Source organism: Curtobacterium sp. USHLN213, from assembly GCF_037144815.1.
Classification (GTDB): domain Bacteria; phylum Actinomycetota; class Actinomycetes; order Actinomycetales; family Microbacteriaceae; genus Curtobacterium.
The window spans coordinates 283,715-340,074 of the sequence record NZ_JBBCYQ010000004.1; the positions used below are offsets into that span (position 1 = coordinate 283,715).

Sequence of the window (56,360 nt, forward strand, 5' to 3'; positions counted from 1 at the left end):
CGTCGAACGGGTTCGCCTCGGACTCTGCGAGCCACAGCGCGGCCGCTTCCGCCGCGTCCCCGCGGTCGAGGAGGAGTTCGCCCAGCCGGCGTCGGAGCGCACGGCGGGCGCCGGCCGCGCGGTCGGCGAGCGTGGCGCCGAGGTCCCCGTCGACGTCCGCGCCGGGGTCGCCCCGCCAGCCGTCGAGCGCTGCCCGGACCACCGCGACGTCCTCGCTGGCAGCCGCGCGCTCGGCGGCCGTCAGGTCGACCGAGCCGGGGTCGACCCCGAGTGCGTACCCGGTGCTCGTCGACACGACGACGCCGTCGGCCGTGCTGCGCCGGAGCCGGGAGACGAGGGTCTGCAGCGCTGCACGGGCGCCGCGCGGCTGGTCGTCGCCCCAGAGCTCGTCGATGAGCGCCTCGGTCGTCACGGCGTGGCCGCGCGCGAGCACCAGCGCGACGAGGAACCCGCGCGCCAGGGCCCCGGGGACGGCGGTCGGGCGCCCCTGCTGGTCCTCGACCTCGACCGGCCCGAGGACGGCGACACGAGAGTGGACGGGCACGTCCCGAGTCTAGGTCGAGCCTCGGGCGTCAGCCGCGGGCGTTCCGGAAGGCGGACGGCCCCGTGCGGGTGTCGAGGTCGTTCGTCGCCCGGCGCTCGGACTCCACGATGCCGCGCATCGCCACGAGTGCGGCGGACGTGACCGCGACGTGCGACGGGTTCTCGCGCGACGCGTCCAGCGCCCGCTCGACCTCGGCGATCGCGTCGTCGCCCGCTTCTTCGGGGCACTCGCCGCGGACCATGCACGCGAGCTCACGGAGGGCCGTCGCGAGCGGCTCGGCGAACTCGGGGTCCGGTCGCCCGAGCCCCTCCGACACCGGACCCGACCGGGCGACGAGCTCGGTGAGGTCCGTCGTGTACCAGGCGACCCGCTCGAGGGCACGGAAGCGGGCACCGTCCTGCTCGAGCCGTGCCCGGGACCCACGGAGTGCCCCGCGCGGGTTCAGCCGCCGGCTCTCGTGCGCGATCGACACCCGGGAGCGGACGTCGGCGATGGCGCGGTCCAGTCGGTCCTGCTGACGGTCCCAGGCCTTCTCGTCGCGCTCGCCCCCTGCGAGGACCTCGGCGAGCCCGTCCAGGTGGTCTGCGAGCACCTGGTTTACCGCGTCGATCCGGTGCTCGGCGTCCCAGAAGCGCAGGGGCGGGAAGACGAGGAAGTTCACCAGGAGGCCCACCACGACCCCGACGGCCATCTGCACGAGGTACCCGAGCGAGTACCCCTCGGCGTGGGCGCCACCGACGAGCAGGACGAAGAGCGCGGCGGTGGACACCCAGGAGCTGCCCTCGCCGAGGACGCGGAACCCGCCCACGAGCACCCCGATGCCCACCGCCAGCGCGATCGCCAGGAAGCCCGGGTCACCGACCCACATCGTGAACCCGGCGATGACGATGCCGAGCGCGATGCCGACGAGCGTCTGGACCCCGCTCCGGATGCCCGCGAACACCGTCGTCTGCATCGCCACGACGGCACCGAGCGGTGCGTAGTACGGGTACTCCGCCGCGACCCCGGGCATGTGTCGCGCGATGAACCACGCGAGCACGGCTGCGACGGCGGCCTTCGCGGCGTGGAGCAGGCGCGGTTGCGTCCCGGAGGTCCGGCTCCACCGCCAGACCCGGGTCCCCACACCCGCGATGTGCTCGAACTGCATCGGTCCCTCTCGTCGTGTCGGCCGGTCACGATACGGTGCCGCGCCTGTGAGACGGAGCCGGTCCGCGTTCTGCGGCTCGGCCGCCTGTGGGCCAGGAGGAACGGGGCGGGCCCGCACCGCGCCTCCAGGCCGCCGCCCGGTCACCCCCAGGACGCGACGAAGCCCCCGCAACGCGTGTTGCGGGGGCTTCGTCGTGGTGGGGCTGTGACTACTTGTCGTCCGACTTCTCGGCGGCGTCGGCCTCGACCTCGGCAGCTGCCTCGGTCTCGGTCTCCTCGGCGACGGGAGCGGACTCCTCGGTGGTCTCGGTCTCCTCGACCGGGGCCTCGTCGGTGGTGTCCTCGGCGGCAGGCTCCTCGACCGGAGCAGCAGCGGCCGGGGCCGCGTCGCGCTTGACCGGGGCCGGCGTGCTCGACACCGGCTCGAGGACGAGCTCGATCGACGCGAGGGGAGCGTTGTCGCCCTTGCGGAAACCGAGCTTCGTGATGCGGGTGTAGCCGCCCTGACGGTCCTCGACCTGCGGGGCGATCTCGGTGAACAGCGTGTGCACGACGGACTTGTCGCGCAGGATGCTGATCACGCGACGACGCGCGTGCAGGTCGCCACGCTTCGCGAACGTGATGAGACGCTCGGCGACCGGACGGAGGCGCTTGGCCTTCGTCTCGGTGGTCGTGATGCGACCGTGCGTGAAGAGGGCGTTGGCGAGGTTGCTCAGGAGCAGGCGCTCGTGGGCGGGGCCGCCACCGAGGCGGGGGCCCTTGGTGGGCTTCGGCATGTCAGTTCTCCAGTGGTGAAAGTGTTGCGCGCTGCGTCAGCGGCGCGCGTGCGCGTCAGCGCGAGGTCAGTTGTTGGACTCGTCCTCGTCGTACCCGCTGTAGAAGTGGGCGCCGTCGAATCCGGGGACGGTGTCCTTGAGGGACAGGCCGAGCTCGGTGAGCTTGTCCTTGACCTCGTCCACCGACTTCTGACCGAAGTTGCGGATGTTCATGAGCTGCGTCTCCGACAGGGCGACGAGCTCGGACACCGTGTTGATGCCCTCCCGCTTGAGGCAGTTGTAGCTGCGGACCGACAGGTCCAGGTCCTCGATCGGGGTCTGCAGCTCGTTCGAGAGCACGGCGTCGACCGGCGCGGGGCCGATCTCGATGCCCTCGGCCGCGGTGTTGAGCTCGCGGGCAAGCCCGAACAGCTCGACGAGCGTCCGACCGGCCGACGCGATGGCGTCGCGCGGCGTGATGGCCGGCTTCGACTCGACGTCGACGACCAGGCGGTCGAAGTCCGTGCGCTCACCGGCACGCGTCGCCTCGACGCGGTAGGTGACCTTGAGGACCGGCGAGTAGATCGAGTCGATCGGGATCTGACCGGCCTCGCTGAACTCCGAACGGTTCTGCGTCGCCGAGACGTAGCCACGGCCACGCTCGATCGTCAGCTCGAGCTCGAAGCGCGCGGTGTCGTTCAGGGTCGCGATGACGAGGTCCGGGTTGTGGATCTCGACGCCGGCCGGAGCGGAGATGTCCGCTGCGGTGACCTGACCGGCACCCTGCTTGCGCAGGTACGCCGTGATCGGCTCGTCGTGCTCGCTGGAGACGACCAGGCTCTTGATGTTGAGGATGATCTCGGTGACGTCTTCCTTGACACCGGGAACGGTGCTGAACTCGTGGAGGACGCCGTCGATGCGGATGCTGGTGACAGCCGCGCCGGGGATCGAGGAGAGGAGCGTGCGGCGCAGCGAGTTGCCGAGGGTGTAACCGAAGCCCGGCTCGAGCGGCTCGATGACGAAGCGCGAGCGGAACTCGGAGATCGTCTCCTCGGTCAGGGTGGGGCGCTGTGCAATGAGCACTGTGGGATTCCTTTCGGCGGAGTGTCCGCTATATGACACTCGGCGGTACGACGGGGCCGACCGGGCCCCGACGGGTCTGTTGAGTTGTGATCACGCGCACGCGCTTGCCAGGACGGCACGGCCTGCGCGATCGAACGACCAGGAATGGCCGCGGGCCCTGCTCGCTCCCGTCAGGGGACGAGCAGGGCGCGGCCGGTTGCTCCTCGCGTCAGACGCGACGGCGCTTGGGCGGGCGGCACCCGTTGTGCGCCTGCGGCGTGACGTCGTTGATCGAACCCACCTCGAGGCCAGCGGCCTGGAGCGAGCGGATCGCGGTCTCGCGGCCCGAACCCGGACCCTTCACGAAGACGTCGACCTTCTTGACGCCGTGCTCCTGCGCCTGACGCGCAGCGGACTCGGCGGCGAGCTGCGCCGCGAACGGCGTCGACTTGCGCGAACCCTTGAAGCCCACGGCACCCGAGGACGCCCAGCTGAGGACGGCACCCGACGGGTCGGTGATGCTGACGATCGTGTTGTTGAACGTGCTCTTGATGTGGGCCTGGCCCACGGCGACGTTCTTCTTCTCCTTGCGGCGCGGCTTGCGCGCGGCAGTCTTGGGGGTAGCCATCGGGGTCTCCTATCGAGCCTTCTTCTTGCCTGCCACGGTGCGCTTCGGTCCCTTGCGGGTACGCGCGTTGGTCTTGGTGCGCTGACCGCGCACCGGGAGACCACGACGGTGGCGAAGACCCTCGTAGCTACCGATCTCGACCTTGCGGCGGATGTCGGCTGCGACCTCACGGCGGAGGTCACCCTCCACCTTGAAGTTGCCCTCGATGAAGTCACGGAGGGCGACGAGCTGGTCGTCGGTCAGGTCCTTGACGCGGATGTCACCGGAGATACCGGTCTCGGCGAGTGCCTGGACCGCGCGGGTACGGCCGACGCCGTAGATGTACGTGAGTGCGATCTCCACGCGCTTCTCGCGCGGGATGTCGACGCCTGCTAGACGTGCCATGTGATGGCTGCTCCTGTTGTCGATGGAGGTGTGGAGCAGTACCGGTGCTCGGGCCTCCGACCCGAGGTGTCCCCGCTCGCGCGGATCTTGGTACTGCGTTCGATGTTGAGTTGTGGATCCTGCTCGCAGCCGCCCGAGGGCGATCGCGTCAGGCAGCCGGGACTAGCCCTGGCGCTGCTTGTGACGCGGGTTGCTCTTGCAGATCACCATGACGCGGCCCTTGCGGCGAATGACACGGCAGTGCTCGCAGATGGGCTTGACGCTGGGGTTGACCTTCATTGTTCTTTCCTCGTGCTCGCTGGCTTCGTGCTCGGCAGGGTTGCCGGGCCGTTCCTTTCCAGCTCGCGGATCACTTGTAGCGGTAGACGATCCGGCCGCGGGTCAGGTCGTACGGGCTCAGCTCCACGATCACGCGGTCCTCGGGGAGGATGCGGATGTAGTGCTGGCGCATCTTCCCGGAGATGTGCGCAAGGACCTTGTGTCCGTTGGTCAGCTCAACGCGGAACATCGCGTTGGGCAGAGCTTCGAGCACCGAGCCCTCGATCTCGATGACGCCGTCTTTCTTGGCCATAGCCTCACTGTCGCTTGGTTGGATTACCGGTGTGATCCCCGAGCCGGTCTGCGGGTCGGGCGCCACGCCCAGTAGGCATGACACACCAAAGATCGATCCTATGTGGTAAACCCAGGATTGCCAAGTGGAGACGGCGAAGTCCCCACGTCTGGGGCTTCACAGCGGTGTCTGAGCGTTCCACAGTGGTTTGACGGCGCGCTCCGGGGTCCCGTTGGTCACCGGCCCCTAGCGTGGCCGTCGCCCCCCGCCCGTGCAGACCGCGCCGCACGGACCACCGAACGGAGACCACGTGCCCGACGCCACCCGACGCCCGTTCGCCCGCCACGGCCGCCTCCCGCGCCGCCGCGGATGGGGCACGCTCGCGTCGATCGTGGCGTCCACCCTCGCCGTCGTCCTCGTGAGCGGGACGAGCGTCGCCGCCATCGCGGGTGCGCAGCTCGCCACGGCGCCGAGGACGGTCAAGCTCAGCACGGACGACCAGAGCACCGCGCAGACGGCCGACATCACCGCGATCAAGGGCGGTGCGAACATCCTGCTCATCGGCAGCGACACCCGCATCGGACAGTTCGACTCGGACGAGGACGTCGAGGGCGCCCGCAACGACGTCACGATGCTCATCCACATCTCGCAGGACCACACCCAGCTGACCGCGGTGAGCTTCCCGCGCGACCTCATGGTGCCGATCCCGGCGTGCACGAACCCCGAGAGCGGGACCACGTACCCGGCGGCCACGTCCGCGCAGTTCAACACGGCCCTCGGGAACGGCGGGGTCTCGTGCGTCGTCGACACCGTCGAGAACCTCACCGGGCTGAGCATCCCGTACGCCGGGCTCATCACGTTCGACGGCGTCATCGAGATGTCGAACGCCCTCGGCGGCGTGGACGTGTGCGTCGCGGACCCGATCAACGACTCCTACACGAACCTGCACCTGACGGCCGGCTCGCACAAGCTCGAGGGTACGGACGCGCTCGCGTTCCTCCGCACCCGGCACGGCGTCGGCGACGGGAGCGACCTCGCGCGCATCAGCTCGCAGCAGGTGTTCCTGTCGGCCCTGCTGCGCAAGGTCACCTCGGACGGGACGCTCTCGAACCCGATCACCCTCTACAAGCTCGCCGGCGCCGCGCTGTCGAACATGACGCTGTCCGACGGCCTCGCCCAGGCGCGCACGCTCGTCGGACTGGCCGGGGCCCTGCGCGGGATGAGCACGGCGAACATGCTCTTCGTGCAGTACCCGGTCGCGGACGACCCCGAGGACAGCGCACGCGTGATCGTCGACCAGGACGCCGCACACACCCTCAACGTCGCGCTGCAGAACGACCAGAAGACCTCGCTGAGCGACTCGAGCACGGGGCGTGCGTCGGAGGAGTCCTCCGGGTCGAGCGGGACGGCGACCGCTGCTCCGTCCACGGGGACCTCGACCGGCACCTCGTCGGCCGGTGGGTCCTCGTCCGGGACGTCCTCGGGTACCGCGGCCGGCACCGGCACGGCGTCCGGATCGGCGTCCGGCAGCGCCACGAGCGCCGCGACCGGTTCGGCGACGCCGCTGCCCTCGTCGATCACCGGACAGAGCGCGTCCGAGGAGACCTGCTCCGTCGGCAACGACTGAGGCCGGCGCGCAGAGCGCGTCGCGCGGTGCCCGTTGCGCGTCGCGCGTCGCGCGCGGGTGCGCACGCTGACGACGAGTGCACGTGGTCCACACGGTGCAGACGTCGTGGACGTGCGCAGGTGCGGACCGGAGGCGCGTGGCGGGGCCGCACCGCGCCTCCTGGCCGTCCGACGGGACCGGACGCAACAGCGCTCACGCGCCGGGTCAGGCAGTCCCGCCTGCGGGAGACGCGACCGACGGGAGGCGCGACCTACGGGATCGGGACCGGCGTCACACCCAGCGGGGCCAGGCCCGCGGCGCCGCCGTCGGCCGCCGTCAGCACCCAGATGCCGTCGGCGTGCACCGCGATGCTGTGCTCCCAGTGCGCCGCGTCGGAACCGTCGAGCGTGCGGACGGTCCAGTCGTCGTCGTCCGTCGAGCTGTCGATCGTGCCGGCCGTGACCATCGGCTCGATCGCGACCACGAGTCCGGGCTTGATCGCCGGACCGGCGCCGCGGACGCGGTAGTTGAAGACGGGCGGGTCCTCGTGCATCGAGCGGCCGATGCCGTGGCCGGTGTAGTCCTCGACGATGCCCCACGCGCCGGTCTCGTCGATGGCGTCCTCGATGACGGCGCCGACCTCGTGCAGGTGCTTCGCGTGCGCGAGCGCAGCGATGCCGTGCCAGAGCGCGCGCTCGGTGGTGTCCGAGAGCGTCTGCCGGGCCGCACTGACACCGGCGTCACCACCCGGGACGACGACCGTGAAGGCACTGTCACCGTTCCAGCCGTCGACCTCGGCACCGGCATCGACCGACACGACGTCACCGGGCTGGAGCACACGCTCCCCCGGGATCCCGTGCACGATCTCGTCGTTCACCGACACGCAGAGCGTGTGCCGGTAGCCCGGGACGAGCTGGAAGTTCGGGATGCCGCCGCCGTCACGGATGACCCGTTCGGCGATCGCGTCGAGCTCGCCCGTGGTGATGTCCGGACGGATCGCGTCGCGGACCGCCGCCAGTGCGTCGTGGGTCAGCAGACCCGGACGCACCATGGCGCGGAGCTCGTCCGGCGTCTTGTAGATCGAGGGCTTGCGGAACCGCACCACGCTGGCGTCAGACGCCCGCGGTCAGCCCACGCGAGGACAGCGCGGCCTGGATCCGGTCGCCGACCTCGTCGATGCCACCGAGGCCGTCGACGTCGACGACGAGCCCACGCTCGCCGTACGCCGCCACGATCGGAGCGGTCTGCTCGGTGTAGACCTGCTGCCGACGACGGATGGTCTCCTCGTTGTCGTCGCTGCGGCCCTGTTCCTCGGCACGCTTCAGGAGGCGGCCGACGAGCTCGTCCTGGTCGGCGACGAGCTGCACGACCGCGTCGATGCCGGTGCCCTGCTCGGCGAGGAGCGCGTCGAGGTACTCGACCTGCCCGACCGTGCGGGGGTAGCCGTCGAGCAGGAAGCCGTTCTCGGCGTCGGCCTCGTGCAGGCGGGACTTCACCAACTCGTTCGTGAGCGAGTCGGGTACGTAGTCGCCCGCGTCCATGATCGCTTTCGCCTGGACGCCGAGCGGGGTGCCCTCTGCGACGTTCTTGCGGAAGATGTCACCCGTCGAGACGGCGGGGATCCCGAACGCGTCGGCGATGCGACCTGCCTGGGTGCCCTTCCCGGCTCCGGGAGGTCCGACGATGATGAGACGTGCGCTCAACGGAGAAGCCCTTCGTAGTGACGCTGCTGCAGCTGCGAGTCGATCTGCTTCACGGTCTCGAGGCCGACACCCACGATGATGAGGATGCTCGCGCCGCCGAACGGGAAGTTCTGGTTCGCACCGAAGAACGCCAGCGCCGCCAGCGGGATCAGGGCGATGAGACCGAGGTACAGGGAGCCGGGCAACGTCACCCGGGTGAGAACGTAGTCGAGGTACTCGGCCGTCGGACGACCGGCCCGGATGCCCGGGATGAAGCCGCCGTACTTCTTCATGTTGTCGGCGACCTCTTCGGGGTTGAAGGTGATCGCGACGTAGAAGTACGTGAAGCCGACGATGAGCAGGAAGTACAGGACCATGTAGAACCAGTTGTCACCCGAGGTCAGGTTGTTCTGGATCCAGGTCACCCACGCCGCCGGCTCGCTGCCGTCGGAGGGCTGGTTGAACTGCGCGACCAGGGCCGGCAGGTACAGCAGCGACGAGGCGAAGATGACGGGCACGACGCCGGCCATGTTCACCTTGATCGGGATGTACGTGTTGTTGCCGCCGTACGTGCGGCGACCGACCATGCGCTTGGCGTACTGCACGGGGATGCGCCGCTGCGACTGCTCGACGAACACGACGGCCATCATGATGACCAGGCCGACGAGGATGACGAACAGGAACAGCTCGAAGCCGTTCGACTGCTCGATCGCCCAGAGCGCCGAGGGGAACTGCGCCGCGATGGACGTGAAGATGAGGAGCGACATGCCGTTGCCGATGCCGCGCTCGGTGACGAGCTCGCCCATCCACATGATGAGGCCGGTACCGGCGGTCAGGGTGACGACCATGAGCATGATCGCGTACCAGCTGTCGTTCGAGATGATCGACGAGCAGGAGGCCGAGGCGTTGGTGCCGAACAGGGCGCCGGAGCGGGCGACCGTGATCAGGGTGGTGGACTGCAGCACGCCGAGCGCGATGGTGAGGTAGCGCGTGTACTGCGTCAGCTTCGCCTGACCGGACTGCCCCTCCTTGTAGAGGGCGTCGAAGTGGGGGATGACCACGCGGAGCAGCTGCACGATGATCGACGACGTGATGTACGGCATGATGCCGAGCGCGAAGACCGAGAGCTTCAGCAGCGCGCCGCCGGAGAAGAGGTTGATCAGGTCGTACAGGCCCTGCTGCGACGATGCGCTGGCGAGACAGGTCTGCACGGATGCGTAGTCGACGAACGGCGCGGGGATGTACGACCCCAGGCGGAACAGCGCGATGATCGCGAGGGTGAAGCCGATCTTCTTGCGAAGATCTGGGGTGCGCATGATGCGCGCGACCGCTCTGAACACGAGGACTCCGAACTTCTGGGACCGGCGGCCCGTCGAGGGGCCGTCACCGGTGTGGTCGGCAGGACCGACCTGGCCGGCGGACGCCGACCACTGTCAAGGAAACCGTAACGGCGGCCCGTGCGCAAACGCACGGGCCGCCGACGGGGTTACTGGGAGACGGTGCCGCCAGCAGCCGCGATCTTCTCGGCGGCGGACGCCGAGACCTTGTCGACCGAGACCGTGAGCTTCACGCTGATGTCACCCTGACCGAGAACCTTGACCTTCTCGTTCTTGCGGACGGCGCCCTTGGCGACCAGGTCCGCGACGGTGACGTCGCCACCGTTGGGGTAGAGCTCCGCGATCTTGTCCAGGTTCACGACCTGGTACTCGACGCGGAACGGGTTCTTGAACCCGCGGAGCTTCGGGGTGCGCATGTGCAGCGGCATCTGCCCACCCTCGAAGCCGACCTTGACCTGGTAACGAGCCTTCTGGCCCTTGGTACCACGGCCGGCGGTCTTGCCCTTGGAGCCCTCACCACGACCGACGCGGGTGCGAGCCTTCTTGGCGCCCTCTGCCGGACGGAGGTGGTGCAGCTTCAGGACCTGCACGCGCTCGTTCTTCTCGTCGCTCATGCGTCGACCTCCTCGACCTTCACGAGGTGCGCGACCGTTGCGACGTACCCGCGGTTCTGGGCGTTGTCCTCACGCAGGACCGTACGGCCGATGCGCTTGAGACCCAGGCTGCGGAGCGTGTCGCGCTGGTACTGCTTCTCGCTGATAACGGACTTCGTCTGCGTGATCTTCAGCATCGCCATCACGCACCTGCCTTCTCGGACGCGGCACGCAGAGCAGCGGCCTCGGCCTGGAGCAGACGGTCCGGGACGACCCGGTCGACGGGGAGACCGCGACGGCTTGCGACCGCACGGGGCTCCTCGAGCTGCTGCAGCGCCGTGACGGTCGCGTGCACGATGTTGATGGTGTTCGACGAGCCGAGCGACTTGCTCAGGACGTCGTGGATACCGGCGCACTCGAGGACGGCGCGGACCGGACCACCGGCGATGACACCGGTACCGGCAGCGGCCGGACGGAGGAGCACGACGCCGGCAGCGGCCTCGCCCTGCACCGGGTGCGGGATCGTGTTGCCGACGCGCGGGACGCGGAAGAAGTTCTTCTTCGCTTCCTCGACGCCCTTCGAGATGGCGGTCGGGACCTCGCGGGCCTTGCCGTAGCCGACACCCACGAGACCGTTGCCGTCACCGACGACGACGAGCGCGGTGAAGCTGAAGCGACGACCACCCTTGACGACCTTGGAGACGCGGTTGATGGTCACGACGCGCTCGAGGAACTGGCTGTCGCCACCCCGACCGTTGCGGTCGTTGCCACGGCCGCCACCCTGCTGACGGTCGCGACCGCCACCACGGCGGCCACGGTTGTCGGCGGAGTCGCGGTTGTTCGAAGCCGAACCGGCTGCGGTCTCGACGGGGCGCTCGACGACGGGGACCTCGGGCTCCTTGGCCGCGGGGGCCGTGGTGCTCGTGGCCTCGGCCTCGGTCGCCTCAGCGGCCTCGGTCGTTTCGACGTTGGCGTCTTCGTTCGTGTTCGCGATGTCGCTCACAGGTTCAGCCCTCCTTCACGGGCACCATCGGCGATCGCGGCGACGCGACCGGCGTACTTGCTACCACCGCGGTCGAAGACCACGGCCTCGACGCCAGCGGCCTTCGCGCGCTCGGCGAGGAGTTCGCCGACACGACGGGCCTTGGCGGTCTTGTCGCCGTCGAACGTACGGAGGTCGGCCTCCATCGTCGACGCGCTGGCCAGCGTGTGGCCCTTGGCGTCGTCGATGACCTGGACGAACACGTGACGAGCGGAACGGGTGACAGCGAGACGCGGACGGGCCTCGGTGCCGGTGATCTTCTTGCGGAGGCGGTTGTGACGGCGCGCCTTGGCGGCCGACTTGCTCTTGCCTCGTGTCTTGAGGAGACCCATGATCACTTACCTGACTTTCCGGCCTTGCGGCGCACGATCTCGCCGGCGTAGCGGACACCCTTGCCCTTGTAGGGCTCGGGCTTGCGCAGCTTGCGGATGTTTGCAGCGACCTCGCCGACGGACTGCTTGTCGATGCCGTTGACGGTCAGCTTGTTGTTGCCCTCGACGGCGAAGCTGATGCCCGCGGGCGGCTCGACCGTGATCGGGTGGGAGTAGCCGAGCGCGAACTCGACGTTGTTGCCCTTCGCCTGCACGCGGTAACCGGTGCCGACGACCTCGAGGCCCTTGGAGTAGCCCTGGGTCACGCCGACGATGTTGTTCGCGATGAGGGTGCGGGTCAGGCCGTGCAGCGCACGCGAGCTGCGCTCGTCGTCCGGACGGGTGACGAGAACCTGGTTCTCCTCGACCTTGGCCTGGATGGGCTCGGCGACGACGAGCGCGAGCTCGCCCTTCGGGCCCTTGACCGCGACGTTCTGACCATCGATGGAGACGGTCACGCCAGCGGGGATGTCAATGGGAAGACGTCCGATACGAGACATTGTCGATCACCACACGTAGGCGAGGACTTCCCCACCCACGCCCTTCTGCTCGGCTTCACGGTCGGTGAGCAGTCCCGACGAGGTCGAGAGGATCGCCACGCCGAGGCCACCGAGGACCTGGGGGATCTCCGTCGACTTCGCGTAGACCCGGAGACCGGGCTTCGAGACGCGCTTGATGCCGGCGATCGAACGCTCGCGCTCGGGGCCGTACTTCAGGTCGATCGTGAGGGTCTCGCCCACGCGGGCGTCCTCGATCTTCCACTCGCTGATGTAACCCTCGCGCTTGAGGATCTCAGCGATGTTCTTCTTCAGCTTGGAGCTGGGAAGCGAGACGGCGTCGTGGTGCGCCGAGTTCGCGTTCCGCAATCTGGTCAGCATGTCTGCGACCGGATCGGTCATCGTCATGATGGTCGTCCATTCTTCGCCTGGTTTCGACACCCGTTCCACGAATGCCGACCTGAGCGATCGGGTGATCCTGGGGCGATTCCCCTGGATCGGTGTGTTCGTGCGTGCGGGCCGGAGGACGTGAATCCTCCGGCCCGCACCGCCCGAAGTATCTTAGACCGTCTGCTCGGCAGAACGGAACGGGAACCCGAGCTGGCGGAGCAGCGCGCGGCCCTCGTCGTCCGACTTCGCGGTGGTCACGACGGTGATGTCGAAGCCACGCACGCGGTCGATGCGGTCCTGGTCGATCTCGTGGAACACGGACTGCTCCGTGAGACCGAACGTGTAGTTGCCGTTGCCGTCGAACTGCTTGTCGCTGAGACCGCGGAAGTCGCGGATGCGGGGCAGTGCGAGGGTCACGAGACGGTCGATGAACTCCCACGCGCGGTCACCACGGAGGGTGACGTGCGCGCCGATGGCCTGGCCCTCACGCAGCTTGAACTGCGCGATGGACTTGCGGGCCTTCGTGACCTGGGGCTTCTGACCCGTGATCGCCGTGAGGTCCTTGATGGCCCCCTCGATGATCTTCGAGTCGCGAGCGGCCTCACCGACACCGGTGTTCACGACGACCTTGACCAGGCCGGGGACCTGGTTGACGTTCGCGTACCCGAACTGCTCGGTGAGGGCAGCCTTGATCTCGTTCTTGTACTTCTGCTTGAGGCGCGGCTCGACCTTGGTCGCCGGCGCGGCAGTCGTGTCGGTCATCAGAGCTTCTCACCCGACTTCTTGGCGTAGCGGACTCGGACGGTCTTCTTGACGCCGTCCTTCTCCACCTCTTCGTTGCGGAAACCGACGCGGGTCGGCTTCTTGGTCTTCGGGTCGACGATGGCGACGTTCGACACGTGGATCGGAGCCTCGTGCTGCTCGATGCCACCGGTCTTCGAGCCGCGCTGCGTCTGGCCGACGCGGACGTGCTTCGTGACGAAGTTCACGCCCTCGACGACGACGCGGTTCTTGTCCTTGAGGACCTCGATGACCTTGCCCTGCTTGCCACGGTCACCGCCGCGCTCCTGCTTGGCACCCGTGATGACCTGGACCAGGTCACCCTTCTTGATGTTCGCCATGGCTTACAGCACCTCCGGCGCGAGCGAGATGATCTTCATGAACTTCTTGTCACGGAGCTCGCGACCGACCGGACCGAAGATGCGCGTGCCGCGCGGGTCGCCGTCAGCCTTGAGGATCACTGCCGCGTTCTCGTCGAACTTGATGTAGGAGCCGTCCTGACGACGGGTCTCCTTCTTGGTGCGAACGATGACCGCCTTGACGACGTCACCCTTCTTCACGTTGCCGCCGGGGATGGCGTCCTTCACCGTGGCGACGATGACGTCACCGAGACCGGCGTAGCGACGACCCGAGCCACCGAGCACGCGGATGGTCAAGATCTCCTTGGCACCCGTGTTGTCGGCGACCTTGAGGCGGGATTCCTGCTGAATCACTGCTGTCTCCTATTCCGAAGCAGGCCGGGGCCTACTTGGCCTTCTCGAGGATCTCGACCAGGCGCCAGCGCTTGGAAGCGCTGAGGGGACGGGTCTCGCTGATCACGACGAGGTCGCCGACACCAGCGGTGCCGAGCTCGTCGTGGGCCTTCACCTTGGACGTGCGACGGATGATCTTGCCGTAGAGCGCGTGCTTCACGCGGTCCTCGACCTCGACCACGATGGTCTTGTCCATCTTGTCGCTCGTGACGTAGCCACGACGCGTCTTGCGGTAGCCGCGAGCGGAGGCGGCGGAGGTCTTCTCTTCGTTCGCCATTACTTCTCCTCGGCGGTCTCGGCCTCGGCCGACTCAGCCGGCTTCTCAGCCTTCTTGGTCGTCTTCTTGGCCTTGGGGGCGGTCTCGACGGGCGCGGGAGTGGCACGGATGCCGAGCTCGCGCTCGCGGAGGACGGTGTAGATGCGAGCGATGTCGCGCTTGACGGCACGGAGACGACCGTGGCTCTCCAGCTGGCCGGTGGCCGACTGGAAGCGGAGGTTGAAGAGCTCCTCCTTGGCCTTCTTCAGTTCGTCAGCAAGACGCTCGTTCTCGAACGTGTCGAGCTCCGTCGGACGGAGCTCCTTGGAACCGATCGCCATTATGCGTCGCCCTCCTCGCGCTTGATGATGCGTGCCTTGAGGGGCAGCTTGTGGATTGCACGGGTCAGCGCCTCACGGGCGATGTCCTCGTTGACGCCGGAGAGCTCGAAGAGCACACGGCCCGGCTTGACGTTGGCGACCCACCACTCGGGGGAACCCTTACCGGAACCCATGCGGGTCTCGGCGGGCTTCTTCGTGAGCGGACGGTCCGGGTAGATGTTGATCCACACCTTGCCGCCACGCTTGATGTGACGCGTCATGGCGATACGAGCGGACTCGATCTGACGGTTGGTCACGTAAGCGGGCGTCAGCGCCTGGATGCCGTAGTCACCGAACGACACCTTGGTGCCACCGGTGGCCTGGCCCGAACGCTTCGGGTGGTGCTGCTTGCGGTGCTTGACTCGACGGGGAATAAGCATGGTTACGCCTCAACTCCTGCGCCGGCCGGCGCGTCCTGCGGGGCCTGCTGCTGACGGCCGCCACGGTCGCCGCCACGGCGGTCGCCGCGCTCGCCACGGGGGCCGCCACGACGCTCCGGGCGCGACGAACGCTGGTTCGCCTGCTCGCGAGCGAGCTCCTTGTTCGTGATGTCGCCCTTGTAGATCCAGACCTTCACGCCGATGCGGCCGAACGTGGTCCGGGCCTCGTAGAAGCCGTAGTCGATGTTCGCGCGGAGCGTGTGCAGGGGCACGCGGCCCTCGCGGTAGAACTCCGAGCGCGACATCTCGGCGCCGCCGAGACGACCCGACACCTGGATGCGGACACCCTTGGCGCCGGCGCGCTGTGCACCCTGCAGGCCCTTGCGCATGGCGCGACGGAACGCGACACGAGCGGAGAGCTGCTCGGCGATGCCCTGCGCGACGAGCTGGGCCTCGGTCTCGGGGTTCTTGACCTCGAGGATGTTGAGCTGGATCTGCTTCTTGGTGAGCTTCTCGAGCTCGCCACGGACGCGCTCCGCCTCGGCGCCACGGCGACCGATGACGATGCCCGGACGCGCGGTGTGGATGTCCACGCGGACGCGGTCACGGGTGCGCTCGAGCTCGATGCGGGCGACGCCGGCGCGGTCGAGGGTCTTCTTCAGGTACTCGCGCACCTTGATGTCCTCGGCCACGTAGTCGGCGTAGCGCTGACCCGGCTTCGTGCTGTCGGTGAACCAGTGCGAGACGTGGTCCGTCGTGATCCCGAGACGGAAGCCGTACGGGTTGACCTTCTGGCCCATTACTTGCTCGCCTTCTTGCTCGTCGCGGCAGCCTCGACCTCATCCGGCGTCGCGAGGACGACCGTGATGTGGCTGGTGCGCTTGTTGATGCGGAAGGCGCGGCCCTGGGCGCGCGGCTGGAACCGCTTCAGGGTCGTACCTTCGTCGACGAAGACGCGGCTCACGTAGAGGTCGCGCTCGTCGAGGAAGCTGTTCGTCGAGTCCGCCTTGACCCGTGCGTTCGCGATCGCCGAGGCGACCAGCTTGTACACGGGCTCCGAAGCGCCCTGGGGGGCGAACTTCAGGATGGCGAGGGCCTCGTGGGCCTGCTTGCCGCGGATCAGCTCGATGACGCGACGGGCCTTCTGAGGCGTGACGCGGATGTGTCGCACGCGTGCGATCGACTCCACCATTTCGTTCCTCCTCTGCGTCGCCGCCTTAGCGGCGACGGCCCTTCTTGTCGTCCTTCACGTGACCACGGAAGGTGCGGGTCGGCGCGAACTCGCCGAGCTTGTGACCGACCATCGACTCGGTGACGAACACCGGGATGTGCTTGCGGCCGTCGTGCACGGCGATCGTGTGCCCGAGCATGTTCGGGATGATCATCGAGCGACGCGACCAGGTGCGGATCACGTTCTTGGTGTTGGCCTCGTTCTGCGTGACGACCTTGCGGAGCAGGTGCTCGTCGACGAAGGGGCCCTTCTTCAGACTGCGTGGCATCTTCTGAACTCCTACTTGCGCTTCTTGCCGGCGTTACGGCGACGGACGATGAGCTTGTCGCTCGGCTTGTTCGGCTTGCGCGTGCGACCCTCGGCCTGACCCCACGGGCTGACCGGGTGACGGCCACCGGAGGTCTTGCCCTCGCCACCACCGTGCGGGTGGTCGACCGGGTTCATCGCGACACCACGCACGGTCGGGCGGACGCCCTTCCAGCGCATGCGGCCGGCCTTGCCCCAGTTGATGTTCGACTGCTCGGCGTTGCCGACCTCGCCGATCGTGGCGCGGCAGCGTGCGTCGACGTTGCGGACCTCGCCCGACGGCAGACGGAGCTGCGCGTAGGGGCCGTCCTTGGCGACGAGACGCACCGAGGCGCCGGCCGAACGCGCGAGCTTGGCGCCGCCACCGGGGCGGAGCTCGATCGCGTGCACGACGGTACCCACGGGGATGTTGCGCAGCGGCAGGTTGTTGCCCGGCTTGATGTCCGCGCCGGCGCCCTGCTCGATGACGTCGCCCTGCTTGAGCTTGTTCGGCGCGATGATGTAGCGCTTCGTGCCGTCCACGTAGTGCAGGAGCGCGATGCGCGCCGTGCGGTTCGGGTCGTACTCGATGTGCGCGACCTTGGCGTCGATGCCGTCCTTGTCGTGACGACGGAAGTCGATCACGCGGTACTGACGCTTGTGGCCACCACCGATGTGACGGGTGGTGATGCGGCCGGAGCTGTTGCGGCCACCGGTCTTCGGCAGCGGACGAAGCAGCGACTTCTCCGGCGTCGAACGGGTGATCTCAGCGAAGTCGGCGACCGACGAGCCGCGACGACCGGGGGTCGTCGGCTTGTAGTTACGAATAGCCATGATTTATCCCTCTGGTCCTCAGCCGACAGCCGTGAAGATGTCGATCGAACCGGACTTGAGCGTCACGATGGCACGCTTGGTGTCCTTGCGCTTGCCCATGCCGAAGCGCGTGCGACGGGTCTTGCCCGGACGGTTCAGCGTGTTGATGCTCGCGACCTTGACGTCGAAGATCTTCTCGATGGCGAGCTTGATCTCGGTCTTGTTCGAACGGGGGTCCACGATGAACGTGTACTTGCCCTGGTCGATCAGGCCGTAGCTCTTCTCCGAGACGACCGGCGAGATGATGATGTCGCGCGGGTCCTTGTTGAAGCCGCTCATGCGGAGATCTCCTTCGCGGTCTTCGACGCGATGAAGGCGTCGAGTGCGCTCTTGCTGAAGACGAGCGCGTCGGCCTTGAGCACGTCGTAGGCGTTGAGCTGGCCGTACGAGAGCGCGTGGACGTTCGGCAGGTTGCGGATCGACTTGAGCGTGAGCTCGTCGTCCTGCTCGAGCACGACGAGCACGTGCTTGACGGGCGCGACCTTCTCGATGAGCGTGCGGGCGGTCTTGGTCGACGGCACCTCGGCCGCGACGAAGCCCTCCACAGCGGAGATGCGGCCACCGCGGGCGCGGTCCGAGAGCGAGCCGAGCAGAGCAGCGGCGATCATCTTCTTCGGGGTGCGCTGCGAGTAGTCGCGCGGGGTCGGTCCGTGGACGACGCCACCGCCGGTGTGCTCCGGAGCGCGGACCGAACCCTGACGGGAGCGGCCGGTGCCCTTCTGCTTGAACGGCTTGCGACCAGCACCGCGGACCTCGCCGCGGTTCTTGGTCTTGTGGGTGCCCTGACGCGCGGCTGCGAGCTGCGCGGTGACGACCTGGTGGATCAGCGGGACGTTGGTCTCGACGTCGAAGAGCTCGGCGGGGAGCTCGACGGTGCCGGACTTGACGCCCGATGCGTCGAGGACGTCGATCGTGGTTGCGGTCGTGGTGGCCATGATCACTTACCCTTCACGGCGGTGCGGACGAAGACGGAGCGACCGCGAGCACCGGGGATCGCGCCCTTGACGAGCAGCAGACCCTTCTCGGCGTCGACGGCGTGCACCGTGAGGTTGAGGACGGTCACACGCTCGCCACCCATGCGACCCGCCATGCGCATGCCCTTGAAGACACGCGACGGGGTCGACGAAGCACCGATCGAACCGGGCTTGCGGTGGTTGCGGTGGGCACCGTGCGAAGCGGACACACCGGCGAAGCCGTGGCGCTTCATGACACCGGCGAAGCCCTTGCCCTTGGAGGTGCCGACGACGTCGACCTTCTGGCCCGCCTCGAACGTGTCGACGGTGAGCTCCTGGCCGAGCGTGTACTCAGCGGAGTCGTTGGTGCGGATCTCCGTGAGGGTGCGGCGCGGGGTGACCCCGGCTGCCTCGAAGTGGCCGGCGGCCGGCTTGTTGACCTTGCGCGGGTCGATGGCGCCGGCGGCGATCTGGATCGCCTCGTAGCCGTCGCGCTCGACGTTGCGGATCTGGGTGACCACGTTCGGGCCGACCTCGATCACGGTGACGGGGATGAACTTGTTGTTCTCGTCCCACACCTGGGTCATCCCGAGCTTCTTGCCGAGGAGGCCCTTGACGGTCTTGGTTGAGTTCGCCATCAGTCCAGCCCCCTTACAGCTTGATCTCGATGTTGACGTCGGCCGGGAGGTCGAGTCGCATGAGCGAATCGACGGCCTTCGGCGTCGGGTCGACGATGTCGATGACCCGCTTGTGCGTGCGCTTCTCGAAGTGCTCGCGCGAGTCCTTGTACTTGTGGGGAGAACGGATCACGGTGACCACGTTCTTCTCGGTGGGGAGCGGCACCGGGCCGACCACGGTCGCACCGGCACGGGTCACCGTGTCGACGATCTTCCGGGCCGACGTGTCGATGACCTCGTGGTCGTACGACTTGAGCCGGATGCGGATCTTCTGTCCCGCCATGTGTCTCTTTGTCCTCTCTGCGCCGCGCACCCTCGGGCCGCCTGACGCCGCCGCCACCGTGCATTCCTGCAGGGCTTGGCTGTTTTCTGTGAACCAACCGGCCGCATCCGCTGGGGATGACCGCTGTTCTCGTGTCAACCGCGCGGAGCGACCTGGGCCGTTCAGCGTGGGCATGTCGTCTCCCGCACGCTCTGGGCACAGCAGTGCCCGTCACGCTTGGTGGGGAGTCGATCGTGTTCTGCTGCCTGCGGCCCAACCCAGCCCTGCTGAACAGGGGGGTTGTGCACTGCCAGAGCAGTGATCCTGCGCACGCGAACGCGCGCGGAATTTCGGAACCGGACAAGTCTCGCATAGGCACGGCATCCGTGCAACCCGGGCGTGTCGCGAATCACGGGCGTGTCGGGATCGGCCCGCTTCCCCGGATCCACGCGGATCGAGGGCCAGGAGGCGCGGGTCGCCCCCGACGCACGACGTGCCCTCCGGAGCCGGTCCGGAGGGCACGTCGCAGGGGTCGGTCGGGACTACTCCGCGACGACCGGGGGGACGAACCACGGGGGGAAGACCGCGACCCGGGGAGCGTGTCCGCCGTGGTCCTTGAGGACGGCCTTGACCGTCTGGCGGACGCGGTCGTTGGGGACGCCGATGACCGCGACGGCGGAGAACGGCACGCTCGGGCCGGCGAGCAGCTCGAGGCCGAGCATCTCCGGGTCGGTGAAGTCCGTGCGACGGATGAGGTTCGTCGCGGCCTCGGGCCCGACGGCGAACCGGACGTCCTCGGCGTCGGCGTCCTGGTCGGCGACGATGACCGACGCCCCGAAGGCCGACACCGGCACGACGAGCATGATGTACTCCGTCGCCCGGGTCCGGCGGGCCGCGTCGGACCACCGCTCGCCCTCGGCGCCGGTGCGCAGCTCGTCCCAGCGGGTCGCATCGGGCGACAGCGTGAACGGCACGTGCGCGGCGACCGGGGAGCCGTCGGGGGCGTGCGCCTCGGCGCGAGCGGCCCGGGCAGCGGCGGAGGCGACGTCGACGACCGGCGTCACGGCGTCCGACGCGAGGATCGCACCGGACCCCACGATGTCGTCGAGGTTGTCCACGTGCGTCACGTGGTGCGCGCGGAGCGAGGCGAAGTCACGCGCCTCGGGCAGGTCGGGCACCGGGGACCGCAGCGAGGACGCCGGGGTCGCCGCCTGGCCGGGCACGGTCCGGAGCGAGGTGGTGATCCGGGTGCGGCGCGGGGTCGGGGTGGTGGGGAGTTCTGCGGCCTCGCGCTGCCGTGGCGCGCAGATGTCGCAGAGTTCGGTGGGGAATCCGTGGATGCACTCGTCAGTCACGACTGGTGGGGTCCTTCCGTGCCCGGGTGGGGGTGTTCGGGCACGAGGTCCAACGGTACGTCATCCCGGCCCCTTCCCGGTCACTGTCGGTAGAGCAGTGCGCGGACCTCCGACTCGGCCGCGTGCGTGCGGTCGGGGTCGATGGTCTCGCCGTGGTCGTAGGCGTCGAGCAGGCGCGGGTCGATGTAGCTCTGCCGGCACACCGTCGGGGTGTTGCCGAGTTCCTCGCTCGCGACCTTCACCGCGTGCGACACAGCCTTCTTCCGTTTCGCCACGGACGACTGCGGTCCGGTCGCCGCGAGGTCGACCGCGGCGGCGACGGTGCCGTGCAGGGTGCGGAAGTCCTTCGCGGTGAACTCGTCACCGGCACGTTCCTTCACGTACTCGTTGATGTCCTCGGCGGAGAGGGGCTCCCACTCGGCGCCGCGGCGTGCACGGAACGAGAGCAGCCGGGCGTTCGGTCCGCGCCGCTTCATGCCCGCGATGACGGTCGCGAGGTCCGGGTCGTGGATCGAGGACGACCACTCCTGGCCGCTCTTGCCGGGGAAGTCGAGCTCGATGTCGTCGCCGGAGACGTGGGCGTGCGCGCACAGCAGGGTGGACAGGCCCCGGCTGCCGTGCTCGGTGGCGTACCGCTCCGACCCGACCCGCAGGGAACCCTGGTCGAGCATCCGGAAGGCCGCCGCGAGGGCACGCTGCCGGTCGGGCTCCGGCCGCCGGAGGTCCATGGTGACCCCGCGTCGTGCGACCGGCAGGGATTCGGCGAGCGCCAGCGCACGGTCGTACTTGATGCGGTCCATCCGTTCGCGCCAGGACGGGTGGTACATGTACTGCCGCCGACCCGCGCCGTCGACGCCGGTCGCGAGCACGTGCCCGTTCTCGTACGGGGAGATCCAGACGTCGTCCCACGCGGGCGGGATGACGAGGTCCTCGAGACGCTGCCGGACCGCGGCGTCGGTGACGGTGGTGCCGTCCGGGTCGCGGTAGGAGAAGCCACGCCCGCTGCGGACGCGGTGGTAGCCGCGACCGTTGGTCGCGGAGCGGCGGAGACGGGTCACGCTCTCGATGCAACTCGCCACCGCCTGTGACCCGGCCCGGCGACGGACGGGGGGCGTGGTGCCAGCCGGCACCGCGCCTCCCGTCCGCCGATGGGTCGGATCCGACCGGACTACCCGTTCGCCTGCTTCCGGCGACGCAGGAACAGGATCGTGCCGCCGGCCGCGAGGAGCAGGAGCGCCGCGATGGACCCCTGCCACGCGATGTCGGTGCCGGTGAACGCGAGCTGGCGGGTACCCGGGCCCGTCGCGACCACACCGGCGCCCGCTGCGGGGTCGGCTGCGACCGCCGGCGCGGCCGGGTACGTGATCGTCAGGGTCGCGGTGGTGCGGCTCCCGTCGTCACCCGCGACCGAGTACGGGACCGTCACCGTCCCGCTGAAGCCGGGAACCGGCGTGAACGTGATCGTCCCGTCGGGGTGCACCGTGAACGTGCCCTGCTCCGGGATCGTCACGGTGGTGACGAGCTCGCCCGTCTCCGGGTCGACCAGGCGCACGGACTCGGGGTCGATCGGGGTCGAGCCGGCTGCGTCGTTGCCGAGCACGTCGACGGTCAGCGGCTCGCCGGGGGTACCGGTCCGGGTGTCGTTCGCTGCCGTCGGCGCTGCACCGACGGTCACGGTGACCGTGGAGGAAGCCGTCCCGCCGTCGACGTCGGCGATCGCGTACGGCACCTCGAGCGTTCCCGTGAAGGCCTTTGCCGGGGTGAAGGTGACCGCACCGGTCGTGGTGTCGACCGTGAAGACGCCCTTCCCGGGCACCGTGCGCGTCGTGACCGGTTCGCCGTCAGCGCCCAGGAGCCGGACCGACCCGGGCACGATCGACGTGCGGGCGTTGCCGGCCGTGTCGTTGCCGAGCACCGGGATCGTCACGGGGGTGTCCTGAGCGGTCCGGGCGGTGTCCGGAGCAGCGGTGGGCGCCACCGGGATGACGGTGACGGTGATGGTCGCGGTCGCCGCCACCTCACCCGTGTCACCGATCTGGTACGTGACGGTCGACGCGGTACCGGACCAGCCCTGCGCCGGGGCGAAGAGCACCGAACCGGTCGTCGGGTCGGCGGTGTAGACGCCCTGGCCGGCGACGGTCAGGGTGCGTCCGTCCTCGGACACGACCGCGCCCGCGGGCTGGCCGGTGGTCGGGAACACGACCGTCGTCGGGTCGATCGGGGTCCCGCCCCGGATCCCGGGCCGGTCGTTCGCCGGGACGGCGATCGACACGGGGGTGTTCTGCCCGGTGGTGGTGACGTCGTCCTCCGCGACCGGGCCGACCGGTGCGACGGTGATCGTGATCGTGGACGAGGTCGTGGTCCCGTCGACGTCGGCGACCCGGTAGGTCACCGCCGAGCCGACTCCGCGGAACGTCGGCTCCGGGGTGAACGTCACCTTCCCGCTGTCCGGGTCGACGACGTAGGCACCCTCACCGGGGACGGTGACCTTCCGGCCGTCCTCCGAGACCGTCGAGCCGTTCGGCTGGCCGGCGGTCGGGAACACCACGGTGGCGGGGTCGAAGGGCGTGCCCGCGTTGCCCGCGGTGTCGTCACCGAGGACGTCGACGGTGGTCGGTTCGCCCTGCGCCACCTTCGCGGTGTCCGGGTTCGCCTTCGGGGAGACCGGGGTGACGGTCACCACGATGGTGCCGGTGCCCGATTCGCCGCCGGTGTCGCCGACCTGGTAGGTCACCGGCGTGGTGGTGCCGGTGTACCCCTGCGCGGGCGTGAAGGTCACCTTCCCGCTGTCCGGGTCGATCGTGGAGACGCCCTGTCCGGGCACGGTGATCTGCTTGCCGTCGTCCGACACGATCGCGCCGTCGGGCTGGCCGGACCGCGGGAACACCACGGACGTCGGGTCGATCGGCGTGCCGCGGTCGACGCCGGCAGCGGTGCCACCGGCGACGTCGACCGTGACCGGGGTGTTCTGCTGCGTGGTCGCGGTGTCGTCGGCCGCCTTCGGGCCCACGGGCTTCGCGGTGACCACGATCTGCGCCGTGGACGTGCCGCCGTCGGCGTCCGCCACACGGTAGGTCACCGGCGACGCGTCTCCGCGGAACGTCGGCTCAGGGGTGAACGTGACCGCACCCGTCGTCGCGTCCACGGTGTAGACGCCCGTTCCGGGCACCGTCAGCGTCCGACCATCGTCGGAGACGGCCGCGCCGGACGGCTGGCCCGCGGACGGGAACACGACCGACGTCGCGACCGTCCCGCCCTCGTCGTTGCGGAGGACGTCGATGGTGACCGCCTCGCCCTGGTCCGTGGTCGCCGCGTCGTCCTGCGCCGTGCCCCGGTAGCTGACGGACACCTGCCCCTGGGTCTGGTTCCCGCGGGTGTCCTCGACGGTGTAGGTGACCGGGGTCGGGTTCCGGGTGAAGCCGGACTCCGGGGTGAAGGTCACGGCACCGCTGCTCCGGTCGACGGTCCAGACGCCCTGGCCGGGGACGGTGAGGGTCTTGCCGCCGTCGGTCACCGTGGCGCCGGCGACGTCGGGAGCCGTCAGCTGCACGGTGGTGGCGTCGATGTCACCCGTCGCGCCCTGCAGCACGTCGACGGTCGCGGGCTGGCCGGGGGTGTTCGCGGTGGAGGAGCTGTTCTCGACCTTCGGCTTCAGCGGGTTCGAGAACGCGCAGCTCACGTCTCCGCCGGCCGTCGGGACCGTGAACGGCGCCGAGGTCCCCTTGCCGGAGGACACGACGGCGTTGCTCGTCAGGTCGGTGCAGACGTACGACGTGTCGTAGTCACCGGGGTTCGTCGCCTGGTTCCCGGGCGACTGCGTGACGGTGTAGGACTGGCCCGGCAGCAGGATGATCGGACCCGCGGTGACGGTGTCGTTGCCGTCGGACGTGGTGGCGGTCGCCGGCTTCGGCACGTCGCCGCCGCCGACACCGATCGTCAGCTGGTCGCCGGGCTTGGCCTTCCCGTCGGTGAAGCCGCCCGACGCCGAACCGGTCGACGGGACCGCGCGCGAGCCGAGGTCCGTGACGTTCAGCGCGGTGCCACCCTGGTTGACGCTGCGCTTGGCGACGGTGCCACCGGTGACCGGGTTCACCTGCAGGAACGTGTTGGCCGACGAGCCGGCGATGTAGATGTAGCCGTCGTCGCCGAACGCCAGCGACGTCAGCGCGGCCGCCGGCGTGATGGCCGGGCCGACCGCGGTCGCGGTGGTGGCGCCCCCACCGAGGTCCTCGGCGTTGACGCGGTACAGCTGCGCCGTGCTCGCACTGCTCGAGATGAAGTACAGGTTGCCCTGCCGGTCGAAGGCGAGGTCGCCGTTGGTGCCGGGCGGGTTCGGCGCCGTCACCGAGGTGACGTTCGACGAGACGGTGTTCGTGTCCGGGTCGTACGACGTGAAGGTGAACGTCGAGCCGCTCGAGAGACCACCGAAGAAGAACTTGCCGCTCTTCGGGTCGACGCCGCCCATCTGGTTCGCGACCGACGGCGAGTTCGGACGGGTGGCGGTCTCCCACGTCTCCGTCGACGCGGTGTACTCGAACACGGTCGTGCTGTTCGTCATGAACAGCTTGTCGCCGTCGCCCGAGATGCCGATCTGGTTGAGACCGGTCGCGTTGTTCGGTGCCGTCACGGCGGGGGTCGCAGCGCCGCTCGTCCGGTCCACGGCGTACACCGTGGACGAGCCCGAGACGGTTGCGTAGAGCTGTGTCGTCGGGAACGGGGACGCGGCCGATGCCAGCTGCGGCGTCAGGAGGACTGCGCTCCCCGCGACCAGCGCGGTGACGGCAGCTCCTGCGAGCAGTCGGGCGGGGCGGCGGCGCACGGGGGCACGGTGCAGTGCAGACACGCTTGTCCTTCGGGTCGAGGATCGGCGACCCGCAGAGCGCGCGCGACAGTGTCCGCGCAGGCAGGGCCCTGCGTCGGGAGACGGCGGGTGTTCGGGTCACCACGCGTGACCGGTGCGGTCCCGCGACTCCACGGTATCGAGTCGCGGGAAACCGCAACAACACCCCGAGTGGGGTACATCGCGTCCCACCTTGTGGGGACAACTGCGCCGGTCCTCCCAGGAGGCCTCCGGCACGTCTACGCTGCCGCCATGGCGTCGTACACCGTACGTCCTCTCGACGCGTCCACGTGGGACGCCTTCGACGAGCTCTGCCGCACGAGCGACGGCTTCCCGAGCGGCTGCTTCTGCATCGGCTTCCACGACGAGGGGCCGACACGGGACGCCGCGTGCAACCGGGAGCGCAAGCACGCCCGCGTCCTCGCCGGCACCACCCACGCCGCGCTCGTCCTCGACGGGGAGCGGTGCGTCGGCTGGTGCCAGTACGGGCCGGTCTCCGAGGTCGTCCGCATCAAGAACCGTCGCGTGTACGACCGGTCGCAGGTCGGTCCGGATCCCGCCTGGCGCATCGGCTGCACCTACGTCCGCGCCGGGTACCGCCGACAGGGGGTCGCCACCGAGGCGCTCGGCGGTGCGCTCGCGCTCATCGCCGCCGCCGGCGGCGGGACCGTCGAGGGCTACCCGGAACCCGCCGGGACGGTGCCGGCCGGCTTCCTCTTCCACGGCGCGCTCTCGACGTTCGAGCGGTTCGGGTTCGCGCGCCAGCGCGCGATCGGCAAGCACCGCTGGGTCGTCACCACGACGATCGGGCCGGCCTGACGATCGGGCCGGGCCCGGGACGGCACTGGAGGCGCTGCGCACGTCGTGCGCAGCGCCTTCAGTCCGTCGTCGGCGTCGGACCTACTCGCCGTTGTTGCCGATCTTGTCGTCCAGGTCCTGCGCGGTCTTGTCGATCTGCTCGTCGAACTTGCCGCCCGTGACCTTCTTGATGCCGTCGGCGAGGCCGTGGATGATCTTGTCGGAGACGTCCTCCGCCTTGTCGCTCTGCAGCGCCTCCTCGATCTTGTCCTTGTTCTCGTCCACGAACGCCTTCGCGCGGTCGGTGACCTCCTCCGCCTTGGCGGAGACGTTCTTCTGGATGTCGTCGAAGCCGGCCATGCTGCCTCCCTGCCGGCCGGAGGTGACCCGGCCGCTCGATGGCCGGTCGATCCGGCCGCTTGGCCCACATCGTGCTCCGATCCCCGCGATCTGTCCGCCGAACGCGAGCGAACTCCCGGGAAACGGAAAGCGGGGCCGGACCCGAAGGTCCGACCCCGCTGACGCGTGGCAACCGGAGTTACTTGACGATCTCCTCGACCGTACCGGCGCCGACCGTACGACCACCCTCACGGATGGCGAAACGGAGACCCGGCTCCATGGCGATCGGCTGGATCAGCTCGACGGCCATCGACACGGTGTCGCCGGGCATGACCATCTCGGTGCCCTCGGGCAGCGTGATGACGCCGGTGACGTCCGTGGTGCGGAAGTAGAACTGCGGACGGTAGTTCGCGTAGAACGGGTTGTGACGCCCGCCCTCTTCCTTGGTCAGGATGTAGGCGTTCGCCTTGAACTCGGTGTGCGGCGTGACCGAACCCGGCTTCACGACGACCTGGCCGCGCTCCACGTCCTCGCGCTTGAGGCCACGGATGAGCAGACCGGTGTTGTCACCAGCCTCGGCCTTGTCGAGCAGCTTGCGGAACATCTCGATGCCCGTGACCGTGGTCTTCTGCGTCGGGCGGATGCCGACGATCTCGACCTCGGAGTTGAGGTCGAGCGTGCCACGCTCGACACGACCGGTGACGACCGTGCCACGACCGGTGATCGTGAAGACGTCCTCGATCGGCATCAGGAACGGCTGGTCGGTGGCGCGCACCGGGTCCGGCACGTGCTCGTCGACCTGGGCCATGAGGTCCTGAACGGACTTGACCCACTTCTCGTCGCCCTCGAGCGCCTTGAGCGCCGAGACCTGCACGACGGGGGCGTCCTCGTCGAACTCCTGCGAGCCGAGGAGCTCACGGACCTCGAGCTCGACGAGCTCCAGGATCTCCTCGTCGTCCACCATGTCGGACTTGTTCAGCGCGACGACGATGTAGGGGACGCCGACCTGGCGGGCGAGCAGCACGTGCTCACGCGTCTGGGGCATCGGACCGTCGGTGGCGGCGACCACGAGGATCGCGCCGTCCATCTGCGCCGCACCCGTGATCATGTTCTTCACGTAGTCAGCGTGACCAGGAGCGTCGACGTGCGCGTAGTGGCGCTTCTCGGTCTGGTACTCGACGTGCGAGATGTTGATCGTGATGCCGCGCTCGCGCTCCTCGGGAGCGTTGTCGATCTGAGCGAAGTCACGGGCCTCGTTGAGGTCCGGGTACTGGTCGTGCAGAACCTTGGTGATCGCCGCCGTGAGCGTGGTCTTGCCGTGGTCGACGTGACCGATGGTTCCGATGTTGACGTGCGGCTTGGTCCGCTCGAACTTGGCCTTGGCCACTGTGGGTCCTCCTCAGGACTCGGAGAGCATGCCCCCGGTTCGTGAACCGTTGGCGTGCAGTGTGTGTCTTTACTGTACTTGGTGGCGAGGGGCCCGTCGCCGGGCACCCCCGCCTGTGGAGAGACGCTGGAGCGTCACTCCCCCGCGTTCTTCGCGATGATCTCCTCGGCGACCTTGGCCGGGACCTGGCTGTAGGTCTCGAAGGTCATCGAGTAGACCGCACGACCAGAGGTCTTCGACCGCAGGTCGCCGACGTAGCCGAACATCTCGGACAGCGGCACGCTCGCGCGGACCACCTTGACGCCCGAGGCGTCCTCCATCGAGGCGATCTGGCCACGACGGGAGTTCAGGTCACCGATGACGTCGCCCATGTACTCCTCCGGAGTACGGACCTCGACGGCCATGATCGGCTCGAGGATCGCCGGACCGGCCTTGCGGGCCGCTTCCTTGTAGGCGATCGAACCGGCGATCTTGAACGCCATCTCGGACGAGTCGACGTCGTGCGCCGCGCCGTCCTTGAGGATGGCCTTCACGCCGACGGTCGGGTACCCGGCCAGGATGCCGACCTGCATGGCGTCCTGGATACCGGCGTCGACCGACGGGATGTACTCACGCGGGACGCGACCACCGGTGACGGCGTTCTCGAACTCGTAGACCTTCTCGGCCGTGACTTCCATCGGCTCGAGGGCGATCTGCACCTTCGCGAACTGGCCGGAACCACCGGTCTGCTTCTTGTGCGTGTAGTCGTAGCGCTCGACGACCTTGGTCAGGGTCTCGCGGTAGGCCACCTGGGGCTTGCCGACCGACGCCTCGACCTTGAACTCGCGCTTCATGCGGTCGACGAGGATGTCGAGGTGGAGCTCGCCCATGCCCTTGATCGTCGTCTGACCGGTCTCGGCGTTGAGCTCGACGCGGAACGTCGGGTCCTCTTCGGCGAGCTTCTGGATCGCCGTGGAGAGCTTCTCCTGGTCGGCCTTCGTGTTCGGCTCGATGGCGACCTCGATGACCGGCTCCGGGAACGTCATCGACTCGAGGACGACCTGGTTGGTCGGGTCGCACAGGGTGTCACCGGTGGTGGTGTCCTTGAGACCGATGACCGCGTAGATGTGGCCGGCGGTCACGTTGTCGACCGGGTTCTCCTTGTTGGAGTGCATCTGGAAGATCTTCCCGATGCGCTCCTTCTTGCCCTTGGTCGAGTTGATGACCTGGGCACCCGACTCGATCGAGCCCGAGTAGACGCGGACGTAGGTGAGACGACCGAAGAAGGGGTGCACCGCGACCTTGAACGCGAGGGCCGAGAACGGCTCCGACGCGTCGGGCTTGCGGATGATCTCCTTCTCCTCGTCCTTGACGTCGTGGCCGATCATCGGCGGCACGTCGAGCGGGGACGGGAGGTAGTCGATGACGGCGTCGAGCATCGGCTGGACACCGCGGTTCTTGAAGGCCGAGCCACACAGGACGGGGTAGACCTCGGACGCGATCGTGAGCTTGCGGATCGCAGCCTTGATCTCGTCCTTGGTGAGCTCCTCGCCGCCGAAGTACTTCTCGAGCAGGGCGTCGTCGGTCTCGGCGACGCGCTCGATCAGCTTGGCGCGGTACTCGTCCGCACGGTCCTTGAGGTCCGCGGGGATCTCCTGGACCTCGTACTGGGCGCCCATGGTGACGTCACCCTTGGAGTCGCCCGGCCAGACCTTGGCGTGCATCTCGATGAGGTCGACGATCCCGACGAAGTCGTTCTCGGCGCCGATCGGGAGCTGGAGCACGAGGGGCTCCGCGCCGAGGCGGTTGATGATGGTGTCGACCGTGAAGTAGAAGTCGGCGCCCAGCTTGTCCATCTTGTTGACGAAGCAGATGCGCGGGACGTCGTACTTGTCGGCCTGACGCCACACGGTCTCGGACTGGGGCTCGACGCCCTCCTTGCCGTCGAAGACGGCGACCGCACCGTCGAGCACGCGGAGCGAACGCTCCACCTCGACCGTGAAGTCCACGTGACCGGGGGTGTCGATGATGTTGATCTGGTTGTTGTCCCAGAAGCAGGTCGTCGCGGCCGACGTGATCGTGATGCCGCGCTCCTGCTCCTGCGCCATCCAGTCCATCGTGGCAGCGCCGTCGTGGACCTCACCGATCTTGTGCGTGATGCCCGTGTAGAACAGGATGCGCTCGGTCGTCGTGGTCTTGCCGGCATCGATGTGCGCCATGATGCCGATGTTGCGGACCTTGTTCAGGTCGGTGAGCACGTCCTGTGCCACAGGGTTCCTCCGGAAGAGTTGTAGGAGAGGTTGGCGTCCGTGCGGGCGCCGGGGTTCATGACCACCGGCGCCCGGACGGTGCCGGGACTACCAGCGGTAGTGGGCGAAGGCCTTGTTCGACTCGGCCATCTTGTGCGTGTCCTCACGGCGCTTGACCGCGGCACCGAGACCGTTCGACGCGTCGAGGATCTCGTTCATGAGACGCTCGGTCATCGTCTTCTCGCGACGGGCCTTGGCGTACGAGGTCAGCCAGCGGAGCGCGAGGGTGTTCGCGCGGTGCGGCTTGACCTCGACCGGGACCTGGTAGGTCGAGCCACCGACGCGGCGGCTACGGACCTCGAGGGTGGGACGGACGTTGTCGAGCGCCTTCTTGAGCGTCGCGACGGCGTCCTGCTGGTTCTTGGCGGAAACGCCTTCGAGGGCACCGTAGACGATGCGCTCGGCGAGGCCCTTCTTGCCGTCGAGCAGGATCTTGTTCACGAGCTGCGAGACGATCGGTGCGCCGTAGACCGGGTCTGCGACGACGGGACGCTTTGGGGCGGGACCCTTACGAGGCATTGGCTCAACCCTTCTTCGCGCCGTAGCGGCTACGTGCCTGCTTACGGTTCTTCACGGCCTGCGTGTCGAGCGCACCGCGGATGATCTTGTAGCGGACACCGGGGAGGTCCTTCACACGACCGCCGCGCACGAGCACCATCGAGTGCTCCTGGAGGTTGTGGCCCTCACCGGGGATGTAGGCCGTGACCTCGGTGCCGTTCGAGAGCTTGACACGAGCGACCTTGCGCAGTGCCGAGTTCGGCTTCTTCGGGGTGGTGGTGTAGACGCGGGTGCACACACCACGCTGCTGGGGGTTCGCCTTCAGGGCGGGCGCCTTGGTCTTGGTGACCTTCGGCGTACGACCCTTGCGAACCAGCTGCTGAATAGTAGGCAACTGTTCTCCTGGTTCTTCGCTCGTGTTCTCCGGCCGGCGCGGTCCGCCGACTTCCTCGTCCCACGCTGATCACCGCCTGACGGCGGATGACGATTGGGGGACGGAGTGTTCCGGCCGACCGTTGGTCGGACCGGACTTTTCGGGCACGCCCGAAGGCGCACACCCGGAAGAGATTACCCGCGTAACCCGGCGAAATCAATCCGGGCGCGTCGCCCTGGAGGCGCGTGACGAGTGCCCTGGGCGAACAGGCGTCGCGTGGGTGGTCACGCGGGGCGCGGGGCGCTCCGGCAGGCCGGGCGCGGTGGACCGGACACACGGCCGCCGGCCGGGCGCGGCGGGCCGGACCCACGGCCGCTGGACGGACGTGGCGGGCCGGCACCGCGCCTCCTGGACGCACCGGGCGCCGTCGTGCGCGGCGTCAGGAGCCCGTGTCGGACGAGCCGTTGCCCACCGCCGAGCGGAACGTCGCCCCCGCGTCCGTGAACTCCGTGACGTACCCGCTGGCGTTGACGTTCATCGGCCCGGCGGACGCCGTGCCCACCCCGCCCGGGCCGGAGATGTCCGCCGTGAAGGTGGCACGCCCGAAGGACGTCGTCGTGACGAGCCAGCCGTTCGACACCCACCCGCCGATCGACACGGTTGGGCGGGTGTCCAGCGTCCACTTCTGGTTCGTGTACGTGTACGCGGCGTCCTGCCCGTAGGCGTAGAAGCTGCACCCGGCCGGTGCCGCCTCGGTCGAGGCGATGCAGCCGTCGACCCACGCGTCCACCGCCGCCTGGGCGGACCGCTTGCCCGCTGCGGTGAGCTCCGTCGTCATCGAGACGGGGCTCGAGGCGGTGCCCCCGAACCCGGTGACCGTCGCCGTCGCGGCCTTGGCGGAGTACCACTCGCCACCGTCCACCGCCACGTCGTACGTGCCGGGGAGGGCCGTGAGCGTCGCCGTGCCGTCCTTCGACGTGACCACGGACTGCCCGGCCACCGACACCTTCGTGCCCGTGGGGCCGCGCAGGCTGACGTCCACCGCACCGAGCCGCGGTGCCTCGAGCTCCCAGACCGGGAACACGCCCCAGTCGGTGCCCGTCCTGTCGAGGGTGAAGGTGGACGAGACGTCGCGCCCCGCCTGCCGCAGGTACGCCGTCACCGTGGCGGTGTCGCCGTCCGTACGCGTGGCGGCGATCCGGTACCCCGTGACGCGGTCCTTCGCCTTCGCGTAGGCGGCCTTGGTGAGGAGCAGGTCGCGTTCGTCGTGCTCGATGCCCGCCACGTCGAGCGCGGCGCCCACCCGACCCGCCGTGAGGTCGTCGAGGAAGGCACGGACCGGTCGGTCGGCGGCGTGCGTCGACGTGCCGACCGCGTAGCCGACCACGCCCGCGACCAGGAGCAGCACGACGGCCGCGCCACCCGCGACGATGCTGACGAGCCGACCGCGACCGAGTCGACGACGGGGCCGGGGCTGCGCTCCGGACGCCCCCGCCGGTGGTGCGTCCCGCGTGCCGCGGATCGAGTCCACGGCCGGGACGGATCCCCATCCGTCGGCCTGGTGCTGGTCGGTCATCGGTCCCCCGTCGTCCTGTGGTGCTGCAGGAAGACTACCGGCGGGCACCGTCATCGCCGGGCTCCGGGCGCACCCCCGACGCGCGCGACTGGTGCCGTGCCGCGGCGATCCCGCCGACGACGCACAGGAGTGCCACGACCACCGAACCGACGACGAACGGGCCGAGTGCGTAGCCGGCCGGGAACACGAGCAGCTCGGTGAGGTCGCTGCGGACCAGGCTGTAGCCGACCGCCCCGACGCCGAGCATCACCAGGTAGCAGGTCGCCGCGGCGACGAGGCCGGTGACGCCGGGGTTGCCCTCGCGGGAGCCGACCGCGGTCGCGAGGAACACCACCACGGCACCGCCGAGCACCATCGCGGGGCCGAGGTACGGGGTGGCGTCGGGCTGGGAGATGACCTCGACGTCGGCGAGGAGGGCCTCGAAGCCGGTCACCGCGATGACGAGCGCGATGAACAGGATCGACGTCATCGTCGCGATCAACCACCGGGACATGCGGTGATCGTATCGCTGGCGGGGCTCAGGCGGGGGTGGCGTCTGCGCGCTGCGGCTCGTTCGCGTGCGTCTGCTGGTCGGCGTGGGTCGGGTCGGCGTGGGTCGGGTCGGCGTGGGTCGGGTCGGCGTGGGTCGCCTGGTCGGCGTGCTCCTGCGCTGCGAGCTCCTGCTGGTCGGCGTGCTCCTGCGCTGCGGCGACGAGCGCGAGGGCGATCGTGGCCGTGATGACCGGGATGGACTCGGTCATCGGCGCGGCTGCGGTCGGGGCGTCGGTCGTGCTGGTCGCGTCGGGCGTGCCGGTCGCGTGCGTCGCGTCGGTCGCGTGCGTCGCGTCGGTCGCGTGCGTCGCGTCGGTCGCGCTGGTCGCGTCGCCGTCCGGGCCCTGGAGGCGCGGCGCGGGTGCCGCGGTGGGCGTCGCCTCCGTCTCGTGGTCGCGCAGCGCCGGTCCGACGATCGGCAGGACCGCCGTGGTCGCCGGCGGCTCGGCGTGGAGGACCGGCGTCTCGGTCGACGGGGCACCCCGCTTCGCCGCACGACGGGCCTTCGCCATCTTGACGAGCACGACGACCGCGACGATCGCCCAGATGCCGTTCACGATCGTCGACGGGACGGCGTGGTGCGCCGCGACGTTGATCGCCACGGCGAGCCCGCCCACGAGGTTGAACAGCTGGTACACCGGGCCGTTCGGGAGCTTGCCCATCGAGAAGAGCAGGTAACCAGCAAGGACGGTTACTGCTCCGAACCAACCGAGGAACTCCACGATTCCAGCCAACACGCGCGACTCCGGGCACGACGAGGAACGGCCGTTTCGAGCGACCGTTCGAGAGAGGGACGAGCAGCCGCGAGCGCGGGCTCAGGAGCATCGTAAGCACAGCGGGAGGCCGTGCGGAAGAGGGTGCGGCGTGGCGCGTCGGACCCCAGTTGGTGGGGGTCGGATCAGCCGTTCGTGGCGGGGTCCGCGAGCACGTAGACGTACCCGGAGAGCGACCACGACTGGTCAGCCATCGGGTCGCCGCCCGAGTCGGAACTCGTCGCCGCGACCCCGTTCACGAGGAACAGCCGCTGACCGTTCTGCACGTTCTTCGTGAAGGCGAGTGCCTGGTCGTACGACCCCTTGACGGCCGCCGTCACGGGCACGACCACGAAGTTCGCGCTCGTGATCTGGGCGTCGCTGTGCGGGGCCGGCGCCTCGGGCGTCGCTGCGGCTGTCGGCGCTGCCGACGCGGACGCCGTCGACGACGGTGACGCACTCGCGGACGGGGCCTGTTCCGCCGCGGCCACTGGGGCGTACGCCTTGGGGTCACCGATGGTGATCGACGTGACCGTGACGCCGCTGGCAGCGCCGGCGCCGTTCAGCTGGTTCAGCAGCGAGGCGGTGTCGGTCGAGGACGGGACCGAGGCCCGCAGGGCAGCCAGCTCGGCCTTCGTCGCGTCGAGCGACGTGTACGCCTCCTCGAGTCGGTGGAGTTCGGCGCGGTTCCGGGCGTTCGTCGCGTCGATGTCAGCCTGCTGGGCGCTGTTGTCGGACGCCTGTGCGAGCTGCGGCTGTGCGCCGAGGAACCACCCGCCCGCGAGGACGGCCAGCGTCGCGGCCAACGCGATGATGAGGGAGAGACGGTTCTTGTTCACTTCGATCCGTCCTTCGTGTACTTGCCGTCGAACGCCTTCGCGCCGAGGTGCGCCTGGATGGTCGCCGAGTACTGCCCCGTGTCCTCCTCGAGCGCGACCGACGTGATCGTCGAGTCGACGTAGCCACGGAGCTGCGAGAGGCGAGCGGTCCAGTCCGGGACCGAGGGGATGCTCGGGCTCTGGATCGTCAGCTGCATCGTCGCTGCGCGTGACCCCTGCAACGGGACGGTCGACTGTGCGAAGGACTCGGTGGAGTCCGCCGAGTCGATCGTCATCGCGGTGATGGAGACGCCGGCGGGGAGCACCGACTTCAGCTGCGCGAGTGTCGAGCTCCAGTCGATCTCGGTGGAGCCGCCGACGGACTGGGCGGCCTCGAGCAGGGCCGTGTCGTTCTCGGCCGAGCGGACCTCCGAGTAGCGCTGCTGCTGCTGCAGGAGCGAGGTGGTCTCGTTCTGCGCGGACAGGTACGACTGCGCCGTGTCGAGCTGGTGCACGTACGCGCCGCCGGAGCCCAGGGCCGCGACCGCGGCGGCGACGATCACGCCGAGCCAGGCGCGCCGCGCGATGGCCCGTTCGCGGCGCTCCGTGTGGACCTCGGGCGGGAGGAGGTCGACCCGCGGCTCACGCCCCGCGATCGAGATGGACGCCGTCGTGCGCGGGCCGCGCGGAGCGCGACCCCGCCCGGGTCCGGTGGTGTCCTCGGGCGCTGCGGCCCGGACGTCGGTGGCGGTCATGCTGCTCGACTCCCCACTGCCAGCCCGTAGGCGACGGCGATCGCGTCCTCGTGGTCCGTCACGTCCTGCGCCGGGATCGACCGCGCGAGGTCGACCCCCGCGAATGCCGAGCCGCGCTGCACCGGGAGGTGGGTGTGCGCGGCGAGCGCCTCCGGCAGGCCGACGAGGCGAGCGCCACCGCCCACGAGGACGATGCGCTCGACGTGGTCGCCCGGGCGCGTGTTGACGAAGTAGCTGATCGTGTTCCGGAGGCTCGCGATGAGCTCCGTCACGGCGTCGGCGATGACGGAGACGGCGCGCGCGTCGTCCGGCGTGCGAGCGCCCGTACCGATGCCGAGGTGCCGCTTCACGACCTCGGCCTGTCCGAACTCGATGTCGAGCGCGGCGGCGAGCGTCTTGGTGACGTCGTTCCCGCCCGTCGGGATGATGCGGACGAACTGGGGGACGCCGTCGCTCACGAGGACGACGGTCGTGGTGTCGGCGCCGAGCTGGACCAGCGCCGTGGTGCCGTGCAGCCCCGGCCGACCCACCAGGACGCGGGTGAGGGCGAACGGGATGAGGTCGACGCCGACCGGGTTGAGGCCAGCGAGCTGCGCGGCCTTGACGTTCGCGAGCACCGCGTCCTTGATCGCCGCGACGAGCAGGCCGTGCACGACGGGACCGTTGTCGCTCATCGCCTCGGCGGTCGGGTAGAAGTCGAGGATCGCGTCGCCGACGGGAACGGGGAGCATGTCCTGCACCTGGAACGGCAGGCTCTCGCGGATCTGCGCCAACGGTGCGGCCGGGACGGTCAGGTCGCGGGAGAGCACGCGTTGGTTGCCCATGCCGAGCACGACGTCCTTCGAGCGGAACCGGCCGATGGACCACAGGGAACGCAGTGCCGACGCGACCGTGTTGGGCTCGAGCACCTCGCCACGGCTGACGGCGTCCGGCGGGGTCGGGACCTCGGCGAACCGCAGGACGGTCGGGCGTGCGCGGTCGGCGTTCGCGACCTCGACCGCGCGGATCGAGGATCCCGCGATGTCGATGCCCACGATGCTCTTGCCCATGTTGCTGCTTTCGTCGAGGAGTGGTCGGTGGAGGAGGCGTCAGGCGACTCCGAGGACCCCGAGGTAGGCGGTCCAGAGAGCGTGTCCGAAGACGATGCCGATCCACGCGCCGATCAGCATCGACGGCCCGAACGGCACGCCACCGCGCCATCGCGCACGTCGTGTGGTGACCAGCGCGATCGCGACGGTACCTCCGACCACGAAGGCGCCGAAAGCACCCACTGCGAGGGGTCCCCATCCGAGGTACGCGAGGACGAGCCCGAGGACGACGGCGAGTTTCACGTCGCCGAGCCCCATCCCGCCCGGGACCGCGACGGCCAGCGCGAGGTAGGCGCCGCCCAGGACCACCGCCCCGATCCCGGCCCGGCCGAGGGCCGCGAAGTCTCCGCTCAGCACCGAGACAACGACCAGGAGGACGACGAGGACCACGGCGGACGGGTAGACGATCGCGTTCGGCAGGGTGTGCGTCTCGAGGTCGATCAGCGCGAGGGCGACGGAGATCGCCATGAGGTAGAGCAGAGCCGCGAGGAGGATCGCCTGGGCCGCAGGGACACGGACGGGTCCGATCACCACGGGTCCGGAGACCGCGACGGCCGCGACCGCGACGAACAGCAGTGCGGTCGACAGCTCGACGATCGGGTACCGAGGCGAGATCGGCTCCGCGCAGTCCCGGCACCGTCCGCGCAGGAGCACCCAGGAGAGCACCGGCACGTTGTCCCGACGCCGGATGGCGTGTCCGCACCCGGGGCAGGAGCTCGGTGGCGACACCACCGAGAGGCCGGCGGGGACGCGGTGGACGACGACGTTCAGGAAGGAGCCGACGAGCAGGCCGAGCACGCCGGCGAGGACGACGACGATCGGCAGGACCTCGCCCGCGCCGATCACCTGCACGCCCCCGTGCTGGTCGTCGCGCACGAGCCGTCTGCCTTGAACGCCGCCTGCACCTCCACCTGCGTGGTCACGCCGTAGGAGGTCGACACGGGTTGGAGGAACTTCGGCGGCGCAGTGGTCAGCAGGCGCTGGTCGTAGACGTAGTTCTTCGAGAACCCCGTGCTGCCCGTGGTCGCGACGGGTCCACGCCAGTTCTGCGCGATGGAGCCGATGACCTTGAGCACACCCAGCTTCGACCCGATGTCGTAGTTCTGGTTCCAGAACGTCCCCGCGTTGCTCGCGATCGCCGCACTGATCGTCAGGGACTCTCCGCCGGAGCGGTTGAGGAGTCGGACGCCGCTCTGGTTGCAGCGTGTGGTGTCGGTGACGTTGCCGACGCCCCACTGGTAGACGGTCGGGTAGGAGGTGCAGCGTGCGGGGTTGTAGACCTCGACGGCGTTCTGCCCGACCAGTCCGAGGATGTCGTTCGTCGCGCTGACGTAGGTGATGTCGTCCGTCACCCAGATGGTGCCGGACGACGCGATGGTCATGGCACCGGCGAACGCGCCGCTGACGAACACGTCCCCCGCCGAGCAGCTGTACGTGTCCGACGCCGACCCGGTCTGCGCGTACGAACCCGACGTGCCGCCGTTGATCCACTCGCCGGCGGCCGGGAAGCCCTGCCCGTTGCTGAAGGGCTGGTTCGTCGTGGTCGTCGTGGTCCCGTTCGATCGCACGGTGACCGTCGTCGTGCAGTACGTGTTCGTGTACTTCGAGGGGAAAGTGTTCGCCGCCCAGGAGTTGGCGTTGTTCGAGGCGGTCGGCACGTCCTGGACGTACATGAGGTTCGCCGGGAGGGTCGTGATGGTGGCACCGGCAGCGCTCTGCAGGTCCGAAATGGTCCCGCACAGTGCGGCGGACTTCGCGAGGTCGGCCCCCGCCTTGACCTCACCGGTCGACGCGACCACCTGGATCTGCGTCGCCTTGGACCACGGCGACCAGACGGTCATCTTGCCGTTGCCGAGGAACGACACCCGCGTCGGCCCGGTGTAGAGGCAGCCGGGACGAGGGACCGTGGTCGGGGTGTCCGTGCGGGTCTCCTGCGACATGTTCGAGTTCAGCGCGGGGAGCCCGAGGTAGGGCACCGCGGTCGCGGCGCCGCCGTTGAACACGCCGCTGCACGTCCCGCTGGACGGGCGGACGCTCGTGTCGTGCTGCTCGACGGTGCCGTTGAACACCGTCGAGCAGGCCGCGGTGAACACGTCGTTCGTCCTGATGGGACCGTTCAGGACGTCGGTCCCGGCGAACTGCACCGCCTGGCACTTCGTCCCGCTCTGCCACTGGTACATGGTGGTGCAGGAGCTGCCCGAGATCGCCGGGTTCGACGATTCGTAGTTCGTGAAGTAGAGGTAGTTGATGAAGCCGTCGCCCTTGAGGTTGGCGACCAGGGACCGCACGCTGCCGCCCGACTTGCCGGTCACGCGGACCTTCAGGACGCCCTTCGACGAGTAGTTCGAGTTGTCGACCTCGTACCGGTACCACTGGTCCGTCGACCCGACGACCGCTGCCCACTTCGAGAAGGCGTCGTTGCCGTTCTGTCCGCTGAAGGTCGACCCGCTGTCCTTGCTGAACTGCGCGTCGGCGTTGCCGTAGAGGGCGTACCCGTTGTCGTTCGAGAGCTTCGACTGGTAGTCGGCGAGCCCCGCGTACGCGGCGGCGATCGCGTTCTGGAAGTTGCGGTCGGTCGCCGACTTCACGGCGCCGGACGTCGACACGGCGATCATGGTCGCGACGAGCAGCATCATGACGGTGCCGAAGATGAGCACGTTGGCGAGGATCATGCCCCGCTCGTCGCGCTGGGCCCGGTCCAGGAGTGCGTGGATCCGCCTCACGGGGTCCCTCCGGTGTTCGTCCCGTAGACCACGTTGAAGAGGTACAGGGTGTTCTGGATGTGGGTGTTCCCGGACAGGCCGGCCGTCGACGAGCCGAGCTCGAGGTTCACGCGCACGGCACGGACGTTCCCGAGCTGCGTCGCGGCGAGCGTGCCGTCCGACTGCGTCGGGACGGTCGTGCCGTTGGCCCCGAGGTACTCGAACAGCGGGTCGCCGTCGACCGTGGGGGACGCGACGGGTCCACCCACGACGACGCTGCGCGTCGGGGTCTGCGTGGTCGCGGGGAACGTCCAGAAGCCGTTGTTGGCGGTGCCGTCCCACTGGTCCAGGACGATCCGCTTCGCAGCGTTGACCGAGTACCGGATCTGGACGGGCTTGTCGGTGCTGTTGCCGTCCAGGTTGATGTAGGCGTAGAAGGTCGTCCGCGTCGGCGCGGCTTCCGTCAGCGCCGCGGCGTAGCTGCCGTCCGCCTTCGGCAACAGGCTCGCCGCGTGGACGTACCGGGTCAGCGAGTTCATCACGATCGACGCCGACCGTGCGTTCTGGTCGGACGTCGTGTTCGTCGAACCGGCCCGGAGCGTGGCGGTGAAGAAGCCGCCGACGGCGACGAGGATGACCATCGCCACGCTCACCGCGACCAGCAGCTCGGAGAGCGTGACGCCCGACTGGTCGGCGTGCAGCCGACGGAGGGCCCCGGTCACGACGTCTGCCCTCGTGGGTCGAGCGTGAGCGTGTTGTCGTAGCTGATGACCACGAGCGCGCTCTTCTGGTTCACGCGGCCGCTCGTGACCGCGTTCACGTTCGAGGCGTTCGAGGCGATCTCGTTCTTGGTCGTCGCGCCGAAGGACGTCCCCGAGTAGAGGGTCCAGGTCCCGAAGGGCAGGGCGATCGTCGCCGTGTCCGCTGACGAGAGCGGGAACTTCATCGTCATGCCGGCGGAGCACCCCGGGTCACCAGCAGCGGGGTTCGAGGACGACACCGCGGTCACGTAGCGGCTCTTGACCCCCTTCACCGTCGCGACGCCCATCATCACGGACGCCGAGGACGGCACCCCCGGTGACGTCTCGATCGTCCCCGGTGCCGAGCCGACCGCCCCAGAGGGATTCGGTGTCGACCATGCCGACGGGTTCGGGCTGAGACAGCTCGAGGACGACGCCGAACTGTTCGAGTACGGACCCGCGTAGACGGTGTAGCCCGACGTGAACGGGAACACCGGCAGGCTCGGCGTCGAGGCGGACGTGACGGCGAGCGAGGTGCTGGTGACGTCCCACGGCTTGACCGTGTCGAGGCCGCCGACCGTCGAGGAGAGCACCGTCACCATGTTCGTGGGGAGCGTCGCGTTGTAGCCCTTCGCGTACTGCAGCGTCAGCTGGCTCGCGCGGTCGTACACGAACGGGACCGGTGAGCTCGCGCCGGCGGAGACGGTGATCGGCGACTGGGAGGACGGCTGCGCCTGGTTCGTGTCGATGCCACCAGTGGTGTTCGCGGTGACCGTGTAGTCGCCGGGCGCCACGTTGACCGCGTAGGAGCAGCCCTGTGCGTCGGTCGGCTGGACCGCCGTGGTGAGCGCGGAGCCACCGCCGCCGGAGACCGGCGTGACGGTGATGCCGACGCCCGCGTACGGGGCACCGGACGCGGTCGCCACCGAGACGATGAGTGTGCCGTAGCCGGGGTCGGTCACGGCGTCGCTCGGGGCGATCGCCGAGGTGACCGAGGTCGAGCTCGTGCCGCCGCCGCGCGGGTTCGGCCAGCTCACGGTCTCGACGACGCTCTTGTAGGCCAGCTTGCCGGTCGATGTCCCGCAGGCTCCGGTCGCACCGTCGCTCTGCACCCAGGACACCGCACGGTCGATCCGGTACTCGACGTTGCCGACCGTCTTCCGGTTGTCGGCGCCCGCCTTGCCGACGACCTTGAAGATCCCGGCGGTCGACGCCGCGGCGGTCTGCCGGAGCGTGTCGATGTCCTGCGAGGCCAGCGCCACCGCGGTCTCACGGCCGCGGGTCGTCTGGGTGAGCTGCAGGGTGTTCGCGATGCCGTAGGCGATGCCCACCGACATCACCGCGAACACCATCATCGCGACCATGACCTCGATGATCGAGAAGCCGGCCTCGCCGTCGCGCTCGTCGCGCGGGCTGAGGACGTTCCGCAGTCGTTGGATCATGGTCACCTCCTGGTCGGTGTTCGGGTGAGCGAAAGGGCGGTCCGTCCGACGACGGACCGCCCTTCAGGCGATCAGTTGGATCAGCAGGTACCGGCGACGGCCGACGTGCTGTCCGTGATCTTGTAGGACGTCTTCGTCGCGCCGACGCCGCTGATGCAGAACGTGGTGGTCCCGGTGGACTTGAACGTCAGCTTGTTGTCCGTGCTCTCCGTGTAGCCGTACTGGCCGAGGGTCGTCGTGTTCACGTCGGTCGCGGCCGGCAGGGCGCCGTTCTTGTCGGTCTGGTACGCGATCACCGCGGTCTTCGCGTTGGCGAGGTCCGACTTCACCGAGGCGTCCTTCGCGTTGTTCTGCACGTTGAGGTACACCGGGATGGCGATCGCGGCAAGGATGCCGATGATGATCACGACGACGAGGAGCTCGATGAGCGTGAAGCCCTTCTCGTCCTCTTCGAGGAGTCCCTTGCGGCGAGCCTCGAGCTTGCCCATGAGAGCGAAGTACATGGTGTTTCCATTCTTTCGGGAATGCGATGGGAAGATTGTTCGGGGCGTGCTCGCCGCCGCTGACAAGAGTATTCAGGGCCAATTCCGGGCGGAATCCCGAGAACGGGGGGCAAGTGGGGAACGAAATACCCCCACTCCCGGGGGCAGTGGGGGTACTTCCTCCCCCGCACGAGGGGTAGCGAAAAGCCGCTCCTACTTGACGAGCGACGTGATCTGGAAGATCGGCAGGTAGAGCGCCACGATCATCCCGCCGACCACCACACCCAGGAACGCGATGAGCAACGGCTCGATGAGGGCGGTCAGGGACTCTGTGGTCGCCTCGACCTCGGCGTCGTAGAAGATCGCGATCTTCTCGAGCATGACCTCGAGCGAACCCGCGTCCTCACCGACCGCCATCATCTGCGAGACCATGCTCGGGAATACTTTCTCATTTGCCAGCGGTGCGGAAATCGATTCACCTTTCCGAACGCTTTCCGCAACCCGTTCGAGTGCTTTCTGCACGACGAAGTTGTTCGAGACTTCACCGACGATCTGCAATGCCTGCAGAATGGGGACGCCGGCCCCGATCATGTTCGAGAAATTGCGTGCGAACCGCGCGATGACGATCTTCTTCGTCAGCGGGCCGAACACCGGCAGACGCATCATCAGCGGGTCACGGACGGCGCGGAAACGATCGGTGTTCTTGTTGGCGCGGAACCAGAGCCACCCGACGACGACCGCGACGGCCAGCACGGGTCCGAGCCACCGCATCGCGTGGGACATCGTCACGAGGATCTGCGTCGGCACCGGCAGCTGCCCGCCGAGGCTCGAGAACATGTCCTGGAAGATCGGCACGATGAAGATGAGCATGATGACGACCGCGAGCAGCGACATCACCAGCACGACGACCGGGTAGGTCATCGCCGACTTGATGGTCGACCGGAGCTTGTGCTCCTTCTCGAAGTTCGTCGCGATGGAGTCCATCGCCTGGTCGAGGAAGCCGCCGGTCTCACCCGCCCGGATCATGTTGATCATGATCGGGGGGAAGTCGACCGGGTACTTCGCCACGGCGTCGGAGAAGGAGACACCGCGCTCGACGTCGTCCCGGACCTTCCCGAGGATCACCTTGAGCTTCTTGTTCTCCGTCTGGTCGGCGAGGATCGACAGCGCGCGGAGCAGGGAGAGCCCCGACGTCAGCATGGTCGACGCCTGACGCGACATGATCGCCAGGTCCTTGAGCCCCACACCCTTCTCGAACCCCGGGATCTTGATCTCGGTCTGCAGTCCGGTGCCGGGCTTCGCCTCGGTGATGGCGATCGGCGAGACGCCCATGCCCCGGAGACGCTGGACGACCGCTCCTTCGGAGGACGCGTCGAGCCGTCCCTTGACGAGCTTCCCGGCGCCGTCGCGCCCCCGGTAGTCGTAGGCGAGCGACATCAGTGGCCTCCTGAGTACTTGTCGCCGAAGTCGATCTCGGACGCGGCGATCGCGGCGGCCGAGGAGTCGGACGGGGACTCGACGCGCTGCACGAGCCGGTCGAAGCCCTCGTGGTCGTGCACCTTCTCCATCGCGGCAGCCCGCGTGACGGTGCCGACGTTGACGAGCTCGGCGAGGTCCTGGTCCATCGTGTGCATCCCCATGTCACGCCCGGCCTGCATGGCGGAGGTGATCTGGTACGTCTTGCCCTCGCGCACGAGGTTCCCGATGGCCGGGGTGGTCCTCATGATCTCGGTGGCGACGACCCGGCCGGCACCGTTGGCCTTCGGCACGAGCGTCTGGCAGACGACACCCTCGAGCGTCGAGGCGAGCTGCGTCCGGATCTGCCCCTGCTGGTGCGGCGGGAAGACGTCGATGACGCGGTCGATCGTGCCGGGAGCGCTCTGCGTGTGCAGGGTGGCGAACACGAGGTGGCCGGTCTCGGCCGCGGTGAGGGCGACGGAGATCGTCTCGAGGTCGCGGAGCTCGCCGATCAGGATGACGTCCGGGTCCTGGCGCAGCACGTGCTTCAGGGCGGCGGCGAACGAGTGCGTGTCGGCCCCGACCTCGCGCTGGTTGATGATCGCCTTCTTGTGGTCGTGCATGAACTCGATCGGGTCCTCGACCGTCACGATGTGGTCGGCCCGGGTCTCGTTGACGAGGTCGATGAGCGCGGCGAGCGTGGTCGACTTGCCGGAACCGGTCGGCCCGGTCACGAGCACGAGTCCGCGCGGCAGCTTGGCGAACTCCCCCACGTGCTCGGGGATGCCGAGCTGCTTGAGGGTCTTGATCTTGGTCGGGATGATGCGGAAGGCCGCGCCCCAGTTCCCGCGCTGCTGGTAGTAGTTCACGCGGAAGCGGTACTCGGGCGACAGCGAGTACGCGAAGTCGAGTTCCTGCTCGTGGTCGAACTGCCCGGCCTGCTCCACCGAGAGCAGGGTCTTGAGGGCGGCGATCACCTTGTTCCGCGCCCACGGCCCGCCGGGGACCGCCGGTCGCAGGGATCCGTCGACGCGCACGGTCGGGGCCGCGTCCGCGGTGAGGTGGAGGTCCGACGCACCCTGGTAGACGACCTGGGCGAGCGCGGTGATGAGGTCGGGGTCGGCGACCTCACGCGCGTGGCGGGTGAAGTTGATCTCGTCGTGGCCGGCGGGCGCGGGCACGTGGGTGGCCGCGACGTGGGCGACGGTCGGGAGGATCGTGGTCGGTTCCGCCGGCACGACCGGCAGGTGCTGGGTCACCGCGTCGGCGTAGCCGTAGGACGCGGTCGACGGCGGGACGGCTGCGGACGGCGTCGCGGGGCGGGTGTGCGGCTGCGCGACCGGCACGGCGACGGGGTCGCCGGACGGAGCCGGCCAGGACCCGCTCGGGACGTTCGCGGAGGGCGCGGCGGCACCGGCGACGGGCGCAGCCGGAGCCGGCCAGGCGGTGTCACCCGACAGGTCGTAGACCGGCGCGGCCGAGGCGGGGGCGATCTGCGCCTCCACGGCCGGCGACGTCGGCTGCTGCGCCGCTGCGGCCGCGAGCCGGGCGGCGCGGCGACCACCGACCTCGTGGCCGGGACGGCCCGGGTGCCACCCCGCGACCGGCTCGTCGCCGGGCACGGAGATGTCGTAGACGGAATCGGTCATCGTTCCACTCCCACGCCTACGCGACCACGCGCAGGATCTCGTCGATGCTCGTCATGCCGAGCTTGACCTTCTCCCACCCGTCCTGGCGGAGGGTGAGCATGCCCTGCTGCTGGGCGACGCGGCCGATCTCGGCGCTCGAGGCACGCGAGACGGCGAGGCGCTCGATCTCCTCGGTCACGGTCATGACCTCGTGCAGGGCGATGCGGCCGCGGTACCCGGTGTTCGAGCAGACGGCGCAGCCGACCGGGCCGAAGAACTCCGGCACGGCGGTGTCCTCGGTGCCCACGAAGCCGAGCGCCACGAGCTGCGCCGGCGTGTACTGCGCCGGGGCCTTGCAGCGGTCGCAGAGCCGTCGTGCCAGACGCTGGGCGACCACGGAGTCGAGTGCGGACCCGACGAGGAACGGCTCGATGTCCATCTCCGTCAGTCGCGTCACTGCCGACGGGGCGTCGTTCGTGTGCAGCGTGGACAGCACGAGGTGGCCGGTGAGCGAGGCCTCGATCGCGATCTGCGCGGTCTCGTGGTCGCGGATCTCGCCGAGGAGCACGACGTCGGGGTCGGACCGGAGGATCGACCGCAGGGCCGACGCGAACGTGAGTCCGGCCTTCGGGTTCACCTGCACCTGGTTGATGCCGGCCATCCGGTACTCGACCGGGTCCTCGACGGTGATGACGTTGATCTCGGGACGAGCGACCGCGTTGAGGGTCGTGTAGAGCGTCGTCGACTTGCCGGACCCGGTGGGACCGGTGACGAGGATCATGCCGTACGGCTTCGAGTAGGAGCGCTGGTACGCCTGGAAGTTCTGCTCGAGCAGGTTGAGGTCCTTGAGGGACATCGACGTGTTCGTGTTGTCGAGGATCCGCATGACGACCTTCTCGCCCCACACGGTGGGGAGCGTCGCGACGCGGAGGTCGATCTGCCGGCCACCGTGGCGTACCGACATGCGGCCGTCCTGCGGCTTCCGACGCTCGGCGATGTCGATGTCACTCATGATCTTGAGCCGGCTGATGACGCCGTTCTGGATGTTCTTCGGCGCCGGGGCCATCTCGTGGAGCACGCCGTCGATGCGGTAGCGCACCCGGACCTCGTGCTCGCCGGGCTCGATGTGGATGTCGGACGCGTGGTCCTGGATGGCCTGGGACACGAGCAGGTTGACGAACCGGACGATCGGGACGTCGTCGAGCGCGCCGTCGGTGAGGTCGACCTGCTGCTGGGTCTGCGCCGATGCCTCTTCCTCGAGCGAGGAGGTCAGGTCGTTCAGCTCGTCGTCGGCACGCAGGTAGCGGTCGAGTGCTGCGGCGAGGTCACGCTCGTCGACCTGCAGCGGCTTCACGGGGCGGCCGGAGGCGGTCCGGGCGTCGTCGATCGCCAGCACGTTCGTCGGGTTCACCATCGCGAGGACGAGGACGTCGCCCTCGAACCCGACGCCGAGCACGCCGTGCCGACGGCACAGGGCCGCCGGGAGCATCGACACCGCGGTGCCGTCGACCGGGTAGTCCGTCAGCGGGACGGTCTTGGAGTTGTTCGACGCAGCGCGCGCGGTGATGTACTGCGCCTCGCTGACGAGGCCCTGGTCGACGAGCGAGCGGATCGAACGGTCGTCGATCTCCTCGTCGCCGGTCATCGAGTCGAGGTGCTCGATCGGCAGGGCTCCGTTGAGGATGAGGATCTCGGACAGCGTGGCCATGAGCTGCGGAGCCTCCTTCGGGTCGCGCGCGGTTCGTGGGGACGAGCGCCGCAGGGGTTCGACGCCCGACCACGCTACGTCCGCACGGAACGGCCACCGCAGTCCCACAACGAGGGGGCGAGGGGGTGTTCGGTGGCCCCAGTGCAGGGGTACCCGCGGGTATCGACACCGCCGACGGCGTGCGCGCCGAGGGCCGCGACGACCCCCGTCAGAGGGTCGTCGACGCGGTGACGTGCACCGGCCCCGGGACGAACCCGAGCCGCTCGTAGATGCGTCCGGCGCCGGTCGGGTTCTCGGCGTCGACGTGCAGGACCGCGGCGGACAGCCCCACGGCACGCATCCCCTGCAGCGCGGCGTCGAGGACGATCGGCGCGAGTCCCGTCCCTCGTGCCGCCCGCACGACACCGACCCAGTGCACGTACCCGAACGACCGGCCGCGAGCGGCGAAGCCGTCCGGATCCACCTCGACGAGTGCGAACGCCACGATCCGGCCCGCGGGGTCGACGACGACCCGGCCGAGGTCGAGCCGGGCCGTCGCCGCGGTGAGGAACCCGCGCCAGTCGGACTCGACCATCGGTTGCGATCCCCAGTGGTCGCGGAAGGCGTCGTTCTTCGCGATCCGCAGCGGCTCGATGTCGTCGGACGTCGTCGCACGCACGCTGTACCCGTCCGGCAACTGCGGGATCGCGGGCCCGGTGCGCTCGTCGAGCACCGCCTGCATGTCCACCCAGTGCCGGACCGGCTCGAACTCGAAGTGGGCCGCCAGACGTAGCGGACCGGTCCCCTGCGCGGCGCCGACCTCGATCGTCGCCGGCAGGTCGAGGTCGAGCGCGGCGAGTCGCTGCCGCGCGCGCCCGATGAGCCACGCGAGCACACGACGGCCGATGCCCCGGCCGCGCAGTGCGGGGTGGACCGCCCCCTCGAGCACCACGCGAGCGGCGGTGACGCGGGAGGGGACGTCGATGACGATGCCGTACGCCTGCACATGCCCCTCAGCATCGACGCCGACGAGGGTGTCCCGAGCGATGTCGAGCCCTTCGGTGGAGAACGTCCGCTCCAGGCTCGCTGTGGAGGGACGAGCGTGTGGGTCGTCGACCGCGGCAGCCGCCACGGCGAGCGCGTGCACGGCCTCCAGGTCGTCGCGGTTCGCCGCCTGGAAGGTCAGCCCGGCGATCGGGACCGGGAGCTCGAGGTGGGCCGGGGCGGTGATCCGTTCGCGCAGCGTTGCCATCGGACCAGCCTGCCATCGGTCACGGGCGCGGCAGCGGAAAGTGCTCGACGCGCAGCCCTGCTCCGGGACATGATGAGTCATGGACATCACGAGCGTGACCGTGGGGCTGCCCGTCACCGACATCGAGGCGTCCTGCCTCTGGTACGGCGCCGTGTTCGAACGTGCCGAACCGGACCTCGAGCCCGACGAGGGCATCGCCGAGTACGAGGTCGGCGGCATCTGGATCCAGCTCTACGAGGACGCCGACGCCGAGGAGAACCCCGTGAGCGTCCGCTTCGGCGTCGACGACGTCGCCGCCCAGCACGCACGCATCGGCGCACTCGGGATCGACATCGGCCCGGTCGAGTGCGTCGACGGAGCCGTCGACTGGTTCGACGTCCGCGATCCCGACGGCAACGTCCTGAGCCTGTTCTCCCTGGTCGACGAGACCGGCCGGGGCTCCGGACGCGACAACGGGGCGGACCGCGCGGTCTGAGCCGTCACGCCACCGCCTGACGGACTGGAGGCGCGGTGCGGGCCTGCACCGCGCCTCCAGTCCGTCAGCGGCGTTGCGCGAGCACGACCGCGTTCAGGACCCACGATCGCGGTCGGCTCCGGACCACACCACTTCGGAACGCCCACCGGATCGAGCACGGTCACCCCTCGGACACGAAGAACAGCACCGCAGCGACGACGACCAGCACGAGGTCGACCAGGAACACCGCGGGCGCGAGCCGACTCTTCTCGTGGATCGTCCCCGCGGTCGTCGCGGAACCCAGCGACATCGCACCGAAGAGCAGCGCGGGCCCGTGGACCAGGACCGCGATGACGGAGGCGCAGCCGAGGACGACGGAGAGCGTCGCGAGCGAACGGGCTGACGTGACGCGTCTTTCATGTCACAATATCAGCGAACGCGCAGTGGGGTGTACCAATGGGAACGGCCCCCGCATCCGAGGATGCGGGGGCCGTTCCGGTGAAGCTCAGGCTCAGTTGTAGGTACCCGGCGTGAAGTCGTCCGACGAGAAGCTGTCGAAGTCGACGAAGCTCAGGTCGGCGTCCGAGAACGACGAGTCGTCCGCGAAGATGCGGTTCGGGTACCGCTCCGCCTTCGCTTCTTCCGTCGCGTTCACGTCCACGTCGCGGTACCGGCTGAGGCCCGTCCCGGCGGGGATGAGCTTACCGATGATGACGTTCTCCTTGAGGCCGACGAGGTGGTCCTGCTTGCCCTCCATGGCCGCCTGCGTGAGCACGCGGGTGGTCTCCTGGAAGGACGCGGCGGACAGCCACGACTCGGTCGCGAGGGACGCCTTCGTGATGCCCATGACCTCCTGGCGAGCGGAAGCGGTCTTGCGACCCTCCTGCAGCGCCGCACGGTTGAGCTCGTTGTACCGCGAACGGTCCACGAGCTCGCCCGGGAGCAGGTCGGTGTCGCCGTGGTCGACGACGGTGACCTTGCGGAGCATCTGGCGCACGATGACCTCGATGTGCTTGTCGTGGATCGGCACGCCCTGCGAGCCGTACACGTCCTGCACACCGTTGACGAGGTGCTTCTGGACCTCACGGACACCCTTGACGCGGAGGACTTCCTTCGGGTCGACGGTGCCGGCGATGAACTGCTCGCCGAGCTCGACGTGCTGGCCGTCCTCGATGAGGAGCGTCGCACGCTTCAGCACCGGGTAGATGAACGGCTCGTCACCGTTGTCCGGCGTGAGGATGATGCGACGGCCCTTGTCGGTGTCCTCGATCGTGGCGCGGCCAGGGGCCTCGGCGATCGGGGACGCACCCTTGGGGGTACGCGCCTCGAAGAGCTCCGTGACACGCGGCAGACCCTGGGTGATGTCGTCGGCCGAGGCCGAACCACCCGTGTGGAAGGTACGCATCGTCAGCTGGGTACCGGGCTCACCGATGGACTGGGCGGCGATGATGCCGACCGCCTCGCCGATGTCGACGAGGTTGCCCGTGGCGAGCGAACGGCCGTAGCACTTCGCGCAGACACCGACGCTCGACTCGCAGGTCAGGACCGAGCGCACCTTGATGCTCTCGACACCGGCCGCGAGCAGCTTGTCGATGAGGACGTCACCGACGTCCTCGCCGGCCTCGGCGACGACCGTGCCCTTCGCGTCCACGGCCGGGGTGGCCAGGGTGCGGGAGTACACGGTGTTCTCGACGCGCGGGTCGCGCACGAGCTTGCCGTCGGCGCCCACGGTCGCGATCGGGAGCTCGAGGCCCCGGGTCGTGCCGCAGTCGTCCTCGCGGATGATGACGTCCTGCGAGACGTCCACGAGACGACGGGTGAGGTACCCGGAGTCCGCGGTACGGAGCGCGGTGTCGGCAAGACCCTTGCGAGCACCGTGCGTGGCGATGAAGTACTCCGCCACGGTCAGGCCCTCGCGGTACGAGTTGATGATCGGGCGGGCGATGATCTCGCCCTTCGGGTTGTTCACCAGACCACGCATACCGGCGATGTTGCGGACCTGGAGCCAGTTACCACGAGCACCGGACGACACCATGCGGTTGATGGTGTTGTCGACCGGGAAGTTGTCGCGCATCTCCTGCGCGATCTCGTTCGTGGCTTCGGTCCAGATCTTGATCAGGTCGGCGCGACGCTCGGCGTCGGTGATCAGACCCTTGTCGAACTCGCCCTGCACCTTGGCGGCCTGGACCTCGTAGCCCGCGATGATCTCCTTCTTGCGAGGAGGCGTCACGACGTCGGAGAGCGCCACGGTCACACCGGAGCGCGTGCCCCAGTAGAAGCCCGCGTCCTTGATCCGGTCCAGCGCGGCGGCCGTCTCGGTCTTGGAGTAACGCTCGGCGAGGTCGTTGACGATCGCGGAGAGCACGCCCTTGTCGGTGACCTTCTGGACGAACGGGTAGTTCGCCGGGAGGGTCTCGTTGAAGAGCGCACGGCCCAGGGTCGTCTCGAGCAGCACGGTGTCGCCCTGCTCGTAGCCCTCGGGTGCTTCACCCTCGGCGAAGTGGACGTCCGCCATGCGGATCTTCACGAGCGCGTTGAGGTGCAGCGTGCCCTGGTCCTTCGCGAGGATGGCCTCGGCGACGGAGGAGAACGCACGGCCTTCACCCACGGCGCCCTCGCGGACGGTCGTGAGGTGGTGCAGACCGATGATCATGTCCTGTGCGGGCAGGGTCACCGGACGGCCGTCGGACGGCTTCAGGATGTTGTTCGAGGCGAGCATCAGGATGCGGGCCTCGGCCTGGGCCTCGACCGACAGCGGCAGGTGCACGGCCATCTGGTCACCGTCGAAGTCCGCGTTGAACGCAGCACACACGAGCGGGTGGAGCTGGATGGCCTTGCCCTCGACGAGCTGCGGCTCGAACGCCTGGATGCCCAGACGGTGCAGCGTCGGCGCACGGTTCAGCAGCACGGGGCGCTCGCGGATGATCTCCTCGAGCACGTCCCACACCTGCGGACGCGAACGCTCGACCATGCGCTTGGCCGACTTGATGTTCTGCGCGTGCGACAGGTCGATCAGGCGCTTGATCACGAACGGCTTGAAGAGCTCGAGCGCCATCTGCTTGGGCAGACCGCACTGGTGCAGCTTCAGCTGCGGGCCGACGATGATGACCGAACGGCCCGAGTAGTCGACGCGCTTGCCGAGCAGGTTCTGGCGGAAACGACCCTGCTTGCCCTTGAGCATGTCGCTCAGGGACTTCAGGGCGCGGTTGCCCGTACCCGTGACCGGACGACCACGACGACCGTTGTCGAACAGCGCGTCGACCGCTTCCTGCAGCATGCGCTTCTCGTTGTTCACGATGATCTCGGGGGCACCGAGGTCGAGCAGGCGGCGGAGACGGTTGTTGCGGTTGATCACACGACGGTAGAGGTCGTTGAGGTCACTCGTGGCGAAGCGGCCACCGTCGAGCTGCACCATCGGGCGCAGCTCCGGCGGGATGACCGGCACGACGTCGAGCACCATCGCGGCCGGCGAGTTGCCGGTGGCGAGGAAGGAGCTGACGACGCGCAGACGCTTGATCGCGCGGATCTTCTTCTGGCCCTTGCCCTCGGCGATCTGCAGGCGCAGCGCCTCGGCCTCGGCGGCCAGGTCGAACGCCTCGAGCCGCAGCTTGATCGCCTCGGCGCCCATGTAGGCGTCGAAGTAGATCCCGAAGCGGTCCTGGAGCTCGTGGAAGACGGCGTCCTCGGGCTTGAGGTCGCCCACCTTGAGGTTGCGGAAGTCCTCCCACACGCGCTCGAGGCGGGTGATGTCCTCGTCGAACGACTTGCGGACCTGGGACATCTCCTTCTCGGCGGTGTCCTTGGTGCGGCGCTTGACGTCGGCCTTGGCGCCCTCTTCCTCGAGCGCTGCGAGGTCGTCCTCGAGCTTCTTGAGGCGGTCGGCGATGATCGAGTCGCGCTGCCCCTCGAGGTTCTTGATCTCGAGGCGCATCTCGTTCTCGAGACCCGGCATGTCCGCGTGACGGCCCTCTTCATCGATGTCGATGATCATGTACGCCGCGAAGTAGATGACCTTCTCGAGGTCCTTCGGCGCCATGTCGAGGAGGTAACCGAGGCGCGACGGGACGCCCTTGAAGTACCAGATGTGCGTGACGGGCGCGGCGAGCTCGATGTGGCCCATGCGCTCACGGCGGACCGAGGACTTGGTGACCTCGACGCCGCAGCGCTCGCAGACGATGCCCTTGAACCGGACACGCTTGTACTTGCCGCAGGCGCACTCCCAGTCGCGGGACGGACCGAAGATCTGCTCGCCGAACAGACCGTCCTTCTCGGGCTTGAGGGTGCGGTAGTTGATGGTCTCCGGCTTCTTGACCTCGCCGTACGACCACTGGCGGATGTCCTCGGCCGTGGCGAGACCGATCCGCAGTGCGTCAAATGAAGTTGCTTCGAGCAATGTTCTTCTCTCTAGCTGGATTCGTTACGAGTACGGGCGGGATCAGATGTCGTCGACGGACGACGACTCGAACCGCGAGGAGATGTTGATGCCGAGCTCTTCAGCGGCACGGAAGACCTCGTCGTCCGTGTCGCGGAGGCTGACCGCCTGGCCGTCGGCCGAGAGGACCTCGACGTTCAGGCAGAGCGACTGCATCTCCTTCATGAGGACCTTGAACGACTCCGGGATACCCGGCTCCTGGATGTTCTCGCCCTTGACGATCGCCTCGTAGACCTTCACGCGGCCGAGGATGTCGTCGGACTTGATCGTCAGGAGCTCCTGGAGGGCGTAGGCGGCGCCGTACGCCTCGAGCGCCCACACCTCCATCTCGCCGAAGCGCTGTCCACCGAACTGCGCCTTACCACCCAGCGGCTGCTGCGTGATCATCGAGTACGGACCGGTCGAACGGGCGTGGATCTTGTCGTCGACCAGGTGGTGCAGCTTGAGGATGTACATGTAGCCGACCGACACGGGCTCCGGGAACGGCTCGCCGGAGCGGCCGTCGAAGAGCTGCGCCTTGCCGGACGAACCGATCAGGCGCTCGCCGTCGCGGTTCGGGAGGGTCGAGTCGAGGAGGCCCTCGATCTCGCGCTCGTAGGCACCGTCGAACACCGGGGTGGCGACCTTCGTGCCGGGCTCCGCGCTGCGGGCGGCCTCGGGGAGGGCAGAAGCCCACTCCTGGATGCCCTCGACGTTCCAGCCCTGCTTCGCGAGCCACCCGAGGTGGATCTCGAGGACCTGGCCGAAGTTCATGCGGCCGGGGACGCCGAGCGGGTTGAGCACGATGTCGACGGGGGTGCCGTCGGCGAGGAACGGCATGTCCTCGACCGGGAGGATGGTCGAGATGACGCCCTTGTTGCCGTGACGACCGGCGAGCTTGTCACCCGCGGTGATCTTGCGCTTCTGGGCGATGTACACGACCACGCGCTGGTTGACGCCCGAGCCGAGCTCGTCGTCGCCGTCCTGCGAGTCGAACACCTTGACGCCGATGATCGTGCCCTCTTCACCGTGGGGCACCTTGAGCGAGGTGTCGCGGACTTCGCGCGACTTCTCGTTGAAGATGGCGCGGAGGAGGCGCTCTTCGGCGCTGAGCTCGGTCTCGCCCTTCGGCGTGACCTTGCCGACCAGGATGTCGCCGGGGCGGACCTCGGCACCGATGCGGATGATGCCGCGCTCGTCGAGGTCGGCCAGGAGGTCCGGGCTGACGTTCGGGAGGTCGCGGGTGATCTCCTCCTTGCCGAGCTTCGTGTCGCGGGCGTCGACCTCGTACTCCTCGATGTGGATCGAGGAGAGCGTGTCGTCCTTCACGAGGTTCTGCGACAGGATCATCGCGTCCTCGTAGTTGTAGCCCTCCCACGGCATGAACGCGACGAGGAGGTTCTTGCCGAGCGCGAGCTCGCCGTTCTCCGTCGCGGGGCCGTCGGCGATGACCTCGCCCTGCTCCACACGCTCACCGGCCGAGACGACCACACGGTGGTTGTAGCTCGTGCCCTGGTTCGAGCGGTCGAACTTGCGCAGGTAGTAGGTCTGCGTGCCGCCCTCGTCGAGCTGCAGGGTCACGGCGTCGGCCGAGACCTCGGAGACGACACCGGCCTTGTCGGCGGTGACGACGTCGCCGGCGTCGATGGCGGTGTAGCCCTCCATGCCGGTGCCGACGAGCGGCGACTCGGAGCGGAGCAGCGGGACAGCCTGACGCTGCATGTTCGCACCCATGAGGGCGCGGTTCGCGTCGTCGTGCTCGAGGAACGGGATGAGCGACGTCGCGACCGACACCATCTGGCGCGGGGAGACGTCCATGTAGTCGACCTCGTCCTTGCCGACGAGCTCGACCTCGCCGCCCTTCTTCCGGACGAGCACCTTGTCGTCCTGGAAGTGGAAGGAGTCGGTGAGCGGGGCGTTCGCCTGCGCGACGACGAAGTCGTCCTCTTCCGAGGCCGTGAGGTAGTCGATGGTCGTGGTGACCTGACCGTTCACGACGCGACGGTACGGCGTCTCGATGAAGCCGAAGGAGTTGATCCGACCGAACGACGCGAGCGAGCCGATCAGGCCGATGTTCGGGCCTTCCGGGGTCTCGATCGGGCACATGCGGCCGTAGTGCGACGGGTGGACGTCACGGACCTCGACGCCGGCACGCTCACGGGACAGACCACCCGGGCCGAGGGCCGAGAGGCGACGCTTGTGCGTCAGACCCGCGAGCGGGTTGTTCTGGTCCATGAACTGCGACAGCTGGGACGTCCCGAAGAACTCCTTGATCGCGGCGACGACGGGGCGCACGTTGATCAGGGTCTGCGGCGTGATCGCCTCGATGTCCTGCGTGGTCATGCGCTCGCGGACGACGCGCTCCATGCGGGACAGACCGGTGCGGACCTGGTTCTGGATGAGCTCGCCGACGGCGCGGATGCGACGGTTGCCGAAGTGGTCGATGTCGTCCACGTCGAGGCGCAGCTGCACCGGCTCGCCGTCACGGACACCGTCGAGCGTGGTCTTCTCGGCGTGCAGCGAGACCAGGTACTTGATCGTGCGGACGATGTCCTGCACGGTCAGGACCGAGTCACTGAGCGGCGCGTCGATGCCGAGCTTGCGGTTGACCTTGTAGCGGCCGACCTTCGCGAGGTCGTAGCGCTTCGGGTTGAAGTAGAAGTTGTCGAGGAGCGCACGCGCGGCCTCGGCGGCGACCTGCTCGCCCGGACGCAGCTTGCGGTAGATGTCCTTGAGCGCCTCTTCCTTGGTGAGGATGGCGTCCTTCTCGAGGGTCGACTCGATCGAGGCGAAGCCCTGGAACTCGTCCATGATCTCTTCGCTCGTCATGCCGAGCGCCTTGAGGAACACGGTGACCGACTGCTTGCGCTTGCGGTCGATGCGCACGCCCACCTGGTCGCGCTTGTCGATCTCGAACTCGAGCCAGGCACCACGCGACGGGATCACGCGGGCGGAGTAGATGTCCTTGTCGGAGGTCTTCTCCTGCTGACGCTCGAAGTACACGCCCGGCGAGCGGACGAGCTGCGAGACCACGACACGCTCGGTGCCGTTGATGATGAACGTGCCGCGCTCGGTCATGAGCGGGAAGTCGCCCATGAAGACGGTCTGCGTCTTGATCTCACCGGTCATGTGGTTCATGAACTCGGCGTTGACGTAGAGCGGGGCAGCGTAGGTCTTGCCACGCTCCTTGCACTCGTCGATCGAGTACTTCGGGTCCTCGAGCTCGGGCGACGTGAAGCCGAGCTGCATGGTCTCGCCGAGGTCCTCGATCGGGGAGATCTCCTCGAAGA

Annotated in this window: 60 protein-coding genes (2 of these 60 running past the window's edge); 3 read left to right on the forward strand and 57 right to left on the reverse strand. The window is 68.8% G+C overall.

All coding sequences use genetic code 11. From position 1 onward, the window contains the following. The 8 genes from WFH25_RS07785 to infA form a co-directional block, all read right to left on the reverse strand. On the reverse strand, positions 1-544 hold the beginning of the coding sequence (locus WFH25_RS07785; protein WP_336697318.1) for a BTAD domain-containing putative transcriptional regulator. The gene continues 2,666 nt to the left of window position 1, outside the view; 544 of the gene's 3,210 nt are visible here — the first part of the coding sequence; its start codon is at positions 542-544; the stop codon falls past the left edge of the window. A 28-nt stretch (positions 545-572) separates the two neighbouring features. Further along, the gene (locus tag WFH25_RS07790) at positions 573-1,691 is read right to left on the reverse strand and encodes an FUSC family protein (RefSeq protein WP_071295212.1); all 1,119 of its coding nucleotides are present in this window, start codon (positions 1,689-1,691) and stop codon (positions 573-575) included. 208 nt (positions 1,692-1,899) lie between these two features. Next, on the reverse strand, positions 1,900-2,466 hold the full coding sequence (gene rplQ / locus WFH25_RS07795) for a 50S ribosomal protein L17 (RefSeq protein WP_070417691.1): 567 nt from the start codon (positions 2,464-2,466) through the stop codon (positions 1,900-1,902). A gap of 66 nt (positions 2,467-2,532) precedes the next feature. Then, positions 2,533-3,528 (reverse strand): DNA-directed RNA polymerase subunit alpha, encoded by a 996-nt coding sequence (locus WFH25_RS07800; protein WP_022906362.1) that lies wholly within the window; start codon positions 3,526-3,528, stop codon positions 2,533-2,535. Between the two features lie 208 nt (positions 3,529-3,736). Continuing rightward, a complete protein-coding gene (gene rpsK / locus WFH25_RS07805) occupies positions 3,737-4,135 on the reverse strand; it encodes a 30S ribosomal protein S11 (protein WP_017885507.1) in 399 nt (132 codons plus the stop codon). Positions 4,136-4,144: 9 nt separating this feature from the next. After that, complete coding sequence (gene rpsM, locus WFH25_RS07810; RefSeq protein ID WP_058728274.1) at positions 4,145-4,519, reverse strand: 30S ribosomal protein S13; 375 nt, start codon at positions 4,517-4,519, stop codon at positions 4,145-4,147. A 162-nt stretch (positions 4,520-4,681) separates the two neighbouring features. Then, a complete protein-coding gene (gene rpmJ, locus WFH25_RS07815) occupies positions 4,682-4,798 on the reverse strand; it encodes a 50S ribosomal protein L36 (protein ID WP_022903266.1) in 117 nt (38 codons plus the stop codon). A gap of 70 nt (positions 4,799-4,868) precedes the next feature. Next, positions 4,869-5,090: a translation initiation factor IF-1 gene (infA, locus tag WFH25_RS07820; RefSeq protein WP_017885509.1), complete on the reverse strand. Its 222-nt coding sequence runs from the start codon at positions 5,088-5,090 to the stop codon at positions 4,869-4,871. 289 nt (positions 5,091-5,379) lie between these two features. Between infA and WFH25_RS07825 the strand changes: the two genes are divergently transcribed. Then, positions 5,380-6,696, forward strand: a complete 1,317-nt coding sequence (locus WFH25_RS07825; RefSeq protein WP_336697319.1) for an LCP family protein — start codon at positions 5,380-5,382, stop codon at positions 6,694-6,696. Between the two features lie 250 nt (positions 6,697-6,946). Here the strand turns inward: WFH25_RS07825 and map are convergent, their stop codons facing one another. The 26 genes from map to WFH25_RS07955 all read right to left on the reverse strand — a co-directional run bounded on the left by map (position 6,947) and on the right by WFH25_RS07955 (position 25,614). Next, a complete protein-coding gene (gene map, locus WFH25_RS07830) occupies positions 6,947-7,726 on the reverse strand; it encodes a type I methionyl aminopeptidase (RefSeq protein ID WP_442892405.1) in 780 nt (259 codons plus the stop codon). A 61-nt stretch (positions 7,727-7,787) separates the two neighbouring features. Next, the gene (locus WFH25_RS07835; RefSeq protein WP_070417689.1) at positions 7,788-8,378 is read right to left on the reverse strand and encodes an adenylate kinase; all 591 of its coding nucleotides are present in this window, start codon (positions 8,376-8,378) and stop codon (positions 7,788-7,790) included. Then, positions 8,375-9,697 carry a preprotein translocase subunit SecY gene (gene secY / locus WFH25_RS07840; protein ID WP_022906357.1) on the reverse strand — a complete coding sequence of 441 codons (1,323 nt, stop codon included), beginning with the start codon at positions 9,695-9,697 and terminating at the stop codon, positions 8,375-8,377. The genes WFH25_RS07835 and secY overlap by 4 nt, the downstream gene beginning before the upstream one ends. 146 nt (positions 9,698-9,843) lie before the next feature. Next, complete coding sequence (rplO, locus tag WFH25_RS07845) at positions 9,844-10,308, reverse strand: 50S ribosomal protein L15 (RefSeq protein WP_022906356.1); 465 nt, start codon at positions 10,306-10,308, stop codon at positions 9,844-9,846. After that, positions 10,305-10,490: a 50S ribosomal protein L30 gene (gene rpmD / locus WFH25_RS07850; protein ID WP_022906355.1), complete on the reverse strand. Its 186-nt coding sequence runs from the start codon at positions 10,488-10,490 to the stop codon at positions 10,305-10,307. The genes rplO and rpmD overlap by 4 nt, the downstream gene beginning before the upstream one ends. Further along, entirely contained in the window at positions 10,490-11,290 is an 801-nt protein-coding gene (gene rpsE, locus WFH25_RS07855) for a 30S ribosomal protein S5 (RefSeq protein WP_070417687.1), read from the reverse strand. Before rpsE ends, rpmD begins: the two co-directional genes overlap by 1 nt. Beyond that, positions 11,287-11,661: a 50S ribosomal protein L18 gene (gene rplR, locus WFH25_RS07860; protein ID WP_031261773.1), complete on the reverse strand. Its 375-nt coding sequence runs from the start codon at positions 11,659-11,661 to the stop codon at positions 11,287-11,289. The genes rpsE and rplR overlap by 4 nt, the downstream gene beginning before the upstream one ends. A 2-nt stretch (positions 11,662-11,663) precedes the next feature. Next, entirely contained in the window at positions 11,664-12,200 is a 537-nt protein-coding gene (gene rplF / locus WFH25_RS07865; protein ID WP_031261772.1) for a 50S ribosomal protein L6, read from the reverse strand. Between the two features lie 6 nt (positions 12,201-12,206). Further along, positions 12,207-12,605, reverse strand: coding sequence for a 30S ribosomal protein S8 (rpsH, locus tag WFH25_RS07870; RefSeq protein ID WP_022906351.1), 399 nt, complete (start codon positions 12,603-12,605; stop codon positions 12,207-12,209). A 153-nt stretch (positions 12,606-12,758) separates the two neighbouring features. Beyond that, complete coding sequence (gene rplE / locus WFH25_RS07875) at positions 12,759-13,349, reverse strand: 50S ribosomal protein L5 (RefSeq protein WP_022906350.1); 591 nt, start codon at positions 13,347-13,349, stop codon at positions 12,759-12,761. Continuing rightward, positions 13,349-13,708, reverse strand: a complete 360-nt coding sequence (gene rplX / locus WFH25_RS07880; RefSeq protein WP_022906349.1) for a 50S ribosomal protein L24 — start codon at positions 13,706-13,708, stop codon at positions 13,349-13,351. The genes rplE and rplX overlap by 1 nt, the downstream gene beginning before the upstream one ends. A 3-nt stretch (positions 13,709-13,711) precedes the next feature. After that, on the reverse strand, positions 13,712-14,080 hold the full coding sequence (gene rplN, locus WFH25_RS07885; protein ID WP_017885523.1) for a 50S ribosomal protein L14: 369 nt from the start codon (positions 14,078-14,080) through the stop codon (positions 13,712-13,714). A gap of 31 nt (positions 14,081-14,111) precedes the next feature. After that, on the reverse strand, positions 14,112-14,396 hold the full coding sequence (rpsQ, locus tag WFH25_RS07890; RefSeq protein ID WP_022906348.1) for a 30S ribosomal protein S17: 285 nt from the start codon (positions 14,394-14,396) through the stop codon (positions 14,112-14,114). After that, on the reverse strand, positions 14,396-14,716 hold the full coding sequence (rpmC, locus tag WFH25_RS07895) for a 50S ribosomal protein L29 (RefSeq protein WP_022906347.1): 321 nt from the start codon (positions 14,714-14,716) through the stop codon (positions 14,396-14,398). Before rpmC ends, rpsQ begins: the two co-directional genes overlap by 1 nt. After that, positions 14,716-15,135: a 50S ribosomal protein L16 gene (rplP, locus tag WFH25_RS07900; protein WP_022906346.1), complete on the reverse strand. Its 420-nt coding sequence runs from the start codon at positions 15,133-15,135 to the stop codon at positions 14,716-14,718. Before rplP ends, rpmC begins: the two co-directional genes overlap by 1 nt. Before the next feature lie 2 nt (positions 15,136-15,137). Beyond that, positions 15,138-15,935, reverse strand: a complete 798-nt coding sequence (rpsC, locus tag WFH25_RS07905) for a 30S ribosomal protein S3 (RefSeq protein WP_022906345.1) — start codon at positions 15,933-15,935, stop codon at positions 15,138-15,140. Further along, complete coding sequence (gene rplV, locus WFH25_RS07910; RefSeq protein ID WP_022906344.1) at positions 15,935-16,327, reverse strand: 50S ribosomal protein L22; 393 nt, start codon at positions 16,325-16,327, stop codon at positions 15,935-15,937. The genes rpsC and rplV overlap by 1 nt, the downstream gene beginning before the upstream one ends. A gap of 25 nt (positions 16,328-16,352) precedes the next feature. Continuing rightward, positions 16,353-16,634, reverse strand: coding sequence for a 30S ribosomal protein S19 (rpsS, locus tag WFH25_RS07915; protein ID WP_022906343.1), 282 nt, complete (start codon positions 16,632-16,634; stop codon positions 16,353-16,355). An 11-nt stretch (positions 16,635-16,645) separates the two neighbouring features. Beyond that, positions 16,646-17,485 (reverse strand): 50S ribosomal protein L2, encoded by an 840-nt coding sequence (rplB, locus tag WFH25_RS07920; RefSeq protein ID WP_070417686.1) that lies wholly within the window; start codon positions 17,483-17,485, stop codon positions 16,646-16,648. An 18-nt stretch (positions 17,486-17,503) separates the two neighbouring features. After that, positions 17,504-17,803, reverse strand: coding sequence for a 50S ribosomal protein L23 (rplW, locus tag WFH25_RS07925; protein WP_022903283.1), 300 nt, complete (start codon positions 17,801-17,803; stop codon positions 17,504-17,506). After that, positions 17,800-18,459: a 50S ribosomal protein L4 gene (gene rplD, locus WFH25_RS07930; RefSeq protein ID WP_070417685.1), complete on the reverse strand. Its 660-nt coding sequence runs from the start codon at positions 18,457-18,459 to the stop codon at positions 17,800-17,802. The genes rplW and rplD overlap by 4 nt, the downstream gene beginning before the upstream one ends. A gap of 2 nt (positions 18,460-18,461) precedes the next feature. Then, the gene (gene rplC / locus WFH25_RS07935) at positions 18,462-19,115 is read right to left on the reverse strand and encodes a 50S ribosomal protein L3 (protein WP_070417684.1); all 654 of its coding nucleotides are present in this window, start codon (positions 19,113-19,115) and stop codon (positions 18,462-18,464) included. Between the two features lie 13 nt (positions 19,116-19,128). After that, positions 19,129-19,437, reverse strand: coding sequence for a 30S ribosomal protein S10 (rpsJ, locus tag WFH25_RS07940; RefSeq protein ID WP_022903286.1), 309 nt, complete (start codon positions 19,435-19,437; stop codon positions 19,129-19,131). A 521-nt stretch (positions 19,438-19,958) separates the two neighbouring features. Next, positions 19,959-20,771 (reverse strand): DarT ssDNA thymidine ADP-ribosyltransferase family protein, encoded by an 813-nt coding sequence (locus WFH25_RS07945; protein WP_070417683.1) that lies wholly within the window; start codon positions 20,769-20,771, stop codon positions 19,959-19,961. Between the two features lie 80 nt (positions 20,772-20,851). Then, positions 20,852-21,829: a DNA topoisomerase IB gene (locus tag WFH25_RS07950; RefSeq protein WP_336697322.1), complete on the reverse strand. Its 978-nt coding sequence runs from the start codon at positions 21,827-21,829 to the stop codon at positions 20,852-20,854. 110 nt (positions 21,830-21,939) lie between these two features. Then, positions 21,940-25,614, reverse strand: a complete 3,675-nt coding sequence (locus WFH25_RS07955) for a beta strand repeat-containing protein (RefSeq protein ID WP_336697323.1) — start codon at positions 25,612-25,614, stop codon at positions 21,940-21,942. Between the two features lie 249 nt (positions 25,615-25,863). Between WFH25_RS07955 and WFH25_RS07960 the strand changes: the two genes are divergently transcribed. Then, positions 25,864-26,430: a GNAT family N-acetyltransferase gene (locus tag WFH25_RS07960; protein WP_336697324.1), complete on the forward strand. Its 567-nt coding sequence runs from the start codon at positions 25,864-25,866 to the stop codon at positions 26,428-26,430. A gap of 81 nt (positions 26,431-26,511) precedes the next feature. Here WFH25_RS07960 and WFH25_RS07965 read toward each other — a convergent pair whose 3' ends face one another. The 20 genes from WFH25_RS07965 to WFH25_RS08060 all read right to left on the reverse strand — a co-directional run bounded on the left by WFH25_RS07965 (position 26,512) and on the right by WFH25_RS08060 (position 48,205). Next, positions 26,512-26,769, reverse strand: coding sequence for an Rv0909 family putative TA system antitoxin (locus WFH25_RS07965; RefSeq protein ID WP_071295208.1), 258 nt, complete (start codon positions 26,767-26,769; stop codon positions 26,512-26,514). A gap of 178 nt (positions 26,770-26,947) precedes the next feature. After that, positions 26,948-28,135 (reverse strand): elongation factor Tu, encoded by a 1,188-nt coding sequence (tuf, locus tag WFH25_RS07970; RefSeq protein ID WP_070417678.1) that lies wholly within the window; start codon positions 28,133-28,135, stop codon positions 26,948-26,950. A gap of 134 nt (positions 28,136-28,269) precedes the next feature. After that, positions 28,270-30,384 (reverse strand): elongation factor G, encoded by a 2,115-nt coding sequence (fusA, locus tag WFH25_RS07975; protein WP_070417677.1) that lies wholly within the window; start codon positions 30,382-30,384, stop codon positions 28,270-28,272. An 87-nt stretch (positions 30,385-30,471) separates the two neighbouring features. Further along, the gene (gene rpsG, locus WFH25_RS07980) at positions 30,472-30,942 is read right to left on the reverse strand and encodes a 30S ribosomal protein S7 (RefSeq protein WP_022903294.1); all 471 of its coding nucleotides are present in this window, start codon (positions 30,940-30,942) and stop codon (positions 30,472-30,474) included. 4 nt (positions 30,943-30,946) lie between these two features. Next, the gene (rpsL, locus tag WFH25_RS07985) at positions 30,947-31,315 is read right to left on the reverse strand and encodes a 30S ribosomal protein S12 (RefSeq protein ID WP_017885540.1); all 369 of its coding nucleotides are present in this window, start codon (positions 31,313-31,315) and stop codon (positions 30,947-30,949) included. Positions 31,316-31,733: 418 nt separating this feature from the next. Further along, positions 31,734-32,870, reverse strand: a complete 1,137-nt coding sequence (locus WFH25_RS07990) for a hypothetical protein (protein ID WP_336697326.1) — start codon at positions 32,868-32,870, stop codon at positions 31,734-31,736. Positions 32,871-32,904: 34 nt separating this feature from the next. Beyond that, positions 32,905-33,363, reverse strand: coding sequence for a DUF6121 family protein (locus WFH25_RS07995; RefSeq protein WP_070417675.1), 459 nt, complete (start codon positions 33,361-33,363; stop codon positions 32,905-32,907). A 25-nt stretch (positions 33,364-33,388) separates the two neighbouring features. Then, on the reverse strand, positions 33,389-34,123 hold the full coding sequence (locus WFH25_RS08000) for a CBU_0592 family membrane protein (RefSeq protein WP_336697327.1): 735 nt from the start codon (positions 34,121-34,123) through the stop codon (positions 33,389-33,391). A 176-nt stretch (positions 34,124-34,299) separates the two neighbouring features. Continuing rightward, complete coding sequence (gene pilO, locus WFH25_RS08005) at positions 34,300-34,992, reverse strand: type 4a pilus biogenesis protein PilO (protein WP_071302483.1); 693 nt, start codon at positions 34,990-34,992, stop codon at positions 34,300-34,302. Beyond that, a complete protein-coding gene (locus WFH25_RS08010) occupies positions 34,989-35,726 on the reverse strand; it encodes a hypothetical protein (protein ID WP_336697328.1) in 738 nt (245 codons plus the stop codon). Before WFH25_RS08010 ends, pilO begins: the two co-directional genes overlap by 4 nt. Further along, the gene (gene pilM, locus WFH25_RS08015) at positions 35,723-36,775 is read right to left on the reverse strand and encodes a type IV pilus assembly protein PilM (protein WP_336697329.1); all 1,053 of its coding nucleotides are present in this window, start codon (positions 36,773-36,775) and stop codon (positions 35,723-35,725) included. Before pilM ends, WFH25_RS08010 begins: the two co-directional genes overlap by 4 nt. Before the next feature lie 39 nt (positions 36,776-36,814). Then, positions 36,815-37,690 (reverse strand): prepilin peptidase, encoded by an 876-nt coding sequence (locus tag WFH25_RS08020; RefSeq protein WP_336697330.1) that lies wholly within the window; start codon positions 37,688-37,690, stop codon positions 36,815-36,817. Further along, positions 37,657-39,486, reverse strand: coding sequence for a hypothetical protein (locus tag WFH25_RS08025; protein WP_139201901.1), 1,830 nt, complete (start codon positions 39,484-39,486; stop codon positions 37,657-37,659). The genes WFH25_RS08020 and WFH25_RS08025 overlap by 34 nt, the downstream gene beginning before the upstream one ends. Positions 39,487-39,533: 47 nt before the next feature. Continuing rightward, on the reverse strand, positions 39,534-40,238 hold the full coding sequence (locus WFH25_RS08030; protein WP_071302480.1) for a PulJ/GspJ family protein: 705 nt from the start codon (positions 40,236-40,238) through the stop codon (positions 39,534-39,536). Next, positions 40,235-41,698 carry a prepilin-type N-terminal cleavage/methylation domain-containing protein gene (locus WFH25_RS08035; RefSeq protein WP_229085552.1) on the reverse strand — a complete coding sequence of 488 codons (1,464 nt, stop codon included), beginning with the start codon at positions 41,696-41,698 and terminating at the stop codon, positions 40,235-40,237. Before WFH25_RS08035 ends, WFH25_RS08030 begins: the two co-directional genes overlap by 4 nt. A gap of 80 nt (positions 41,699-41,778) precedes the next feature. After that, entirely contained in the window at positions 41,779-42,201 is a 423-nt protein-coding gene (locus tag WFH25_RS08040; protein WP_336697333.1) for a type II secretion system protein, read from the reverse strand. A 192-nt stretch (positions 42,202-42,393) separates the two neighbouring features. Beyond that, on the reverse strand, positions 42,394-43,617 hold the full coding sequence (locus WFH25_RS08045; RefSeq protein ID WP_083295163.1) for a type II secretion system F family protein: 1,224 nt from the start codon (positions 43,615-43,617) through the stop codon (positions 42,394-42,396). After that, positions 43,617-45,287 (reverse strand): PilT/PilU family type 4a pilus ATPase, encoded by a 1,671-nt coding sequence (locus tag WFH25_RS08050; RefSeq protein ID WP_336697334.1) that lies wholly within the window; start codon positions 45,285-45,287, stop codon positions 43,617-43,619. The genes WFH25_RS08045 and WFH25_RS08050 overlap by 1 nt, the downstream gene beginning before the upstream one ends. A 16-nt stretch (positions 45,288-45,303) precedes the next feature. Further along, entirely contained in the window at positions 45,304-46,974 is a 1,671-nt protein-coding gene (locus tag WFH25_RS08055) for a GspE/PulE family protein (protein ID WP_071295202.1), read from the reverse strand. Positions 46,975-47,182: 208 nt separating this feature from the next. Continuing rightward, positions 47,183-48,205 carry a GNAT family N-acetyltransferase gene (locus WFH25_RS08060; RefSeq protein WP_336697335.1) on the reverse strand — a complete coding sequence of 341 codons (1,023 nt, stop codon included), beginning with the start codon at positions 48,203-48,205 and terminating at the stop codon, positions 47,183-47,185. 79 nt (positions 48,206-48,284) lie between these two features. Here WFH25_RS08060 and WFH25_RS08065 point away from each other — a divergent pair, with 79 nt between their 5' ends. After that, positions 48,285-48,680, forward strand: coding sequence for a VOC family protein (locus WFH25_RS08065; protein WP_071295200.1), 396 nt, complete (start codon positions 48,285-48,287; stop codon positions 48,678-48,680). A 160-nt stretch (positions 48,681-48,840) separates the two neighbouring features. Here WFH25_RS08065 and WFH25_RS08070 read toward each other — a convergent pair whose 3' ends face one another. The 3 genes from WFH25_RS08070 to rpoB all read right to left on the reverse strand — a co-directional run. Then, entirely contained in the window at positions 48,841-48,969 is a 129-nt protein-coding gene (locus WFH25_RS08070) for a hypothetical protein (protein ID WP_336697336.1), read from the reverse strand. A 201-nt stretch (positions 48,970-49,170) separates the two neighbouring features. After that, positions 49,171-53,052 (reverse strand): DNA-directed RNA polymerase subunit beta', encoded by a 3,882-nt coding sequence (rpoC, locus tag WFH25_RS08075; RefSeq protein WP_070417663.1) that lies wholly within the window; start codon positions 53,050-53,052, stop codon positions 49,171-49,173. A gap of 42 nt (positions 53,053-53,094) precedes the next feature. Further along, positions 53,095-56,360, reverse strand: the 3' portion of a protein-coding gene (gene rpoB, locus WFH25_RS08080) for a DNA-directed RNA polymerase subunit beta (protein ID WP_070417662.1). 223 nt of this gene lie beyond the right edge of the window; only the last 3,266 of its 3,489 coding nucleotides appear in the window; the start codon falls outside the window, past its right edge; the stop codon is at positions 53,095-53,097.

Excerpts from the sequence above, each read along its gene's own strand:
- WFH25_RS07790 (WP_071295212.1), bottom strand. The coding sequence starts at position 1,691 with ATGCAGTTCGAGCACATCGCGGGTGTGGGGACCCGGGTCTGGCGGTGG.
- rplQ (WP_070417691.1), bottom strand. The coding sequence starts at position 2,466 with ATGCCGAAGCCCACCAAGGGCCCCCGCCTCGGTGGCGGCCCCGCCCAC.
- rpsK (WP_017885507.1), bottom strand. The coding sequence starts at position 4,135 with ATGGCTACCCCCAAGACTGCCGCGCGCAAGCCGCGCCGCAAGGAGAAG.
- rpsM (WP_058728274.1), bottom strand. The coding sequence starts at position 4,519 with ATGGCACGTCTAGCAGGCGTCGACATCCCGCGCGAGAAGCGCGTGGAG.
- rpmJ (WP_022903266.1), bottom strand. The coding sequence starts at position 4,798 with ATGAAGGTCAACCCCAGCGTCAAGCCCATCTGCGAGCACTGCCGTGTC.
- infA (WP_017885509.1), bottom strand. The coding sequence starts at position 5,090 with ATGGCCAAGAAAGACGGCGTCATCGAGATCGAGGGCTCGGTGCTCGAA.
- map (WP_442892405.1), bottom strand. The coding sequence starts at position 7,726 with ATGGTGCGTCCGGGTCTGCTGACCCACGACGCACTGGCGGCGGTCCGC.
- rplO (WP_022906356.1), bottom strand. The coding sequence starts at position 10,308 with ATGAGCGACGAGAAGAACGAGCGCGTGCAGGTCCTGAAGCTGCACCAC.
- rpmD (WP_022906355.1), bottom strand. The coding sequence starts at position 10,490 with ATGGCGATGCTGAAGATCACGCAGACGAAGTCCGTTATCAGCGAGAAG.
- rplR (WP_031261773.1), bottom strand. The coding sequence starts at position 11,661 with ATGGGTCTCCTCAAGACACGAGGCAAGAGCAAGTCGGCCGCCAAGGCG.
- rplF (WP_031261772.1), bottom strand. The coding sequence starts at position 12,200 with ATGTCTCGTATCGGACGTCTTCCCATTGACATCCCCGCTGGCGTGACC.
- rpsH (WP_022906351.1), bottom strand. The coding sequence starts at position 12,605 with ATGACGATGACCGATCCGGTCGCAGACATGCTGACCAGATTGCGGAAC.
- rplE (WP_022906350.1), bottom strand. The coding sequence starts at position 13,349 with ATGACCGACACGACTGCCGCGCCGGCGACCAAGGTCGAGCCGCGCCTC.
- rplX (WP_022906349.1), bottom strand. The coding sequence starts at position 13,708 with ATGGCGAACATCAAGAAGGGTGACCTGGTCCAGGTCATCACGGGTGCC.
- rpsQ (WP_022906348.1), bottom strand. The coding sequence starts at position 14,396 with ATGGCGAACGAAGAGAAGACCTCCGCCGCCTCCGCTCGCGGCTACCGC.
- rpmC (WP_022906347.1), bottom strand. The coding sequence starts at position 14,716 with ATGGCGATCGGTTCCAAGGAGCTCCGTCCGACGGAGCTCGACACGTTC.
- rplP (WP_022906346.1), bottom strand. The coding sequence starts at position 15,135 with ATGCTTATTCCCCGTCGAGTCAAGCACCGCAAGCAGCACCACCCGAAG.
- rpsC (WP_022906345.1), bottom strand. The coding sequence starts at position 15,935 with ATGGGCCAGAAGGTCAACCCGTACGGCTTCCGTCTCGGGATCACGACG.
- rplV (WP_022906344.1), bottom strand. The coding sequence starts at position 16,327 with ATGGTGGAGTCGATCGCACGCGTGCGACACATCCGCGTCACGCCTCAG.
- rpsS (WP_022906343.1), bottom strand. The coding sequence starts at position 16,634 with ATGCCACGCAGTCTGAAGAAGGGCCCCTTCGTCGACGAGCACCTGCTC.
- rplB (WP_070417686.1), bottom strand. The coding sequence starts at position 17,485 with ATGGCTATTCGTAACTACAAGCCGACGACCCCCGGTCGTCGCGGCTCG.
- rplW (WP_022903283.1), bottom strand. The coding sequence starts at position 17,803 with ATGAGCGGCTTCAACAAGGACCCGCGCGACATCATCATCTCGCCGGTC.
- rplD (WP_070417685.1), bottom strand. The coding sequence starts at position 18,459 with ATGGCCACCACGACCGCAACCACGATCGACGTCCTCGACGCATCGGGC.
- rplC (WP_070417684.1), bottom strand. The coding sequence starts at position 19,115 with ATGGCGAACTCAACCAAGACCGTCAAGGGCCTCCTCGGCAAGAAGCTC.
- rpsJ (WP_022903286.1), bottom strand. The coding sequence starts at position 19,437 with ATGGCGGGACAGAAGATCCGCATCCGGCTCAAGTCGTACGACCACGAG.
- WFH25_RS07960 (WP_336697324.1), top strand. The coding sequence starts at position 25,864 with ATGGCGTCGTACACCGTACGTCCTCTCGACGCGTCCACGTGGGACGCC.
- WFH25_RS07965 (WP_071295208.1), bottom strand. The coding sequence starts at position 26,769 with ATGGCCGGCTTCGACGACATCCAGAAGAACGTCTCCGCCAAGGCGGAG.
- rpsG (WP_022903294.1), bottom strand. The coding sequence starts at position 30,942 with ATGCCTCGTAAGGGTCCCGCCCCAAAGCGTCCCGTCGTCGCAGACCCG.
- WFH25_RS07990 (WP_336697326.1), bottom strand. The coding sequence starts at position 32,870 with ATGACCGACCAGCACCAGGCCGACGGATGGGGATCCGTCCCGGCCGTG.
- WFH25_RS07995 (WP_070417675.1), bottom strand. The coding sequence starts at position 33,363 with ATGTCCCGGTGGTTGATCGCGACGATGACGTCGATCCTGTTCATCGCG.
- WFH25_RS08010 (WP_336697328.1), bottom strand. The coding sequence starts at position 35,726 with ATGACCGCCACCGACGTCCGGGCCGCAGCGCCCGAGGACACCACCGGA.
- pilM (WP_336697329.1), bottom strand. The coding sequence starts at position 36,775 with ATGGGCAAGAGCATCGTGGGCATCGACATCGCGGGATCCTCGATCCGC.
- WFH25_RS08025 (WP_139201901.1), bottom strand. The coding sequence starts at position 39,486 with ATGATCCTCGCCAACGTGCTCATCTTCGGCACCGTCATGATGCTGCTC.
- WFH25_RS08035 (WP_229085552.1), bottom strand. The coding sequence starts at position 41,698 with ATGATCCAACGACTGCGGAACGTCCTCAGCCCGCGCGACGAGCGCGAC.
- WFH25_RS08040 (WP_336697333.1), bottom strand. The coding sequence starts at position 42,201 with ATGTACTTCGCTCTCATGGGCAAGCTCGAGGCTCGCCGCAAGGGACTC.
- WFH25_RS08045 (WP_083295163.1), bottom strand. The coding sequence starts at position 43,617 with ATGTCGCTCGCCTACGACTACCGGGGGCGCGACGGCGCCGGGAAGCTC.
- WFH25_RS08050 (WP_336697334.1), bottom strand. The coding sequence starts at position 45,287 with ATGACCGATTCCGTCTACGACATCTCCGTGCCCGGCGACGAGCCGGTC.
- WFH25_RS08055 (WP_071295202.1), bottom strand. The coding sequence starts at position 46,974 with ATGGCCACGCTGTCCGAGATCCTCATCCTCAACGGAGCCCTGCCGATC.
- WFH25_RS08060 (WP_336697335.1), bottom strand. The coding sequence starts at position 48,205 with ATGGCAACGCTGCGCGAACGGATCACCGCCCCGGCCCACCTCGAGCTC.
- WFH25_RS08065 (WP_071295200.1), top strand. The coding sequence starts at position 48,285 with ATGGACATCACGAGCGTGACCGTGGGGCTGCCCGTCACCGACATCGAG.
- WFH25_RS08070 (WP_336697336.1), bottom strand. The coding sequence starts at position 48,969 with ATGTCGCTGGGTTCCGCGACGACCGCGGGGACGATCCACGAGAAGAGT.